The organism is Zunongwangia mangrovi, from assembly GCF_900112105.1.
Classification (GTDB): Bacteria; Bacteroidota; Bacteroidia; order Flavobacteriales; family Flavobacteriaceae; genus Zunongwangia; species Zunongwangia mangrovi.
This window is the reverse complement of sequence record NZ_FOKV01000003.1, coordinates 288,358-346,028: the sequence shown is the minus strand read 5'-3', so window position 1 is coordinate 346,028 and position 57,671 is coordinate 288,358. Positions and strand designations below refer to the sequence as shown.

Annotated in this window: 46 protein-coding genes (2 of these 46 only partly in view); 8 read left to right on the top strand and 38 right to left on the bottom strand. The window is 36.7% G+C overall.

The genetic code is table 11. The features are described 5' to 3' along the window. Nucleotides 1–1,077: the 3' portion of a 3-isopropylmalate dehydrogenase gene (leuB, locus tag BM201_RS09865; protein WP_092542113.1), read on the top strand. The gene continues 36 nt to the left of window position 1, outside the view; the window shows 1,077 of its 1,113 coding nt (coding positions 37–1,113); the start codon falls outside the window, past its left edge; its stop codon occupies nucleotides 1,075–1,077. 94 nt (nucleotides 1,078–1,171) lie between these two features. Here the strand turns inward: leuB and BM201_RS09860 are convergent, their stop codons facing one another. The 36 genes from BM201_RS09860 to BM201_RS09685 form a co-directional block, all read right to left on the bottom strand. Then, complete coding sequence (locus BM201_RS09860) at nucleotides 1,172–1,696, bottom strand: GNAT family N-acetyltransferase (RefSeq protein WP_217643053.1); 525 nt, start codon at nucleotides 1,694–1,696, stop codon at nucleotides 1,172–1,174. Between the two features lie 2 nt (nucleotides 1,697–1,698). Beyond that, complete coding sequence (argH, locus tag BM201_RS09855) at nucleotides 1,699–2,973, bottom strand: argininosuccinate lyase (RefSeq protein ID WP_092542111.1); 1,275 nt, start codon at nucleotides 2,971–2,973, stop codon at nucleotides 1,699–1,701. A 59-nt stretch (nucleotides 2,974–3,032) separates the two neighbouring features. After that, the gene (locus tag BM201_RS09850; RefSeq protein WP_092542109.1) at nucleotides 3,033–4,100 is read right to left on the bottom strand and encodes a M20 family metallo-hydrolase; all 1,068 of its coding nucleotides are present in this window, start codon (nucleotides 4,098–4,100) and stop codon (nucleotides 3,033–3,035) included. Further along, a complete protein-coding gene (gene argB / locus BM201_RS09845; RefSeq protein ID WP_092542107.1) occupies nucleotides 4,100–4,873 on the bottom strand; it encodes an acetylglutamate kinase in 774 nt (257 codons plus the stop codon). The genes BM201_RS09850 and argB overlap by 1 nt, the downstream gene beginning before the upstream one ends. Nucleotides 4,874–5,108: 235 nt before the next feature. Continuing rightward, nucleotides 5,109–6,056, bottom strand: coding sequence for an N-acetylornithine carbamoyltransferase (locus tag BM201_RS09840; RefSeq protein WP_092542341.1), 948 nt, complete (start codon nucleotides 6,054–6,056; stop codon nucleotides 5,109–5,111). A 115-nt stretch (nucleotides 6,057–6,171) separates the two neighbouring features. Next, entirely contained in the window at nucleotides 6,172–7,311 is a 1,140-nt protein-coding gene (locus BM201_RS09835; protein ID WP_092542105.1) for an aspartate aminotransferase family protein, read from the bottom strand. A 2-nt stretch (nucleotides 7,312–7,313) separates the two neighbouring features. Then, nucleotides 7,314–8,108 carry a pyrroline-5-carboxylate reductase gene (gene proC, locus BM201_RS09830; protein ID WP_092542103.1) on the bottom strand — a complete coding sequence of 265 codons (795 nt, stop codon included), beginning with the start codon at nucleotides 8,106–8,108 and terminating at the stop codon, nucleotides 7,314–7,316. A gap of 23 nt (nucleotides 8,109–8,131) precedes the next feature. Further along, nucleotides 8,132–9,094, bottom strand: coding sequence for an N-acetyl-gamma-glutamyl-phosphate reductase (gene argC / locus BM201_RS09825; protein ID WP_092542101.1), 963 nt, complete (start codon nucleotides 9,092–9,094; stop codon nucleotides 8,132–8,134). Nucleotides 9,095–9,113: 19 nt separating this feature from the next. Further along, entirely contained in the window at nucleotides 9,114–10,295 is a 1,182-nt protein-coding gene (locus BM201_RS09820) for an argininosuccinate synthase (protein ID WP_092542099.1), read from the bottom strand. A 15-nt stretch (nucleotides 10,296–10,310) separates the two neighbouring features. Next, nucleotides 10,311–10,940, bottom strand: a complete 630-nt coding sequence (locus tag BM201_RS09815; protein WP_092542097.1) for a GNAT family N-acetyltransferase — start codon at nucleotides 10,938–10,940, stop codon at nucleotides 10,311–10,313. 394 nt (nucleotides 10,941–11,334) lie between these two features. Next, nucleotides 11,335–12,603, bottom strand: coding sequence for a threonine ammonia-lyase IlvA (ilvA, locus tag BM201_RS09810; protein ID WP_092542095.1), 1,269 nt, complete (start codon nucleotides 12,601–12,603; stop codon nucleotides 11,335–11,337). Nucleotides 12,604–12,606: 3 nt separating this feature from the next. After that, nucleotides 12,607–14,082: a ketol-acid reductoisomerase gene (gene ilvC, locus BM201_RS09805; RefSeq protein ID WP_092542093.1), complete on the bottom strand. Its 1,476-nt coding sequence runs from the start codon at nucleotides 14,080–14,082 to the stop codon at nucleotides 12,607–12,609. Continuing rightward, nucleotides 14,079–14,618 (bottom strand): acetolactate synthase small subunit, encoded by a 540-nt coding sequence (ilvN, locus tag BM201_RS09800; protein WP_092542091.1) that lies wholly within the window; start codon nucleotides 14,616–14,618, stop codon nucleotides 14,079–14,081. Before ilvN ends, ilvC begins: the two co-directional genes overlap by 4 nt. Beyond that, a complete protein-coding gene (gene ilvB / locus BM201_RS09795; protein WP_092542089.1) occupies nucleotides 14,618–16,351 on the bottom strand; it encodes a biosynthetic-type acetolactate synthase large subunit in 1,734 nt (577 codons plus the stop codon). Before ilvB ends, ilvN begins: the two co-directional genes overlap by 1 nt. A gap of 11 nt (nucleotides 16,352–16,362) precedes the next feature. Then, complete coding sequence (ilvD, locus tag BM201_RS09790) at nucleotides 16,363–18,036, bottom strand: dihydroxy-acid dehydratase (protein ID WP_092542087.1); 1,674 nt, start codon at nucleotides 18,034–18,036, stop codon at nucleotides 16,363–16,365. Nucleotides 18,037–18,589: 553 nt separating this feature from the next. Then, nucleotides 18,590–20,110: a carbon-nitrogen hydrolase family protein gene (locus BM201_RS09785; RefSeq protein WP_092542085.1), complete on the bottom strand. Its 1,521-nt coding sequence runs from the start codon at nucleotides 20,108–20,110 to the stop codon at nucleotides 18,590–18,592. 87 nt (nucleotides 20,111–20,197) lie between these two features. Then, the gene (locus BM201_RS09780) at nucleotides 20,198–20,824 is read right to left on the bottom strand and encodes a response regulator transcription factor (protein ID WP_092542083.1); all 627 of its coding nucleotides are present in this window, start codon (nucleotides 20,822–20,824) and stop codon (nucleotides 20,198–20,200) included. Then, nucleotides 20,817–21,605: a sensor histidine kinase gene (locus tag BM201_RS09775; protein ID WP_092542081.1), complete on the bottom strand. Its 789-nt coding sequence runs from the start codon at nucleotides 21,603–21,605 to the stop codon at nucleotides 20,817–20,819. Before BM201_RS09775 ends, BM201_RS09780 begins: the two co-directional genes overlap by 8 nt. Beyond that, nucleotides 21,595–22,335, bottom strand: a complete 741-nt coding sequence (locus tag BM201_RS09770; protein ID WP_092542079.1) for a hypothetical protein — start codon at nucleotides 22,333–22,335, stop codon at nucleotides 21,595–21,597. Before BM201_RS09770 ends, BM201_RS09775 begins: the two co-directional genes overlap by 11 nt. Continuing rightward, complete coding sequence (locus BM201_RS09765) at nucleotides 22,332–22,715, bottom strand: hypothetical protein (RefSeq protein ID WP_092542077.1); 384 nt, start codon at nucleotides 22,713–22,715, stop codon at nucleotides 22,332–22,334. Before BM201_RS09765 ends, BM201_RS09770 begins: the two co-directional genes overlap by 4 nt. A gap of 247 nt (nucleotides 22,716–22,962) precedes the next feature. Beyond that, nucleotides 22,963–23,814 (bottom strand): 5-oxoprolinase subunit C family protein, encoded by an 852-nt coding sequence (locus BM201_RS09760; protein WP_317039144.1) that lies wholly within the window; start codon nucleotides 23,812–23,814, stop codon nucleotides 22,963–22,965. A 1-nt stretch (nucleotide 23,815) separates the two neighbouring features. Continuing rightward, nucleotides 23,816–24,550 (bottom strand): 5-oxoprolinase subunit PxpB, encoded by a 735-nt coding sequence (gene pxpB / locus BM201_RS09755; RefSeq protein WP_092542073.1) that lies wholly within the window; start codon nucleotides 24,548–24,550, stop codon nucleotides 23,816–23,818. Then, nucleotides 24,547–25,284, bottom strand: coding sequence for a 5-oxoprolinase subunit PxpA (pxpA, locus tag BM201_RS09750; RefSeq protein ID WP_092542071.1), 738 nt, complete (start codon nucleotides 25,282–25,284; stop codon nucleotides 24,547–24,549). The genes pxpB and pxpA overlap by 4 nt, the downstream gene beginning before the upstream one ends. A 105-nt stretch (nucleotides 25,285–25,389) precedes the next feature. Further along, a complete protein-coding gene (locus BM201_RS09745; protein ID WP_092542069.1) occupies nucleotides 25,390–26,601 on the bottom strand; it encodes an Nramp family divalent metal transporter in 1,212 nt (403 codons plus the stop codon). Between the two features lie 17 nt (nucleotides 26,602–26,618). After that, nucleotides 26,619–27,773 carry a DUF2891 domain-containing protein gene (locus BM201_RS09740; RefSeq protein ID WP_092542067.1) on the bottom strand — a complete coding sequence of 385 codons (1,155 nt, stop codon included), beginning with the start codon at nucleotides 27,771–27,773 and terminating at the stop codon, nucleotides 26,619–26,621. Nucleotides 27,774–27,858: 85 nt separating this feature from the next. Next, nucleotides 27,859–29,394, bottom strand: coding sequence for a YifB family Mg chelatase-like AAA ATPase (locus tag BM201_RS09735; RefSeq protein WP_092542065.1), 1,536 nt, complete (start codon nucleotides 29,392–29,394; stop codon nucleotides 27,859–27,861). Nucleotides 29,395–29,447: 53 nt separating this feature from the next. Further along, on the bottom strand, nucleotides 29,448–30,305 hold the full coding sequence (locus BM201_RS09730; RefSeq protein WP_092542063.1) for an N-acetylglucosamine kinase: 858 nt from the start codon (nucleotides 30,303–30,305) through the stop codon (nucleotides 29,448–29,450). Nucleotides 30,306–30,404: 99 nt separating this feature from the next. Then, nucleotides 30,405–31,403, bottom strand: coding sequence for a type I glyceraldehyde-3-phosphate dehydrogenase (gap, locus tag BM201_RS09725; protein WP_092542061.1), 999 nt, complete (start codon nucleotides 31,401–31,403; stop codon nucleotides 30,405–30,407). A gap of 17 nt (nucleotides 31,404–31,420) precedes the next feature. Beyond that, nucleotides 31,421–32,407: a 6-phosphofructokinase gene (gene pfkA, locus BM201_RS09720; protein ID WP_092542059.1), complete on the bottom strand. Its 987-nt coding sequence runs from the start codon at nucleotides 32,405–32,407 to the stop codon at nucleotides 31,421–31,423. 123 nt (nucleotides 32,408–32,530) lie between these two features. Then, entirely contained in the window at nucleotides 32,531–33,976 is a 1,446-nt protein-coding gene (locus BM201_RS09715) for an alpha-amylase family glycosyl hydrolase (RefSeq protein WP_092542057.1), read from the bottom strand. A 2-nt stretch (nucleotides 33,977–33,978) separates the two neighbouring features. Further along, the gene (locus tag BM201_RS09710; protein WP_092542055.1) at nucleotides 33,979–35,826 is read right to left on the bottom strand and encodes a glycoside hydrolase family 13 protein; all 1,848 of its coding nucleotides are present in this window, start codon (nucleotides 35,824–35,826) and stop codon (nucleotides 33,979–33,981) included. 272 nt (nucleotides 35,827–36,098) lie between these two features. Beyond that, entirely contained in the window at nucleotides 36,099–38,210 is a 2,112-nt protein-coding gene (locus BM201_RS09705) for a glycoside hydrolase family 97 protein (RefSeq protein ID WP_092542053.1), read from the bottom strand. A gap of 35 nt (nucleotides 38,211–38,245) precedes the next feature. Next, nucleotides 38,246–40,546, bottom strand: a complete 2,301-nt coding sequence (locus tag BM201_RS09700; protein WP_092542051.1) for a glycoside hydrolase family 65 protein — start codon at nucleotides 40,544–40,546, stop codon at nucleotides 38,246–38,248. A 12-nt stretch (nucleotides 40,547–40,558) separates the two neighbouring features. Beyond that, on the bottom strand, nucleotides 40,559–41,215 hold the full coding sequence (pgmB, locus tag BM201_RS09695) for a beta-phosphoglucomutase (protein WP_092542049.1): 657 nt from the start codon (nucleotides 41,213–41,215) through the stop codon (nucleotides 40,559–40,561). 24 nt (nucleotides 41,216–41,239) lie between these two features. Then, on the bottom strand, nucleotides 41,240–42,607 hold the full coding sequence (locus BM201_RS09690) for an MFS transporter (RefSeq protein ID WP_092542047.1): 1,368 nt from the start codon (nucleotides 42,605–42,607) through the stop codon (nucleotides 41,240–41,242). A gap of 142 nt (nucleotides 42,608–42,749) precedes the next feature. Further along, nucleotides 42,750–43,769 (bottom strand): LacI family DNA-binding transcriptional regulator, encoded by a 1,020-nt coding sequence (locus BM201_RS09685; protein ID WP_092542045.1) that lies wholly within the window; start codon nucleotides 43,767–43,769, stop codon nucleotides 42,750–42,752. 239 nt (nucleotides 43,770–44,008) lie between these two features. Between BM201_RS09685 and BM201_RS09680 the strand changes: the two genes are divergently transcribed. The 7 genes from BM201_RS09680 to BM201_RS09650 all read left to right on the top strand — a co-directional run bounded on the left by BM201_RS09680 (nucleotide 44,009) and on the right by BM201_RS09650 (nucleotide 56,589). After that, entirely contained in the window at nucleotides 44,009–46,936 is a 2,928-nt protein-coding gene (locus BM201_RS09680; RefSeq protein WP_175487019.1) for a SusC/RagA family TonB-linked outer membrane protein, read from the top strand. A gap of 10 nt (nucleotides 46,937–46,946) precedes the next feature. Then, nucleotides 46,947–48,569: a RagB/SusD family nutrient uptake outer membrane protein gene (locus BM201_RS09675; protein ID WP_092542041.1), complete on the top strand. Its 1,623-nt coding sequence runs from the start codon at nucleotides 46,947–46,949 to the stop codon at nucleotides 48,567–48,569. Nucleotides 48,570–48,585: 16 nt separating this feature from the next. Further along, nucleotides 48,586–49,725, top strand: a complete 1,140-nt coding sequence (locus BM201_RS09670) for a SusE domain-containing protein (protein WP_092542039.1) — start codon at nucleotides 48,586–48,588, stop codon at nucleotides 49,723–49,725. Between the two features lie 80 nt (nucleotides 49,726–49,805). Next, nucleotides 49,806–51,248 carry an alpha-amylase gene (locus BM201_RS09665; RefSeq protein WP_092542037.1) on the top strand — a complete coding sequence of 481 codons (1,443 nt, stop codon included), beginning with the start codon at nucleotides 49,806–49,808 and terminating at the stop codon, nucleotides 51,246–51,248. Nucleotides 51,249–51,630: 382 nt separating this feature from the next. After that, nucleotides 51,631–54,183 (top strand): adenosylcobalamin-dependent ribonucleoside-diphosphate reductase, encoded by a 2,553-nt coding sequence (locus BM201_RS09660; protein ID WP_092542035.1) that lies wholly within the window; start codon nucleotides 51,631–51,633, stop codon nucleotides 54,181–54,183. A gap of 235 nt (nucleotides 54,184–54,418) precedes the next feature. After that, a complete protein-coding gene (locus tag BM201_RS09655; RefSeq protein WP_092542033.1) occupies nucleotides 54,419–55,519 on the top strand; it encodes a hypothetical protein in 1,101 nt (366 codons plus the stop codon). 197 nt (nucleotides 55,520–55,716) lie between these two features. Continuing rightward, nucleotides 55,717–56,589, top strand: a complete 873-nt coding sequence (locus BM201_RS09650) for a sterol desaturase family protein (RefSeq protein ID WP_092542339.1) — start codon at nucleotides 55,717–55,719, stop codon at nucleotides 56,587–56,589. A 57-nt stretch (nucleotides 56,590–56,646) separates the two neighbouring features. Here BM201_RS09650 and BM201_RS09645 read toward each other — a convergent pair whose 3' ends face one another. Together BM201_RS09645 and BM201_RS09640 are read right to left on the bottom strand one after the other, a co-directional pair. Beyond that, nucleotides 56,647–57,534: a hydroxypyruvate isomerase family protein gene (locus BM201_RS09645; protein ID WP_245758615.1), complete on the bottom strand. Its 888-nt coding sequence runs from the start codon at nucleotides 57,532–57,534 to the stop codon at nucleotides 56,647–56,649. 102 nt (nucleotides 57,535–57,636) lie between these two features. Continuing rightward, on the bottom strand, nucleotides 57,637–57,671 hold the 3' end of the coding sequence (locus BM201_RS09640) for an NUDIX hydrolase (protein ID WP_092542031.1). It continues 670 nt past the right edge of the window; 35 of the gene's 705 nt are visible here — the last part of the coding sequence; its start codon lies beyond the right edge, outside the window; the stop codon is at nucleotides 57,637–57,639.

Below are 57,671 nucleotides of genomic sequence, written 5' to 3'. Positions count from 1 at the left end.
ATTGGTCCAGAAATCACTCAGCAATCTATAAAAGTACTTAAAGCTATCGCAGATCGTTTTGATCACGAATTTGAATTCGAAGATGCTATCGTAGGTGCTGCTGCAATAGATCTTTTAGACAATCCGCTTCCAGAAGCTACTTTAGATCTTTGTAAAAAATCAAATGCTGTTTTATTTGGTGCGATTGGGCATCCTAAATACGACAACAATCCAGATGCAAAAGTAAGACCAGAACAAGGACTTCTAAAACTTAGAAAGGAACTTGGCCTTTTTGCCAATATTCGCCCGGTAACTACTTATGCCAAATTGATCGATCAGTCGCCACTTCGACCTGAGAGAATTCAGGGTGCAGATCTAACAATCTTTAGAGAACTGACTGGCGGAATTTATTTTGGTGAAAAAAGCACAAGCGAAGACGGACAAAGCGCTACAGATATTTGCACCTATTCTGTTGAAGAAATCGAAAGAATGGCGCATTTGGCTTTTAAAGCAGCACAGCAACGTCGTAAAAAACTGACTTTGGTTGATAAAGCCAATGTTTTAGAAACTTCCAGACTTTGGAGAAAAACGGTTAAGAAAATTGCTGAAGATTATCAGGATGTAGCATTAGATTTCTTATTCGTTGATAATGCTGCCATGCAAATGATCTTAAACCCTAAACAATTTGATGTAATTCTTACAGAAAATATGTTTGGTGATATTATTTCAGATGAAGCCAGTGTTATTGGTGGAAGTATCGGCTTATTAGCTTCAGCTTCGGTTGGTGGCGATAATGCGATGTTCGAGCCAATTCACGGTTCTTATCCACAAGCTACCGGTAAAGGAATTGCCAATCCTGTAGCATCGATCCTTTCCGCAGCAATGTTATTAGATCATTTTGGTCTTGTGGAAGAAGGTGATGTGATTAGAAAGGCAGTGGCTACAAGTATTAAATTAAATGTATGTACTGAAGATATTAATAAAGATAATCCTTACAGCACTGAAAAAGTTGGAGATTTCCTAGAAGGATTGATAAGCGAATCTGAAAATAATATCAACGACGAAAACCTGAATTTTGGTCAAATGACCATTATTTAATTAGAGCTTTAATCTTAATTATATATTTAAAAAGGAGCTGAAATTATCGAATTTCAGCTCCTTTTTTTATGCAAAATATTCACTTTTTAAGACACTAAAATAAATCGTATTGCGACGGCGACTGTTCGTCATAAGTGTATGACTTCGCAAAATGCCTTCTTCTGTAAAACCAGATTTCAGTAAAGACTTTCTGGCCGCTTTTGTTCAAGACATCTGTTTTTGCTTCTACCCGCTCTAACTCTAAAACTTCAAAACAATAGTTTAGCAATAATTCTTTTGCCTGAGTATTATATCCGTTTCCCTGAAAATCTTTCCCCAGCCAGGTCCAGCCAATTTCGATACGCTTATCCCTTTCAGAATAATTCCCAAAACTTGTAGAGCCTATAATTTTTCCCGAAACTTTTTCAATAATCACAAAAGCCAATCGCTTCTTATTCTTCCGGTCTATTACTGCTGAATCGATCCAATTTCTCAAAACCTCAAGATTCGATAAATCTGAGGTAAAATAAAACCACATTACTGAATCCTGAGTCAGTTTTGAAATTTCATCAAAATCTTCAGATTCCATAGGTCTTAAAAGAATCTTTTCGTTGGCTAACTGAAGGCTAAAATCGATCAATTTTAAAGCTTTTTCTTGGCTGCAATTTTATCTAAAGCTAAATTATCCTTGCTTCCCAAATGACTGTGTTTTCTGCCTTCTCCCGGTTTATAAGTTCCACTTTGAACCTGCCCTCCTATTTCTTTATAAGCATCTCTAAAACTAGCACCATCAATTACCAGGTCATTTATACTATCTACCGTAAACAGGTATTTATATTTCTCGTCATTAAGATCGATATCTTTAACGATGATCTGCGAAATTGAATAGGAGAATATATCCAGAATCTCTTTTATTCCTTCTACGGAAGTTATACTGTTTTCTTTGATTAACTGATAATCCCTATGATAACCACTTGGCAGATTGTTAGTGATTAAAACCATTTCTGTTGAAATCGCCTGAAGTTTATTAGATTTCCCACGAATTAATTCAAAAACATCTGGATTCTTTTTATGCGGCATGATCGAGCTTCCGGTAGTTAATTCATCAGGAAAACTGATAAAACCGAAATTCTGACTCATATACAAGCAAATATCCATTGAAAAACGTGCCAATGTATTGGCTAATCCAGCAATTGCTGACGTTACCGTACGCTCACATTTTCCTCGACTCATTTGAGCGGCAACCGAGTTGTATTTTAAGGTTTTAAAGCCCAATTCTTTTGTGGTAAATTCACGATCTATCGGAAAAGATGAACCATAACCCGCCGCTGAACCTAACGGATTTTGATCGGCTACTTTTAGAGCGGCATCTAACTGAAAAAGATCATCTATAAGAATTTCAGCATAGGCGGAAAACCACAACCCAAAAGAAGATGGCATCGCTACCTGTAAATGTGTATAACCGGGAAGCAATTTATCTTTGTATTGCTCTGCAAGGCCTAAAAGGATGTCTATTAATCCTTCTGTTTTTTGACGAATTTCGATTAAATTTTCCTTGAAATATAATTGCATCGCTACCAAAACCTGATCGTTTCGAGATCTTGCTGTATGGATTTTCTTACCTGCATCGCCTAAAACTTTGGTCAGCTCAAATTCGATTTTAGAATGTACATCTTCAAATTCTTCCTCGATCACAAATTCGTTGTTTTCAACTTGTTTTTGAAGTTTCTCTAATTCGGTTAATAAAGCCGGCACTTCATTTTTCTCTAAAATCCCGATCTCTCCAAGCATTTTAGCATGTGCTTTAGAAGCTGTAATATCATATTCAGCAAGATACATATCCAGTTCACGATCGTTACCAACCGTAAACTTTTCAATTTTTTTATCGATGCTTATTCCTTTATCCCAAAGTTTCATTATGATGTCTTATTTTTTAAACCTCAGAGGTTTTAAAACCCCGCGAGGTTTGATTGATCTTATCTTAACGCCTTTTCTAACAAGGCAATATATTTTTCTATTCCTTCTTCTACTTCGTTCACGTAAATAAATTCGTCTGCAGAATGTGATCTTGTGCTATCTCCAGGCCCTAACTTTAACGAAGAACATTTTAGCATCGCCTGGTCAGACAATGTTGGCGAACCATAAGTTTTCATTCCCAATTCTAATCCTGCTTTCACTAAATCATGATCTAAGGGAATATTAGATGAATTTAATCGTAGCGATCTTGGCTCGATACTATCTACTGGAGCATTCTCCTGTAAAAAATTACTAATATCCTGATTAGAATAACAATCGTTCACACGCACATCGATCACCAAATCTACCTTTGCAGGAACTACATTATGTTGCGTCCCGGCATTAATCTGGGTTACGGTTAATTTCACTTCGCCTAATTGCTTAGAAACTTCAGGAAATTTAATCGCTTCAAACCATTTTAAAACTTCCGCAGTTTTATAGATGGCATTGTCATTATTAGGATGCGCTGCATGTGATGGTGTTCCTTTTACCACCGCATCAAAAACAACCAAACCTTTTTCTGCAACTGCCAGATCCATCAGCGTTGGTTCACCAACAATCGCCACATCTACTTTTGGCATAATGGGCAACATACAGGCAATTCCGTTTTTACCGTTGGTTTCCTCTTCCGCAGTACCAGCAAAAATGATATTGTAATTTAGATCTTCACGATTATAAAACCAGGTAAAAGTCGCCAATAATGAAACCAAACAACCACCGGCATCGTTACTCCCCAATCCAAATAGTTTTCCATCGCGAAATTCCGCTTTGAAAGGATCGTTGGTGTACGCAGCATTTGGCTTTACCGTATCGTGATGCGAGTTTAAAAGCAAAGTAGGTTTTGCCTCATCGAAAGCTTTATTGGTTGCCCAAACATTATTTAAATGTCTTTGATGCGGAATCTTATGCTGAACAAACCATTGCTCCAATAACTGCGCTGTTTGATCTTCTTCGCCAGAAAATGATTGCGTTTCTATTAAATTTTGAAGTAATTGAAGTGCTTCCTGCTGAAGTGCTTTAATTTCCATTACTGAATAATTTTTGTATGCGTTGTATTTTCTTTTAAAGATTGGTGATTTCCAAGATGAATTTTATGTACACCCTGTTCTAAAGCCTCAAAACAGTTTTGAAGTTTAGGTAGCATTCCATCAGTGATGACCTGTTTTTCTACAAGCGTTTTATACTGAAGAAAATCTATCTCTTTAATGACCGATTCGTCATCTGAAGCATCTGCAAGCACTCCCTGCTTTTCGAAACAGTAATACAGCTCGGTTTCATAAGATTTGCTCATTGCACGCGCAATTTCAGAAGCAATCGAATCGGCATTTGTATTTAACAGCACCCCTTCTTTTGTACATGAAATTGCTGAAAAAACGGGTACTACTCCGTCATTTAGCAATGCTCCAATAAACTGGGAATTCACTTTTTCGATGTCCCCTACAAAGCCATAATCGATTTTTTTAACCGGTCTTTTTACTGAAAGAATACTTTGCCCATCGGCGCCGCAAAGCCCAATTGCATTGGTATCCATCGATTGTAATTTCGCAACAATATTTTTATTTATCAATCCGCCATAAACCATGGTAATTACTTTTACCGTATCCTCGTCTGTAATTCGGCGGCCATCGACCATTTTGGTTTCGTAGCCTAATTTCTCTGAAATCTGAGTTGCCATATTTCCACCACCATGCACCAGAATTTTATGTCCTTCCAGGTTTTTAAAATCTTCTAGGAATTCATCGAATTTGGCGGAATCTTCAATCAATTTCCCTCCTATTTTTACAACTTTTAGTGGTTTCATTTATTTCGTAATTAGTAGTTAGTGTTTGGCTATGAGCTGTTAGCTTTCAGCGATCAGCTTTTAAAATTTGTTATGCAATCCCTTAATTAACCGAATTTAAAATTCAAAATTCATTTTTCGGTCAGACTTCTCGATACAATTTTATATTACGCTATCGCTTCAATAAAATCACTCGAAGCGACACTCATTTTCAAATCATGCCATTATTAAATTAACGCGTCAACAAATCATCGCATTAATCCAGTTGTTCCAGAATTCGTTTTAAAACAGCCTGAGCTGCATAAGTTCTATTGTTAGCCTGATGAATTACAGCGGAATTTTCACTATCTAAAACCTCATCTGCAATTACCACATTTCGTCTTACCGGTAAACAATGCATCACTTTCGCATCATTAGTAAGTGCTAATTTTTCCTTCGAAAATGTCCAATTTGAATCTGTAGATAAAACTTCTCCGTATTTCTCATAACTACTCCAATTTTTTACGTAAACAAAATCGGCATCTTTTAAAGCTTCATCCTGATCGTGATACACTTTAGTATCATCTAAAACGCGATCGCTTAGATCGTAACCTTCAGGATTTGCAACACAAAATTCCACATCCATTTTCTGCATCATTTCAGCAAAAGAATTCGGTACAGATTGCGGCAAAGCTTTAGGATGAGGCGCCCAGCTTAAAACGACTTTTAATTTATCTTTTTTCTTTAATTCGGTTATCGAAATCGCATCGGTTAAAGCTTGTAAAGGATGCCCGGTAGAACTTTCCAAATTCACCACCGGTACACTTGCAAACTTTGTAAAGGCAGTAATTACCTGCTCTTCTTCATCTTTTGCCTTATCTTTTAATCCCGGAAAAGCCCGTACACCAATCACATCACAATATTGCGACAACACCGCAGCAGCTTCTTTAATATGCTCTGCTTTATCTGAATTCATTACCGCTCCATCTTCAAATTCCAATGCCCAACCATCTGCACCAACATTCATCGTAAGCACTTCCATTCCTAAAAGTCGGCCAGCTTTTTCTGTACTTAAACGCGTACGCAAACTGGAATTAAAAAACAACAAGCCTAAAGTTTTTCCTTTACCTAAATTGGCGGCTGAATTTTCTTTTTTTAGCTGAATGGCTTCCTGTATTAATTCATCAAGGTTTTCGATATCGTGAACACTTGTGTAATGTCTCATTGAAATTAGTTGGTTTTTGGTTCCTGTCATTCTGTATTTGTTTCAGAATCTCATTAGAATACTTTTTTATTACAATGATGAGATTCCGTGTCGAGCACGGAATGACATAATATTTTTAATCTTTTAAATTTGCTAAACTGATCTTTAAAGCTTTGAAAAAGTCATCAAAATGCTTTTTCTCGATATTAAGCGGTGGTAAAATTCTAAGTAAATTCTTGTTGGCGGCAGATCCGGTAAAAATTTGATGCACAAACAACAAATCTTTTCTAAGATTAGCGATTTCGAAGTCGAATTCTAAACCAATCATTAATCCACGACCTTTTATATTTTTTATCTGCGGAATCTCTTTTGACTGCTCTTTAACATAATCGAACATCGCTGAAGCATTCTGCATTAAATCTTCTTTTTCAAGAATATTTAATACCGATAATCCTGCAGCACAGGCTAAATGATTTCCTCCAAAAGTAGTTCCTAACATTCCATATTTTGGAGCAATATTTTTATCGATCAAAACACCACCTATTGGAAATCCATTTCCCATTCCTTTTGCGATAGAAATGATATCTGGATGAATATGATGCTTCTGGAAGGCAAAAAAGTCGCCCGTTCTACCATAACCAGCCTGAACTTCGTCTGCAATGATCATCGCACCGTTTTCTTTGGCCAGTTTTTCAATTTGCTGGTAAAAATCGGTTGTGGCTTCATCTAAACCACCAACTCCCTGAATCACTTCAAAAATAATGGCAGCAACATCTCCTTTTTGTAATTCCGAAGCTAAAGTTTCAGGATCATTAAAGGCGATTTTGGTGATTTTATGACCTTTATTAAATGGTGCTTTAATATTTTCATTATCGGTAACAGCCACCACTCCAGAGGTTCTTCCGTGGAAAGCATTATCAAAATAGATCACACGATCTTTCCCTGTTGCAAAAGAGGCTACTTTTAGCGCATTTTCGTTAGCCTCGGCGCCGGAATTACATAAAAACAGCTGATATTCTTCGCAACCGGATAATTTACCAAGTTTTTCGGCCAATTCTAACTGCAACGGATTTTTAATGGAATTAGAATAAAAACCAAGATTACGAACCTGGTTAGAGATCGCATTTACATAAGCAGGATGCGAATGTCCTATAGAAATCACGGCGTGACCACCGTAAAGATCAAGATATTTTTTTCCGTCGTTATCGAAAACAAAAGCGCCTTCGCCTTTTACGGGAGTGATATCAAATAATGGATAAACATCGAAAAGCTCCATATTTATTGTTCTGAAATGTTATTTATTTTTTTGAAAGATGCCTGTAAACCTTTAATTAAAGAAGAACTTAAACCATTGTGTTCCATCTCGTTCAAACCTTCGATAGTGCACCCTTTTGGCGTAGTTACTTTATCAATTTCTTCCTCTGGATGTTTGCCAGATTCTACCAGTAAACTCGCAGCTCCTAAACAGGTATTCATCGCCAGTTCCTGTGCATCTTTTGCATCAAAACCAAGTTGAACCGCTCCCTGAGTAGTTGCTCTAATTAAACGCATCCAAAAAGCTATACCACTGGCGCAAATTACTGTAGCGGCCTGCATCTTATTTTCTTTAATGATAATACTTGTTCCTAAACGATTAAAAATAGCCTCGGCGATAGCGATGCGCTTCTCCCCTTTTTCGTTAGAACACATACACGTCATCGATTTTCCAACAGCGATCGCCGTATTAGGCATTGCTCGAATTATAAACTGATCTTCGCCAATAATAGCTTCAATTCTTTCAATTTTGAAACCTGTGATTGTCGAAATAAGTACGTGTTTATCAGTCAGTAGGTCTTTAGTTTCCTCCAGAATTCTTTCTAATTGCTGGGGTTGAACGGCAAAAATTAAAATATCTGAATTTTTAACTGCTTCCTGGTTATCTGAAGTTACCGTAACCTTAGAATATTCTTCGTAAGATTTTATGGCTTCAGTATTCCTTTTGGTTAGGTAAAGCGTGGTAAAGGCATTGTTTACGATAAGTCCTTTTGCGATGGACTTTCCTAAATTCCCGGCACCGATAATGGCTATTTTCATGGTTTAAGTTTTAGAAATTTGATTTAGAAATAACTGGCTTTAAGGTGTAATCCTGAATCTTCTGGCAAACCAAAAATTAAATTCATATTCTGTACCGCCTGTCCAGACGCTCCTTTTAACAAGTTATCGATCACGCTGGTGATTAATAATTTATCGCCGAATTTCTCTAATTTCAGCAAACATTTATTCGTATTCACTACTTGTTTAAGATGAATATTTTCTTCGGTCACAAAAGTGAAAGCCGCGTCTTTATATTGTTCGATATAGATCGCTTTTGCATCTTCTAGGCTACCAGTAAATTTGGTATAAGCAGTTGCATGTATTCCGCGGGAAAAATTTCCTCTATTCGGAATAAAATTTACGGTCGCATCAAAATCAGGTTGCAACCATTTTAAACTTTGCCCAATTTCATTTAAATGTTGATGCTCAAAAGACTTATAAGCTGAAAAATTATTATCTCTCCATGTAAAATGTGTGGTTGCTGAAAGTGATACTCCGGCTCCGGTGGCTCCGGTAACCGCATTTACATGCCATTCGTCTTCAACTTTCTTAGCTTTTGCCAATGGAAGAATCGCCAAACTTATAGCCGTGGCAAAACAACCAGGATTTGCGATGAAATTCGCTGTTTTGATCGTATCTTTTTTAAATTCAGGTAAACCATATACAAAATCGTGATCACCATTCATTCTAAAATCAGTGCTCAAATCAACGATTTTCGTGTTTTTAGAAAATTTATTTTCAGCTAAAAACTTTACAGAATTTCCATGCCCAAGACATAGAAAAACGACATCAACTTCAGTATTTATTTCTCCTGAAAATAATAGATCGATTTCCCCGATAAGATCCTGATGCACACCTGAAACCGGAGTTCCTGGTCTTGATGTACTATAGACAAAATCGAGTTTAACTTGCGGGTGATACGTTAAAATTCTAACCAGTTCTCCTGCTGTATATCCTGCGCCTCCAATTATTCCTGCTTTGATCATGCTCTTGCTAATTTTGTGATTAATTATTTTCTACCGACTGGTAGATCTTTCCAGCGTTTGATAGAATTTTGATAAATCCTTTAGCGTCGTTAGCTGTCCAGGCTTTATTTTCTTCTCCGTAATTACCAAAATTGCTGTTCATAAGATCGTATGGAGATGAAATTCCGTCTAAAACAAATCGGTAAGGATGTAGGCTTACAAAAACTTTTCCGGTTACTCGCTCCTGAGAACTTTGCAATAAAGCCTCAAAATCACGCATTACAGGATCTAAATATTGGCCTTCATGCAAATGTGTTCCGTACCAGTTCGCCACATAATCTTTATGCTGAAGTTGCCATTTACTAAGCGTATGCTTTTCTAATAAATGATGCGCTTTAATAATGATACTTGCAGAAGCAGCTTCAAAACCTACTCTACCTTTAATCCCAATAATGGTATCCCCAACATGAATATCTCTTCCAATCGCATATTTTTTAGCGATCTCTTCAAGAATCTGAATGTTATTTTCTGGTGAATCTTCTTTATCGTTAATCGCAGTAAGCTCTCCTTTCGTAAAACTAAGACTAATTTTACCTACTTCTTTTTCTGAAAGTTGTGATGGAAATGCAGATTCTGGCAAAGGTTCGTGAGAAGTTAAAGTTTCAGCACCACCAACACTGGTTCCCCAAAGTCCTTTGTTTACTGAATATTTAGACTTCTCCCAGTTCATTTCTACTCCGTTTGCCTTTAGATAATCGATCTCTTCCTGTCGGCTTAATTGCTTATCTCTAATTGGAGTGATAATTTCAATTTCTGGAGCAATGATCTGAAAGATCATATCGAACCTTACCTGATCGTTACCAGCACCGGTACTTCCGTGAGCGATATATTTTGCACCAATCTCCTTGGCATAATTTATAATTTCGATGGCCTGTACGATACGCTCTGCACTTACCGAAAGTGGATAGGTATTATTCTTTAAAACATTACCAAAGATCAAATACTTAACGACTTTGCTATAAAATGAAGAAACTGCGTCGATATTTTTATAGGTGGTTGCTCCAATCTTTTTCGCATTGTCTCCAATATGCTGAACTTCTTCTTCAGAAAATCCTCCGGTATTCACGCTTACTGCATGAACTTCGAAACCTTCATTAGACAATGATTTTGCACAATATGAGGTGTCTAATCCGCCGCTGTAGGCAATAACTACTTTTTTCATTTTTATTGGTAAGTTTTAATCTAGTTTATTTTTTTCCTTTTTATAAAAAAGGCTTTGTTTAATATTCTTTAATCGGGTAAAAGTTTTATCGTTAAGGTCGTGCTTTTTCTTTTCTTTTTTCTTTTTCTCAGGATCGTAAAGCATACCTGTACATAAACACATTTTACGCTCGGTACGAGTTAAAATATCATAATTTTTACAGGTTTGGCAACCTTTCCAAAAGGCATCATCGTCGGTAAGTTCAGAGAAAGTGACAGGTTGATATCCCAACTCGTAATTTATTTTCATTACGGCTAAGCCTGTTGTGATCCCAAAGATCTTGGCGTTTGGATATTTTTTCCTGGAATAATCAAAAACCGCTTTTTTGATATCTTTAGCCAGTCCCTGATTTCTATAATCGGGATGTACAATTAAACCAGAGTTCGCTACGTACTTCTCGTGACTCCATGTTTCTATGTAACAGAAACCGGCAAACTTTTCACCATCTAAAGCGATAATAGCATTACCATTTTCCATTTTGGTAATCACATATTCTGGCGTACGACGAGCGATTCCTGTGCCACGAATTTTGGCAGATTCTTCTATAGTTGTACAGATAATCTCAGCAAATTTTGCATGAGATTTATTAGCAATGACAATTTTCATTTGCTAAACGATTATTAAGATTGAAAAAAATAAATTGAAATTCTGACCGAAAGGGGAACCGGACTCACCTAAGTTCCATAAAAATATACACGCACTTACGTGCGGCGGGGAGTGCGGCGACGGCGTACGGGAACAAGAACAACTGCAGGAGTTGACGGCCTGTTAAAACGGGCAATCCAATCCTGTAAACCTTCATTAAGGTTTTCTAAGATTTGTTGTATGTTCAGAGATTTTTTCAAAATAAAAGTTTCAAATAATATTAAAAGAAGATTTATATATAATTATTACCACATGCGTCGCAAGGGGCAGCGATTATTACTTAATATTATTTGACTTAGTGTATTCACAACGTAAATGTAAATTTTATAAACGGATTCTCAAAGACTTTTTTCAATTAAATAATAAACTGAAATAGATCTGGTGTATCATTGAGATATCTTCCATAAAAATTACGCTCTTTCATCCTGTTTATTAGCGGTTCGAAATCGGCTTTATCTTTTAGCTCGATCCCTACCACTGCAGGTCCATTTTCTCTTTCGTGCTTTTTTGAATACTCAAAATGTGTAATATCGTCTGTAGGCCCTAAAACTTCATCAAGAAACTCCCTTAAAGCACCTGCTCTTTGCGGAAAAGTAACTACAAAATAATGTTTTAAACCCGCATAAAGTAAAGCTCTTTCTTTAATTTCAGCGGTACGGGTAATATCGTTGTTGCTTCCGCTAACGATACACACCACATTTTTACCTTTAATTTCTTCAGCAAAAAAATCTAATACAGAAATTGACATCGCTCCGGCAGGTTCTACCACGATCGCATCCTGATTGTAAAGATCTAGGATCGTCTGGCATATTTTCCCTTCAGGAATCGTGATCATTTGATCTAAATTTTGCTTACATATTTCAAAATTTCGACTTCCAACTTTTTGGACTGCAGCGCCATCTACAAATCTTTCAATATGTTCTAGCTCTATCAATTTCCCCTCCTTTAGAGAAGCAGACATTGATGGTGCTCCTTCAGGTTCTATACCAATAATCTTTGTTTTTGGAGATAATTCTTTAAAAACCGAAGAAACTCCGGCTAACAAACCTCCACCTCCAAGAGGAGCAAATACATAATCTATCGGCTCGTCCGATTGTTTAAGGATCTCTAATCCAATTGTGGCCTGACCCTCAATCACTTTTTCATCATCAAAAGGATGTATAAAAACAAGGTCATCTTCTCCTGCTCTTATCATCGCGTTTTTAAAAGAATCATCGAAAGTATCACCTTCTAAAGCAACCTCTACCCAATCACCACCAAACATTTTAGTTTGTGCTACTTTTTGGCTGGGTGTAGTGCTTGGCATATAAATTACCCCTTTAGCTTTTAATTTATTACAGGCAAAAGCTACTCCTTGTGCATGGTTTCCCGCACTGGCACAAATGACCCCTTTCTCTAGCTGATCTTTAGGCAAGCTGGAAATCTTATTGTAGGCTCCACGAATTTTGTAAGAGCGAACCTGTTGTAGATCTTCCCTTTTAAGCATAATATTTGCTCCAAACCTGTTACTATAGGTAAAAGATTCGGCTAAGGGAGTATGAACTACAACTTTAGATATTCTTTCAGATGCCTGTTTAACAGCTTCTATACTCGGTTTATATGTTTGTGCCAATGCAGTATCCATCAATTATTCATGTATTCTTTTCATTGCAGTCATCGCTGTTCTAAGTTTAGCTCCTACTTTTTCTACAGGATGCTGTCTTAATGCGTCGTTTACTGCAATTAATTCTAGATTATCTACTCCGGTTTCTTCTGTTCCAAAAGAATGACCAATAAAGTCCTTATCTAAAGCATTTACATAATCCTTGATAAGTGGCTTACAAGAATGATCAAAAAGGTAACAACCGTATTCTGCTGTATCAGAAATAATTCTGTTCATTTCGAACAATTTCTTTCTGGCAATGGTATTTGCGATAAGCGGAGTTTCATGTAAAGATTCGTAGTAAGCAGATTCTGCAATAATACCAGCTTCAACCATAGTTTCAAAAGCAAGCTCTACACCAGATTTTACCATCGCTACCATTAGCACACCTTTATCGAAATATTCCTGTTCTGAAATTTCATCATCAGAAGCTTCGGTTTTCTCGAAAGCAGTTTCTCCTGTAGCGGCTCTCCACTCTAATAATTCTTTATCATCATTCGCCCAGTCTTTCATCATTCTGGAACTAAACTCACCAGAAATAATATCGTCCATGTGTTTTTGAAAAAGCGGACGCATAATTTCTTTTAATTCTTCTGAAATCTCAAAAGCTTTGATCTTTGCAGGATTAGAAAGACGATCCATCATATTGGTGATACCACCGTGCTTTAATGCTTCTGTAATAGTTTCCCATCCATACTGAATTAATTTTGCAGCATAAGAAGGCTCTACACCATCTGCAACCATTTTATCAAAGCTTAAGATAGATCCTGTTTGAAGCAATCCACAAAGAATAGTTTGCTCTCCCATTAGATCAGATTTTACCTCAGCAACAAAAGAAGACTGAAGCACTCCTGCTCTATGACCACCAGTACCATAAGCATAAGCTTTCGCCCATTCCAGACCAATACCTAAATGATCATTTTCTGGGTGCACTGCAATTAAAGTTGGTACCCCAAAACCTCTTTTATATTCCTCTCTAACTTCACTACCAGGACACTTAGGAGCTACCATAATTACGGTAATATCTTCTCTTATTTGCATCCCTTCTTCAACAATATTAAAACCATGAGAATACGAAAGCACTCCATCTTTTTTAATATGCGGCATAATCGCATTGATAACTCCTGTATGTTGCTTATCTGGAGTAAGGTTGATCACAAGATCTGCCGATGGAATTAAGTCTTCGTAAGTTCCAACTGTAAAATTGTTTTCAGTTGCATTTTTGTAAGACTGTCTTTTTTCTTTGATCGCTCCTTCTCGAAGGGCGTAAGAAATATCAAGACCGCTATCTCTCATGTTTAGTCCCTGATTAAGGCCTTGAGATCCGCATCCTACAATAACTATTTTTTTTTCTTTTAATGCAGCCACTCCATCACTAAACTCATCTAGTTCCATGAACCTGCAAGTCCCCAGCTGGGCTAATTTTTCTCGTAAAGAAAGGCTGTTAAAATAGTTTGTCATGATATTGAATTTGTTGTATTAAATTTTTCTAAGATTCCTGTTATTGGCATTTCATTTTTTGTAACCGCAATTGTTCCAGAACGTACGAACTGCATTAAACCATAAGGCTTTAGTGTTTCGTAAAGTTCATCTACTTCGCTGCGCTTACCTGTCTTTTCGATCACAAAAAATTTAGGTGTTACGGTAACAATACGAGCATTTGTTGCTTTAATAAATTCCTGCACATTAAGATCGTCCAAAAATTCTGAAGATTTGATCTTATATAGAGCAGTTTCCTGATAGATCATTTCTTCTGCAGTGTGATAAAAAGCTTTGATCACTTCGATCTGTTTTTCGATCTGTCCCACTATTTTTTTGATCTGTTCTTCGGTAACTTCAACCACAATAATAAAACGCATTACTTCTGTCACCTCGCTGGGTGATGCTGTAATGCTTTCAATATTGATATGTCTTTTAAGGAAAATCGCCGCGATTCGGCTTAACAATCCTAAGTTATTTTCAGTATATATCGAAACTGTGAAATTTTTCTTTTCCATTACTCTAAAATTATATCTGAAACTGACGCTCCTGTTGGTACCATTGGAAAAACATTTTCTTCCTGCTCTACTTTTACTTCTAAGAAATAAGGACCATCATGATCCATCATTTCTTCAATTGCATCTTTAAGTTGCGAACGCTCTGTTACGCGCTTCGCTTCGATATGATATCCCTGTGCTATGGTTACAAAATCTGGATTAGTCATTTCTGTAGAGGCATATCTTCTATCAAAGAACAGTTGTTGCCACTGTCTTACCATTCCTAAAAATCCATTGTTTAAGATCACGATCTTAACAGGTACTTTTGTTTGAAAGATCGTACCAAGCTCCTGGATAGTCATTTGATAACCACCGTCACCAATAATGGCAACAACTTCACGCTCTGGACTTCCCATTTTTGCACCAATAGCTGCAGGTAAGGCAAATCCCATGGTTCCTAGACCTCCACTGGTTACATTGCTTCTGGTTTGTGTAAAATCTGAATATCGACAGGCCGCCATTTGATGTTGACCAACATCAGAAACAATTACAGCTTTGCCTTCAGTATTAATATTTATTTGCTGAATAACCTCGGCCATTCCCATATACTGTTTATTTACATCCAGGTTACGACTAATAACTTTATCATATTCAGTTTTGTATAGTTCTTTAAACGTGTTGTGCCACTCTTCATGAGCATTAGGTTTTACCAACTCTAAAAGTGCTTTAAGCGTTTCATTTACGTTTCCAAGAACTGGAAAATCGGTGTGAACGTTCTTATTGATCTCGGCTGGATCAATTTCCATATGCACTACTTTCGCCTGTTTTGCATAATGATCTAAATTACCGGTTACACGATCGTCAAATCGCATTCCTATTGCGATTAAAACATCACACTCGTTGGTTAAGATATTTGGCGCATAATTACCATGCATTCCCACCATCCCAACATTTAATGGGTGTTTTGTTGGCAAAGCTGAAAGTCCTAAAATTGTCCATGCTGCAGGGATTCCTGTTTTTTCGACAAAGTCCTTAAATATCTCTTCAGCACCACCAAGGATAACTCCCTGACCAAACACAATCATAGGTTTTTTAGCTGAATTAATCACCTCAGCTGCTTTTTGAACCTCACTTAGGTTAACTTCAGGATTTGGTTTGTAACTGCGAATGCCGCTACATTTTTTATAATTAAATTCTAATGAAGCAAATTGAGCATCTTTAGTAATATCTACTAAAACAGGACCTGGACGCCCAGATTTTGCGATATAAAATGCTTTTGCGATCACCTCTGGAATTTCTTCAGCTCTCGTTACCTGATAGTTCCATTTAGTAATTGGAGTCGAAATACCTACAATATCAGTTTCCTGAAATGCATCACTTCCCAATAAATGAGAACCTACCTGCCCGGTGATACAAACTAGAGGAGTAGAGTCGATTTGAGCATCTGCAATTCCTGTTACAAGATTTGTTGCTCCAGGGCCAGAAGTTGCCACAGCCACTCCTACTTTACCGCTTACGCGAGCATATCCTTGTGCAGCATGAGTAGCGCCCTGCTCATGCCTGGTAAGGACGTGGTGAATTTTATCCTGGTACTTATACAATTCATCATACACCGGCATAATGGCTCCGCCCGGGTAGCCATAGATCGTCTCTACGCCTTCTTCTAACAAACACTTAATTACTGCTTCTGCTCCAGAAACAGTCAATGAAGTATCTGCCGATGTCTTTTCGAAACTAGCTGTTTTTACTTCCATAATTCACCAAATTAAAACTCATCGGTCACGCATCCTTTTGATGCCGATGAAACTGTTCTCGCATATTTATATAAAACACCTTTACTAAATTTTAAGTCAGGTGCTTTCCAGTTTTTTCTTCTTTCTTCGATCTCTGCTTCAGTAAGATCTACATTTATAGAATCGTCCTCTGCACTAATAGTAATTTTGTCGCCGTCTTGCAATAAAGCGATCATACCACCTTCCTGAGCTTCAGGAGTAATATGTCCCACCACGAAACCATGTGTTCCGCCAGAAAATCTACCATCTGTAATTAGTGCAACATCTTTCCCAAGTTTAGCTCCCATAATTGCTGAAGTTGGTTTAAGCATCTCTGGCATTCCCGGTCCTCCTTTAGGCCCTTCATAACGAATCACTACAACATCACCCTTCTTTACTTTTCCTTCTGAAATACCATCGTTAGCCTCGTATTCACTTTCAAAAACCTTAGCAATTCCTGTAAAGCTCATTCCCTCTTTACCCGTAATTTTTGCAACCGATCCTTCTTCAGCTAGGTTTCCATGAAGAATTCTAATATGACCGGTTTTCTTAATTGGTTGATCGATTGGATAAATTACATCCTGACCTTCTTCCAGATCTGGAACATCTGCAAGATTTTCAGCTAAAGTTTTACCAGTAACCGTCATACAATCTCCATGAAGTAATCCATGTTTCAACATGAATTTTTGTACTGCGGGAATCCCGCCAATTCTATGAATATCTTCCATAGCGTATTTACCGCTAGGCTTAAGATTCGCTAAAAACGGCGTACTATCTACGATCTTTCCAAATTCTTCAATACCTAATTCAATCTCTGCTGAACGAGCAATCGCTAAAAAGTGTAATACCGCATTAGTAGAACCACCAAGAAGTGTTAATAGTCGAATCGCATTTTCCAGCGATTTTTTAGTTACAATATCTCTAGGCTTAAGATCTTTCTCGATAAGAAGTTTCATTGCTTCTCCTGCCTTTACACTTTCAGATTTCTTTTCTTCTCCTACGGCAGGATTAGAACTATTGTAAGGTAAAGACATTCCCAATGTTTCTATTGCTGAAGCCATTGTATTCGCAGTATACATACCACCACAAGCTCCTGCACCAGGGCAGGCTTTCTCGATCACATTATCATATTCTTCCTGATCGATATCACCGCTCACTTTAGCGCCCCAGGCTTCAAAAGCCGAAACAACATCTAATTTTTTACCGTTGTGACATCCTGAAGCAATTGTACCACCATAAACTAAAACTGATGGTCTGTTTAATCTAAGCATGGCCATTAAGGCTCCCGGCATATTTTTGTCACAACCTACTACGGTAACCAAACCGTCGTAAGACATAGCATTTACCACAGTTTCCATAGAATCTGCAATAATATCTCGTGAAGGCAGTGAAAAACGCATTCCCGGTGTTCCCATAGAAATACCATCACTTACGCCAATAGTATTGAATATTAATCCTACAAGATCTGCTGAAAGTGTTCCTTCTTTCACCAATTTAGCGAGATCGTTTAGGTGCATGTTACAAGGATTACCTTCGTAACCTGTACTTGCAATCCCAACAAAAGGTTTATTAAAATCTTCTTTGGTTAAGCCAATTGCGTGAAGCATGGCCTGTGATCCCGGTTGCGAATCACTCTGTGTTAAAATACTACTATACTTATTATTCATTACTAATTTTTCTCTTCTCGTTAGATAAAATTACCGCCTTCAAAATGCCTCTGTTTTTTAGCCAAGATTGCTTAATTGTCTTCAACGGCATATTTAACATTATAAATTATTGATTTTCAGTAATTTAAAACACTCTTTATTACGACTGCTGAAACTCTCAAAAAACATTTAATTTTTCAGTGATTTAACATTAACATCGTTATTATATTTAAAATACATTCAGTTTTAAAGGAAATACAGCAGCTTTAAAAAATGCTGTATTTCCTTTAATTTTCAGAAAAAAGCATAAAAAAAGCCATCTCGAGAGATGGCTTTTTTTATATAAATTGTACACATCTTCTCCAGGGTCAGGTTTTCAAAATGAAAATGACCTCAATAATTGAAGAGATAATGTTTTGCTTCTTAAAATTCATAACTCAATAAATCTTGGAAAAAGCCCTTAAGGCATTTATACACAACTTATTTTTCGAGGCATTCCAACTAAAAACACAGCATTTCACCTCGATTATCGAGTAAACTTAAGGATTAATTTTTTATCAGATAAAGTTTTATTCTATTTTTTAAGTTTTATCGAATAAAGATCTTTTCTACGATCTTTTAAATTACGCACGCTTCCAAAATTGTGTAATTCTTTAAGCAAATCTAGATCTACATCGGCTAATAGTGTGCTCTCAGTATTTGGTGTAGCCTCGGCTTTTACGCCATTTACAGGAAATGCAAAATCTGATGGTGTTAATACTGCACTTTGCGAATATTGTATATCCATATTATTCACTTTTGGGAGGTTTCCTACAGAACCTGCGATCGCCACATAACATTCATTTTCTACTGCTCGAGATTGCGCACAAATTCGAACTCTGGAATACCCATTTTGAGTATCTGTCATAAATGGAACAAATAAAATGTTCATTCCTTCTTCAGCTAATAGCCTTGGAAGTTCTGGAAACTCTACATCGTAACAGATCAAAACTCCTATTTTACCACAATCTGTATCAAAAGTTTGTAATTTGGTACCGCCCTTCATTCCCCAGGCAGATTCTTCAGCCGGAGTAATATGTAATTTCTCGTATCGCTCGTAACTTCCGTCGCGACGACATAAAAAACCAACATTATACATATGCTCACCAATAACCTGCGGCATACTTCCGGTTATGATATTTATGTTGTAGGTAATGGCAAAATCGATAAAAACCTCCAACAATTTTTCAGTATAAGTTGAAAGTCCACGTATCGCTTCAGCTTCATTTAAATGATTAAATTCGGCCATAAGCGGTGCGTTAAATAATTCAGGAAAAAGAATAAAATCGCTTTGATAATCACTCACAGCATCTACAAAAAACTCAATTTGAGAAACCAGTGCATCAAAATTCTTAAACAAACGCATTTGCCATTGCACCAATCCAAGGCGAACCACGGTTTTGGTACTTTCTATTAATTTTTGAGGTTTGGTATAATAAATATTATTCCATTCCATCAAAACAGCATATTCTTTACTTTCGTGATCGCCAGAAAGATATCCTTTGATCACTTTTTTTACATGAAAATCGTTAGAAAGCTGAAATGACAATACAGGATCGTGAATCTCCTGAAGTTTTACTTTATCAATATATTTTTTTGGAGTAAGTTCTTGTGCGTATTTGCCGAAATTGGGGATTCTACCACCAAAAATTATAGATTTCAAATTCAGTTGCTCGCACAATTCTTTACGCGCTTCGTAAAGCCGACGTCCAAGACGTTTTCCTCTATATTCTGGATGAATAAAAACATCTATTCCGTAGAGAACATCTCCGTTTTTAGTGTGATTTGCAAAATTCTCACCACCAATAATATCGTCGTAGGTATGATTATCATCAAATTTATTATAATCTACAATAATAGAAAGTGCGCAGCCTGCAATTTTGTTATCGATAACGATACAAAACTGGCCATCTGGAAATTTTTTTACTAAGGTTTTAATTTCAGCTTCACTCCAGTAATCATCTGGCATACCGCTGTAACTTTTAATCATAGAAACTTTAAGTTCTTTGTAATCCTGAACTTTTAAGTTTCTTAGCTCGATCGTTGGTGTCTCCATCTTCTATAAACGCGTGTTTAATTCTGAAAACGAAGATACTATCTAAAACTTTAGATTTTCAAAAAATGAAGCTAAAAACAGGGAATATTAGATGGTACAAAAATTATTCTTAATCGCATAAACAGCAAGCCCTACCCTGCTTTTAATATCTAATTTCACAAAAAGACTTTCGCGATATCCATCGATAGTTTTAGGACTAAGACGCATTTCGGCTGCGATTTCTTTGTAAGTCATTTCTGTACATACGTATTGCAGAAACTCGATTTCTCTTTCTGAAAATTGTTCTTTAGAACGTTCTTTTCTTTCCAGTTCTTCCATAACTTCTTTATCTACATAATAACCGGTATCAACGACACTATCCAAAGCCTGCTTAAACTTATCTGGATCGATATCTTTCACCAGGTATCCTCTACAACCAAGACCGAGCATTTTAAGCAAAATTTCTTCATCATCTTCCATTGTTAAAGCCATTGCTTTTTGCTTCGGAAATTCTTGCTTAAGCCATTGCATCGTTTGCAGCCCATCCATAACCGGCATTCGGATATCCAATAAAATAAGATCTGGACGTAAATCCATTTTTCTCAAATTCTCCTGAAGTTCTTTCCCGTTCTTGTAAACTGCTTTTACCCGATAATCATCGAACGAATCGACCAATCCTTTTAAAGATTGGCCAAAAAGAACATGATCATCGACAATAACTATCGATTTACTCATTTGATTGACTTGGTTGTTTTGGAAAGTGCAAAGATATAGAAGTTCCTTTGTTAGGAAAAGAATTTAACGTGAATCGGCTATTTATTAATGCCGCTCTGCTCTCCATGTTGTATAATCCACTATTTCGTTCTATATTTTGTAGGTCGAATCCTACTCCGTCGTCTTTAGCTTCTATAAATAATTCATTTTCAGAATAATGAAAAGAGACCATTAAGTGATCTGCACCAGAATGTTTTATCACATTTGAGAAAAATTCCTGTAGAATTCGAAAAATAACCAGACTATTCTTTTGGCCTATGAGGAAAGGCTCACCTTTAGTGCTAAAATTTGTTTGAATAACGTTAAGTCTGGAAAAGCGATCCAGTTCATACGCTACCGATTTTTCCAAGCCTGCATTTCCAATAACGTCACTGTTTAAAGATTTTGAAAGTGCTCTTACTTCCTGTAGCGAATCTGCTACTACATCTTTAATATCTTTAATAGTTTCTAAAGGAATTTCTTTTGCTACACTTGCCATATTTAGTTGCATCTTAGCAACAGATAACAATTGCCCTATATTATCATGCAACTCCCAACCAATATTCTTTAAAGTTTGCTCCTGGATCTCGATCTTTGTATTCGAAATTTCTTTTTCGTAATACTGCTCTGCCTCTATCTTTTCTCGAAGCAACTTATTCTTTCTACGTTGATAAGTAACAAAGAAAGCAATAATAAAGCCCCCCAAAACAAAGCAAACAAAGATCACATATATAATTAATAATAACTGTTCTTTAGGTAGCATCTTTAGAGTATTTTAAATTCAAATCTTTATGCTTCATTGCAACTAAATACCCAATAATGCATAAACTGTATAAAACAACATTACAGGATTTTACGATAAAGATGCGTAGCATAGAAAAATCATAACTGTCCCAGGTAAAGTATTTAGTGTAGATAAAAAGTGGCGTAGTTAAAAGATAGAACACAAAGATTCCAATAGTAAAATAGAAGCCAAAAAATTTATAAAATGAGATGATCTGGTCTGAACTTATTAAACCTAAAAAACATAGTACGCAAAATAAAATAATCATTAAACCCTTAACAAAAGCTACATCTGCATTTGAAACGATCCAGAAATCATCAGATATAAAAAACAAGATCAAACTAACGACCGCTACAAAAATTCCCAAATACTTAACTATTTTTCTTAAACTCTCACCTGGAATTAATCGATTAAAAAACCAGGTGTAGAACACGATACTTACAATATGAACCAAATTATAGATCCAACCATCTCTTTCAAAAATCGTGTTTCTAACATCTAACATCTTATATTCATTTAAATATAGAATAGCGGCATATTTTGCAAAAGAATCTGCAAACCACGTCCACCAAAAGAAGATCATAAGACATTTAAAAAGTACATTGCCTCTAGCCTGGTAAAAATAAAAATACGTTCCGATAATTGCCACTGCAAACTCATAGAAAAAGTATAAACCTGCATTTTCAAAAAACCACTGTACTAAATTCATTTAGTCCCGTATTTATCTGGAGGCCAAGGAACTTCTCCCAAATTATAAGGATCTATTTCATAATTGGGTAAATCTTTAACCACTTCGTCGATTTGCACAGGTTTTGTTGGTGCTAAAAAAAAAGTGCTTACAGGAGGTCTATTTTCCATTTTCTCGTACACCTCTAAAAAAATTGAAATTTTAGGTTCTAAAATATGTTCTTCTAGAGACTTATGTTCAACATAATCTAAATAATCCCTAATTTGTTTTATAGAATTAATAGTGTGATGTGTATCTGGATACCCTAATGCTTTTTGCAAAGCCTCGCCTCTAGTCGCTTCCCAGCTGGCTTCCATTGCTTTAGCTTTAGCCGCAGAAATACAATTTTCTGGCTTATCCATTGATTACGAAATATTTAATGATGAATTAATTTTAAGATAAAATTAAATATAATTTTTAGGCTATTCAAGAAATTTTTAGCAAAAAAGGGTGTTTTTCCCCTTTGCAATAACAATCTTTTAATCTATTTTTGTAATATCATTTTAGTTAGCTAAGGTGTTTTGGGGCAAAAAAGTGTCGATAGAATGTGAAGTAATTCTGAGTAGGGTCTTTATTACTTCGTTAAACGTCTAGTCGGCACTTTTTTATTTATAACGGTTTCGTTAAATAAAATCTCACTTCTTCATTAGTTAACTTTTGCGCCATTGTTCTCAATCCTTTATCTGTCAATTGTAAAACCCTTGGATATCCACCCGTAGTTTGGCAGTCTCGCATTAAAATAATTAATTTTCCTGAAGGTGTTAATTGCACCGTACCGGGAACTACCGGCCCGGTGATTATGGGTTCAAGCTCGTTTGGTAATTCTTCTTGCAGCTGTATCGCCATCCTGTTGTTGTTTTGATCGATACTAAAATCCAAAGTCTCTAACTTTGATTTATGTTCTTCTGAAAGAAATTCGAATTCTGGCCCTTTATAAACTTCAACTACCGTAGATCGCAAATAATCATCATTGAACTTTAGGGCTGCAAAAGTTTCGATTTTATTCGCTGCATCTTCAGTAAAAGGTATTTCCATTCCCTTTTCTAATTTCTGATGCTCGGTAATTCCGTCATACCAACTTTTACTCCCTAAAACCTCTTCCGTAGAAAATCCTCCAGAAATTGCCAGGTAGGTCCTACAACCCAAAATTTTTCTGCCAAAACTTAAAATATCACCTTCAGAAATTTCGATGATCTCATTATTTTCAATTTCTTCAGTGTTCAATTTAGGCGACAGATTTGCTCCAGAAATCACGATTTTTGTTGCTGCCGTAAATTCTAATTTTGGTCCCATCATGGTAATTTCCAAAACAGCATCGTTTGCATCATTTCGCAACATTAGGTTAGCAGTTCTTGCCGCATAACGATCCATCACTCCACTAGCTGGAACGCCATATTTCATATTGCCAAATCTTCCATAATCCTGAATACTACTAAAAAGTCCCGATTGTAAAACTTTCATTTTACCCATTTCGCTCCTGTTTTTTAAGTTGAAAATTCCCGTTTTTTACCTGCTCTTTTATTTGCTCATATTCTTCCTTCTCTACACTCTTAAATTTGATGTAATCTCCTGCTGAAATTTGCGTTGGAATTTCACTGTTTTTATCAAAAAAATCTACCGGACAATTGCCGATAATTTGCCAGCCACCGGGACTCACTTTTGGATAAATTCCGGTTTGATTTTCACCAATTCCAACAGCGCCTTTTTCGATCTTCATTCGGGGTTGCGATTTTCTAGAAATCTGAAGCTTTTTATCCAGACCTCCCAAGTATAAAAATCCGGGTAAAAAACCCATAAAATAAACTCGGTATTCTGGCTGTGTATGCAGTGAAATTATTTCTGAAACCTCTAAGTCTTTCTCTTTCGAAATAAGTTCAAGATCAATCCCAAAATCAAGATCGTAACACACCGGGATTTCAAAAACACGACTATCAATATTTTTTGTATTATTGTTCTGCTGAAAGACTTCTTTCACAGCTTTCAAATCACTATAAACATCTTCTATAGTAACAAAGTAATTAATTAATATCGAGTTATATGTATTAATTACTTCAACTTTTTGTTTAACATAAAGTTGCTGAATCAAGTTTTTGTAAAACAATACTTCATCTAGTACTTTCTCGCTTATTATTTTCTCAAACTGAATTAAAATTGCATTATCTCCTAACTGAGAAATATGTGGTAATTCCTTACTCATGTGTTTTTGATCTTTATATTTTCTTCGGAAAATTTTTGATGTAAAAATCGTAGAATTTCAACTGAATTTTTAGTGTCACTATGCAGGCAAAAAGTACTTGCTTCACAAGGCAAATTCTGGCCATTTTCGGCTATGATTTTTTGCTGCTGAAACATACTAAAAACATGCTTAAAAACAGCTTCTTTTTCTTCGATTACAGCATTAGATTTCGATCTACTTACTAAGGAATAATCAGCTTCATAATTTCGATCTGCAAAGCCTTCAAAAATGATATTTATTTTGCCTTTTGCAACTTTAGAAATTACCGAATTTAAGGGTGCAAAAAGGCTAAAATCACCTCCAATTTCGAGGAGACTTTCAACGATAATTTGGGCAATTCTTTCATCTTTTGCGGCATCATTATAAAGGGCTCCGTGAGGTTTTACATGATGCAGTTTTGTTCCTTTTTCTTCAGCAATATTTTGTAATGATATTATCTGATCCTGGATACTTTTTTTTAGTGCTTCCGTAGAAATATCTACCGAGCTTCTACCAAAGTTTTCTTTATCAGGATACGAAGGATGCGCACCAATATTTGTATTATTTGCTATGGCAAGATCTATCGTTTTTCCCATCGTTTTAAGATCGCCGGCATGGCCACCGCAGGCAATATTACAACTGGAAATTAACGGCATTAATAAGTGATCGTAATTACCACCTTCACCAAGATCGCAATTAATATCTATCTCTTTCATTGTCTAATTTTGCTAGGATTTTAATATAAAGTTTTTTCCGTAGAAAAGTGCAAAAGAAATGATAAGCCTTTAAAAATGCTGAAATTCGATGTTTTAGGTAAGAATTTATAAAACCGTGTAGATTGATTTTGCTCCCAGAAAAACAGCTATTGCAATCACTATAAAACCAAAGATATTTTGCGTAAGTGTATTTTTGTAATTACCTAATACTGAAGTTTTATTTACTACCCAAAAAAGAAAAATTGCAATGACCGGAAGTAAAATTCCGTTTGCGATTTGTGCAAACTGGATTAATTGGATTGGCTGAATTTTTAAAGACGAGCAAAAAACGCCCAAAATCACCACAAAAGCCCAAACTGCTTTAAACTTACCCGACTTTAAGTTGGTTTGCCAGCCTAAACAACCTTTTACAACGTAAGCAGCTGCAAGTGGCGCTGTGATCGACGAGGTAATCCCTGCGGCTAAAAGTCCAATAGCCATAAACCATGATGCAAAATCTCCAAAAACAGGTTTTAAACCTTCAGCCAGGTCTACTGCATTATTTACACCGTCTAATCCAGAGGCTGCGCCACAGACCAAAATCGCCATAGAAACGATTCCGCCTAAAACAATCGCTATAATTAATTCGATTTTAGCCGTTTTTAGATACTTTTTTTCTTTCCACTTCTCACTAACCAGCGAAGCGTGTAAGAACAAATTATAAGGCACTACAGTAGTTCCTATTAAAGCGATTACTCCAAGAATTCCGGTAGAAATGTTATTCGGTATAAATCCGTTTAAAATTTCAGTAATATCAGGTTTTACAACAAAGGCGGTGATAATAAACGCCAGACTCATTAGGATTACAAGGGCGATAAAAATCTTCTCTAAAACTTTATAATTCCCTATCCAAAGGATAGCGAATGCAGTTGCTCCTACAGCAAGACTCCAAAGATTTATATCAAAATTGAATAAACTGATCTGTTGTTCACCAAAAACGGCCTGTAATCCCAAAACTGCACCGGTAATATTACCCGCTTCGTAAGCCGCATTACCAATCACGATAGCCGAAAAAATTAAGGCGAGTGCCAAAAATCGCCAAACCGGTTTTTTTAGTTCTGCTCTTATGTTATCACTTAATCCTTTTTGGGAAACAACGCCTAATCTGGCCGCCATCTCCTGTAAAACGATACATGAAAAAATAGATAGTAATAATGCCCAAAGTAAAGAATAGCCAAAATTAACACCAGCCAATGTACAGGCGGTTACGGTTCCCGGGCCAATAAAAGCTGCAGAAACCAAAACTCCGGGTCCTAGTTCTTTGAGGTAATTCTTCAAATTATGTTTAAAAATGACTATTTTTTATCCTGACTTAACGCATAGATCGCAAAAGTACCCAGCCAGTGACCACCTTCGTAAGAATCGCCAACCACATTTGGAAAAGAATAGCTCAAATGACTATCAGCCAAAACACTTAAATGCGCAAACTTCTCTGGATATTGATTTGCTAAACCGTAGAAAACCCAGGCCCGGCTGAAATTAAGTCCGTCTAAATGAACCAATTTACCATCACTTCTATCTGAAACTTCTCCCACTTCTATCGAGAAATCTTCGTTCGTAAGTTGTGGCATAAAGTCTTCTATCCAAAGAAAAAATGCATTTTTAGGCATAATTCTTCGCATGATATCAACCTCTTCTAAACATGGTGACAGAAAATCATAACCACCCGGCTCCCATCCAATAGGGCAATTATCATCTTTTAAATAGAAATCTTTCGCACGTTTAGAGATCAATTCTTGTAATTCTACATTTTCGATAGTTACCGCAAAATCGTAAGCGAAGCCTAATCCAAAAGCAGTATTTGTATGCTCTCCTACACGAATTGGATAGTTAAGTTTTGGTAAGAAATCAAGATATCTGGATATTATTAAATCGGTTAAGGGTTGAAGGTTTTCATCTAATTTTGTCGCTAGTGGATCTTCCCAGGTTTTTAATTCTTCAGCGAGTTTTAAAAGCCAGGCCCAGCCATAAGTCCGCTCATAAGAATTTTCTTCAGGACGGTTAAAATAAGCTACTTCACCTTTAATATTTTCAGCAGATAAAGATTGTTCTAATTTTTGACGAATTTCGTCTGCTTTTTCAAGATTCGGAAAACGCTTTAAAAGTGCCACTAAAGACCAATGTCCATGAACCGAGCTATGCCAATCAAAACACCCATAAAAAGCTGGATGTAACTGCGAAGGCTCTCCCATTGCTTCAGCATTAGATAAAGTTTGACTCAGTTTATTAGGATATTCTGTGCTAATACACTCTAATGGAAGCTCTGCTAAATTATTGGCTTCTTCCAACGTAAAATTAATAGAGGTTTCAGGTTTTAAACCTTCAGTTATAGAATCGATGTCGATTATGCTATCTGTCGATTCTTCTTTACTACGATTTGGATCTGTATCGGTATCATTTTTACAGGCCGCTAAGGCTAGCGCAGCAAAAACAACTATTAATTTTTTCATGGATTAGAAATGCTTGAAAATTCAGGAACAATTTATCAAAAAATAATTACAAAAATTTAAAGGTCTTCCCAAAAAGAAAAAACAATCATCCCAACCAGCCATCTCGATCTAAACTTCGATACTGAATAGCTTCACTGATGTGAGTTGGTTTAATTTCGTCAGAAGCTTCCAGATCTGCTATGGTTCTGGAAACTTTTAAAATTCGGTCATAAGCTCTAGCTGAAAGATTTAGACGTTCCATTGCTGTTTTTAAAAGGTTTTTAGAAGTAGTATCTAATTTACAGAATTTCGTAATCTGCTTGGTTCCCATCTGTGCATTATAATGAATATGTTCAAATTCCTGAAATCTCTCCGTTTGTATTTCTCGGGCCTTAGTGACCCGTTTTCTGATATCGATACTATTTTCTCCCTTTCTATCTTCACTAAGTTTATCGAATGGAACCGGAGTTACTTCTATATGAATATCAATGCGGTCTAAGAGTGGGCCGCTAATTTTGCTTAAATAACGTTGCATTTCTGCAGGTGAGGAAGTAACGGGAGCATCGGGATCATTAAAATAACCGCCGGGACTTGGATTCATACTCGCCACCAACATAAAGCTGGAAGGATAAGTTACCGTGAATCGCGCTCGGGAAATGGTCACTTCTCGATCTTCTAAAGGCTGTCGCATTACTTCTAGAACACTACGCTTAAATTCGGGCAATTCATCTAAAAACAATACACCATTATGCGAAAGAGAAATCTCTCCCGGTTGTGGATATGCCCCACCACCGACAAGTGCGACGTCGGAAATCGTATGATGCGGACTACGAAACGGGCGCTGCGCCATGAGTCCGTGATCTTTTACTTTTCCAACTACGCTATGAATTTTTGTAGTTTCCAGAGCTTCATGCAAGGTCATGGGAGGCAAAATACTGGGTAATCTTTTAGCGAGCATCGTTTTACCGGCACCGGGAGGACCAATAAGAATAATGTTATGCCCACCGGCAGCAGCAATTTCCATGCAGCGTTTTATAGACTCCTGCCCTTTAACATCTGCAAAATCGTGCTCTGGATGATCTAAGTGATTATAAAATTCTTCCCTGGTATTTACAATGGTTTCAGGAAGTTCAATATCCTTATCAAAATGCTCGCAAACATCTTTGATATTCTTTACGCCAAAGACTTTTACATCTGAAACTATAGCCGCTTCCTTAGCATTTTGCTCGGGTAAGATAAAATACTTAAATCCTTCCTGCCTTGCTTTAATGGAAATAGGAAGTGCTCCCTTGATGGGTTGTAAACTTCCATCAAGGGATAATTCTCCCATTATGATATAATCTGAAATATTTTCTGCTTTGATCTGGCCAGAAGCGGCCAAAATACCGATCGCGAAAGTAAGGTCGTAAGCCGACCCTTCTTTACGTAGATCGGCTGGAGCCATATTTACAATAATCTTTTTTCCCGGAAATTTGTATCCGTTATTTTGAAGTGCTGCGGCAATTCTAAAACTACTTTCCTTAACCGCGTTGTCTGGCAGACCTACTAAATGATAACCAATTCCTTTGTCGATATTTACCTCGACCGCGATGGTCGTAGCTTCTACTCCAAAGACAGCGCTACCATAAACTTTTACCAGCATTTAAAGACGTTTTCTCTAAATGTAGTAAATAAAATATTTTAATTAACTGTATTTTAAACAGTTAACACATTTTTACGATAGTGATCTACTAAAGCATCAATAGGACGTCTAACAATATTTCCTACTTCTATACCGTAAGGCTGTAGGACTGCTTTAATAATATCTTCACTAAAGTAAGCAATCGTTCCGATAAAGTGAACCGGAGTGGTACGACATTCTGGATAACAAAGTACACGAGAATGTACAAAATCTGTTAATCCTTCGTGAACCAACTTATAGAAATATCCATTACGCTCGTTAGCAAAAATGAATTCTGCAAAAGAAGCTAAATATGTATTTGGATTGTCTTTTTGGTAGATATTCTTTTTTATTTCGTCACTGCTAACATCAAATTTCTCTTCAAATTTAACAGCAAGTTCCGGAGGCATTCTTTTATAGTAGTAATCACGAATCAATCTCTTTCCGAAGTAATTTCCACTAGCTTCATCCATCAAAATGTATCCTAAAGAAGCTACCGCCTGGTGAATATTTTCTCCATCAAAATAGCATGAATTAGATCCAGTACCAAGAATACATACGATTCCGGGCTCTGTAGTGGCAGCATAAACAGCAGCAACCATATCTTCTTTAACCATTACATCATCTGCATTGGTGAAAAAGTTAGCGATAATCCCGGCCAGCAAATTGCTAGGTTTATCTGTACCACAACCTGCTCCAAAAAAATGAACTCTTTCTACCTTATCCTTTACTTCTCTAAGATCTGGATTTTCTTCTATACGTTGTTCCAATACTATTTCTGGAAATACAGCCGGGTTTAATCCTTTAGTTCTTGTCTTAAAAATCTTTTCACCGGTGGAATCCATTAATATCCAGTCGCACTTTGTAGAGCCACCATCTGCTATTAGTATCATTTGCTATTTAGTATTGATTAGAGATAAAAAAGCCTGAAAAACCATGCAAATTCAAAAAATCTGAATTACCGCACAATCTTTCAGGCTTATATGAATTTATTATAAAGAAGCTACGTGTGCAGCTAAATCTACAAGTTTAGATGAATAACCATATTCGTTATCATACCATGCGATTAATTTGAAGAAGTTATCGTTAAGAGCGATACCAGCTTCAGCATCAAAGTTACAAGTATGAGCATCAGAAACGTAATCCTGACTAACAACAGCATCATCTGTATAAGAAATTACTCCTTTGTAATCTCCACCAGCAGCTTTCTTGAAAGCAGCTTTGATATCGTCGTAAGAAGCAGCTTTTTCTGTTTTTACAGTAAGATCCACAACAGAAACATCAGTGGTAGGAACTCTAAATGCCATACCAGTTAGTTTTCCTTTAAGTGAAGGAATTACTTTAGTTACAGCTACAGCAGCTCCTGTAGAACTTGGGATAATGTTAGCGATCGCACTTCTTCCTAATCTAAAGTTTTTCTTAGATGGAGAATCTACTGTAAACTGAGTAGATGTAGAAGCGTGAACTGTAGTCATTAAACCTTCAACAAGACCAAACTCATCATCGATCACTTTTGCAAGTGGAGCAAGACAGTTAGTAGTACAAGAAGCGTTAGAAACGATATCCTGATCTGCAGTTACTTCGTGGTGGTTAACACCCATTACGAACATTGGAGCAGTTTTAGAAGGTGCAGAAATTACAACTTTTCTAGCGCCAGCTTCAAGGTGAGCTTTAGCGTTATCTAAATCTGTAAAGATTCCTGTACAATCTAATACAACTTCAGCTTCAATATCTTTCCACTTAAGATCTGCAGGATTTTTTTCAGCAGTTACTCTAATTGTTTTCCCGTCCACAACAAGGTTTCCGTCTTTAACTTCAACAGAACCATCAAATTTACCGTGTACAGAATCATATTTTAGAAGGTAAGCTAGATGATCTACATCAAGTAAATCGTTGATAGCAACAACTTCTACTTTTTCACTTTGTGCAGCTATTCTAAAGGCTATACGCCCAATTCGGCCAAAACCGTTAATTCCAATTTTTGTACTCATTTTTCTATTTTTAAAATTTAAACTGAAGTGATGTCTGCCACCCTTCTTAATTCTTTATCATATTTTGCCTCACCATTTATGGCTACGGTTAGCGGAACGCGAACTACGTGTTGATGATTTAAACCAATCATTACTTTAGAATCACCGTCTAATAAAGCTTCTACAGCTCCTACTCCTAATTTACTTGCAAGAACGCGATCGAAACAACTTGGTCGCCCTCCTCTTTGAATATGTCCAAGAACTGATACTCGTATGTCGTAATCTTCTAAATGCTCTTCTACATACTCTGCAAGCTGAAATATATTTTTTCCGCTTTTTTCTCCTTCGGCTACTACTATGATGCTGGAAAGTTTGCCAGACATTTTACTCTTACGTAAGGATTCTAACATTCGCTCTACACCTTCATCCTCTTCGGGTATTAGAATTTCTTCGGCTCCTGCTCCTATTCCGCTATTAAGAGCAATGTCTCCCGCATCTCTTCCCATAACTTCGATAAAGAACAATCGATTATGAGAACTGGCAGTATCTCTAATTTTATCAATGGCATCTACAACTGTATTAAGTGCAGTATCGTATCCTAAAGTAAAATCTGTACCGCTAATATCGTTGTCGATCGTAGCAGGAATTCCAACTATTGGAAGATCAAATTCCTTACTAAAATAAACGCCACCCGTAAAAGTACCATCTCCACCTATAACAACCAAAGCGTCGATGTTATTTTTTGTTAATTGTTCGTAAGCTCTTTTACGACCTTCTACGGTTTTAAACTCCATAGAACGAGCAGACTTAAGGAAAGTACCTCCTTTATTAATAATGTTACGTACAGATCTGGCATTTAGTTCTTCGAAGTCGCCTTCCATTAAACCTTGATAGCCTCTATAAACCCCTACACAGTCAACATTATAAAAAGAACAAGCCCTAACCACCGCGCGAATTGCGGCGTTCATTCCTGGAGCATCTCCTCCAGACGTTAAGACACCAATTTTTTTTATTGTATTTGCCATCACCTCAAATCTATTTTAAATCTTAAATATAACCTAATTTGTGTTTAAACTAAATCGATTTCGGTTGATAACTAATAAAAACAGCCCCAAATAGGGGCTGTTTTTATCATTTTGTGAATTTTATTACTGAATTATTAAAATTTTATATTCCCATGGAGAAAATTGAAATTTTTGATTTTCTTCAATTACGAAAACTTTTTCGTTATTCATATAATCAATAAACTCCCCTTTAAGATCAACGGTAAAGCTTTTTTCCTGATCTGTTAAGTTTCCTATAAAGATCACTTTATCATCGCCTTGCGCTCTTTTAAAGCTAAATATAGCATTTTCTTTAGAATTTTCAATTTCAATATAATTCGCTGAAGTTTTCGATCCATCTAGCGCTATACTACTATTCTTTAATGAGCCAAGTTTCGATAAAATTGGCCAGAATTTATTTTTTTGATGCGGAATGGTGTCTTTCTCAAAAAATCGCAAACGCTTTTGCATATCGTATTCCTGCCCGCTATAAATTAACGGCATTCCCGGCATTGTAAAGGTAAGTGCCGTCATTACTTCTGCCGCATCTCCCATTCGTTCATTTACAGATCCACTCCAGCTATTCTCGTCGTGATTGGTCACAAAATTCATCAGGTAATCATCTTTCTGATATGTAGTATCGATCTTCTTTAAATAATCACTTAAATCTTTAGCGTTTTTCTCGCCCTTCGCAATAGCATTTAAAATATGATGACCTTCCCAGTTATAACCCATATCAAAAGCTTCCTCGAAAAGATCTTTATCTTCAGATTCTGCCAGCATAAAGATTGGTTTCACCTGTTTGATTTCCTTTACTGCAGATTCCCAGAACTCGGTTGGCACCTCACCAGCTACATCACATCTAAATCCGTCGATATTTTGCTCTTCAACCCAATAACGCATTTCCTTGCGCATTTCTGTCCATAACTCTTTGTTATCATAATTAAGATCGGCTACATCTGTCCATCCCCAACTTTCGCCGGTATCTGGATTTATAGGATCTATAATTTCACCCGCTTCATTTTTCGTGTAGAACTCTGGATGTTCATCGATCCAAACATGATCCCAACCGGTATGATTCGCTACCCAATCTAAAATCACGTAAATATCATTATCATGTGCTGTTTTCACTAATTCCTGAAAATCTTCTAGCGTTCCAAATTCAGGATTAATCCCTGTATAATCTGAAATTGCATAATAACTCCCTAAAATCTTTTCGCGTTCCTTAGCATCTTCTATTTCTTCTGCAAAACGGCCATCGGCAGCTTTTCTTTTTACTGAAGATATTGGATATACCGGCATTAGCCAGATAACTTTCACGCCCAGCTCTTTTAACTGCGGAATATCTTCCGTAAACTCATTAAAAGTACCCTCTGGAGAATATTGGCGAATATTAGCTTCGTAAATTACAGATTGTCCTAAAATACTATCATTAATTGGAGCTAATATTTGAGCTTTTTCGTCCTCTTTTTTTATTGAATCTTCTGAAGCTTCATTTTTACAGGCAGCAAGCATCGAAACTGCAAGCGCCGCTATTATAAATCTTTTCATTTTTATTGAAGTTGAATTAACATGGCATCCTGAGCCTTAATACTTAAACTCTCATCTAACTGAATAGTTTCTCCGGAAATAATTTCCTTCCCAGATGTCGAACTTTGGACTCCTTCAGCATACTTTTTCAGATCCAATGTCTGGTCTTCAGCATTGTTATTGATCACCACCATTACATGGTTTTTATCATTGTATCTAAAATATACATACACATTATTTTCAGGTAAAAACTGAAGCATTTTCCCAAATTGCAGCACTTCATTTTCTTTTCTGAAATTCAACAATTTTGAGGTTAATTCGAAATATTGCGACTGGGTCTCCGTTCTTCCTTCCGCAGTAAAAGCAGACTGTTCATCGCCTTTCCAACCACCGGGAAAATCTTGTCTAATCGCACCATCACCTTTCCCTTTATCACCACGCATACCTATTTCGTCACCGTAATACAATTGTGGAGTACCACGAACGCTAGCGATCATCGTCATTGCCATTTTGTATTTCTGGAAGTCGCCATCATAAATCTCATTGAATCTACCAGTATCATGATTTCCCATAAAAACCATTAGATTATCGGTATCGGCATACAAAAAGTCGTTCACAAAATTCTCGTAAGCTTTTATCATTCCGCGATCCCAGCTGACATCTGGCTCATTGAACATCGACGTCATCGCATCATGCAAAGTGAAATCCATTACCGATGGTAAATTAGAATTGTAATCCTGAATCGCACCAATCGGACTATCTTTCTGCCAGTAACTTATCTGCGCCTGGTCGTGCATCCAAACTTCCCCAACGATATTGAAATATGGATATTCGTCCATGATCGCTTTTGTCCATTTTGCGATTCCATCTTTATCATTGTAAGAATACGTATCTACTCTAAAACCGTCCAAACCAGAATATTCGATCCACCAAATCGCATTCTGAATCAGATAATTTAGCACCAAAGGATTACTCTGGTTTAAATCTGGCATCGTCCCGGTAAACCAACCATCCACACAATATTTAAAATCACGCTGAGATGTATGAGGATCATACTGCGTAGTCATTCTATAATTAGAATTAGCGTAACCCGGGAATTGGTGAACCCAATCGTAAGTTGGCAGATCTTTGATCATCCAATGCTCGCTTCCCCAGTGATTCGTCACATAATCCATAATTAACTTCATATCTTTTTTATGAAGTTCATCAGCTAAACGCTTGTAATCTTCGTTGGTTCCGTAGCGAGGATCGATCTTATAAACATCGCTTTGCGCATAAGTATGATATGAATATCCGGCATCATCATCGGCCAGTAAAGGCGTACTCCAAAGTGCGGTAATTCCAAGATCGTCTAAATAATCCAGATTATCGATCACACCTTGCAAGTCTCCACCATGACGGCCACCTTGTTTAGAACGATCGGCTTTTTCTTGCATTTCTGCTGAAGAATCATTATCTGGATTTCCGTTAGCAAAACGATCTGGCATAATTAAATAGATCGCATCACTGGCATCAAATCCTTCTCTTAATGCTGAACCTTCTTCTCTTTGCTTTAGTTCGAAAGTTTTGGTAATATTTCTTTTACCTTTTTTACTGAAGGTAAATTGGTAATCTCCTGCAGCAAGATCTCCAGAATTGATGGTCACAAACACATAATTTGGATTCTCAGTTTTTCTAATATTATTGATAATTACCTCATCTTCTGAAGAAACTTTGTAAGTTCCGATATTCTCTCCGTAGAACATGATCTGAAGTTCTTCCAGATTCATATCACTCCACCAAAAAGGTGGTTCCATTTTATCGATCTGGGCTTGCGCTACTCCTGTAAAACATAACAGGAGTAACACAAGATTATATAATTTAGTTTTCATTTTTCAAATTTTTTGCGCTTAGCTTTCAGCGAATAGCTATCAGCCTTTAGTTTTGGGTTAAATAAGATTTCTCAATACTATTTTATTTACGCTTTCGCTTCAATAAAGTCAATTGAAGTGACAGCAAGTATTACTGTCATTCTGAACCTTTCCGTCCGGCAGGCGGGCTTGATTCAGAATCTCATCCAGATTATTCTAAATGAGATCCCGGATCAAGTCCGGGATGACTACTAGATATTTCTAACTTCTCACTTCTAAAATCTAACTTCTAGTTATTCCTTCTCAAAAATACTTATCGCATAACCACCACCGGGCGCTGAAGTCAGTTTTAAAGTCGACTTGCTCGTTACGGTTTTCTTGGTGATCTTATACGCCTGAGGATTAGCTTTGTAATGAGCGTCTTTTGCATCTGCATAAATTGTGGCCTCATACTTTTTCCCATCTTCTAAGAAATCAAGCTTAATTTTTGAAGTTCTTGGCGTTGTTCCATTTACATTTCCTACAAACCAGTTTTCAGTTCCCTTAGCTTTACGAGCAACAGTAATATATTCTCCCGGCTCTGCCTCTAAATAGTTACTTTCGTCCCAATCTAAAGCCACATCTTTGATAAACTGAAAAGCATCAGGAAAACGTTTGTAATTTTCAGGAAGATCGGCTGCCATTTGCAACGGACTGTACATTGTTACATAAAGTGCCAATTGATTTGCTAAGGTTGAATTTACATGCGAATTGTTATCTGGATTGATTTTACTGATATCCATTTCAAAAATTCCAGGAGTATAATCCATCGGTCCGCCAATTAAACGTGTAAACGGTAAAATGGTCACGTGATTTGGTTTTGATCCGCCAAATGCCTGAAACTCGGTTCCTCTGGCAGATTCGTTACCTATTAAATTTGGCCAAGTTCTACGCAATCCAGTTGGTCTAACCGCTTCGTGCGCATTTACCATAATATTATAGTCGGCTGCTTTTTTCACTGCATATAAGAAGTGATTGATCGCCCACTGCCCATAATGATGTTCGCCGCGCGGAATAATATCACCAACATATCCACTCTTTACCGCAGGATATCCATATTTATTCATAAATTGATAAGCGGTGTCTAAATGACGCTCGTAATTACGAATTGCTGAAGAAGTTTCGTGATGCATGATCATTTGCACTCCTTTAGCTTCTGCATATTCCTGGATTCCTTCTACATCAAAATCTGGATAAGGAGTTACAAAATCGAAAACATAATCTTTAGAATTTCCAATCCAATCTTCCCATCCAACGTTCCATCCTTCAACTAAAACACCATCAAAACCATTTTCAGCAGCAAAATCGATATATTCTTTTACATGCTCGGTCGTAGCGCCATGCTTTCCATTTGGCTCAGCATTTTCAAAATCGGTTTCTCCTAATTTTACAGATGGATATTCATCGGTATAATTCCAGGTACTTTTCCCGGTGATCATTTCCCACCAAACACCAACATATTTCATTGGTTTTATCCACGAAGTATCTTCGATCTTATTAGGCTCGTTAAGATTTAGCGTGATGTTAGATGCTAAAATATCTGTAGCACCATCACTTACCATGATCGTTCTCCACGGTGAAATCGCAGGCGCCTGAAGATATCCTTTATTTCCTAACGCATCTGGCGTTAACCATGATTCAAAAACAAGACTGTTTTCATCTAAATTCAGGTTCATTAACGAATATTCTTTTAAAGCTGCTTCGTGAAGATTGATGTAAATTCCGTCTTCAGTTTTCATCATTAAAGAAGTTTGTACGGCCGACTTTGAGAATTGCGTCTGGGATGCATTCCCAACCCAGGCTTCGTCGAATTTGCTGCTAATTTCTGAAAGTTTAGATGTCGTGTAATCATATTCCTGAGAATCGTAATCTCCCGGCAACCAATACGCCGTATGGTCTCCCGTCATTGCAAATTGCGTATGCTCTTCTTTGATCACGAAATACACCAGGTTTTTTTGCTGCGGAAATTCATATCTAAAACCTAAACCATCATTGAACATACGAAAACGAATGATCATTCGTCTTTCTGCTGAAGTTTGCTCTAACGTGATCGCTAATTCGTTGTAATGGTTTCTAATTTCAGCTGTTTCTCCCCAAACCGGCGTCCAGGTTTCATCGAAATTCGATGTTTTTGAGTCAGAAATTTCGAATCCGCTTATCAACGAAGTTTCATCATCCTTAAGTTCTAAACCAAGCGTGCTGGTTTTTATCACTTCCTCTCCTTTGTAAAATAATTGATACGCCGGAGTTCCGTTTTCTTGTAAACTGAATTTCATTTCCAGGTCGCCATTAGGAGATTTTAACTCCTGTGCCTGCAATCCTAAAAAAGAAAAACAAATTGTAATTACTGTTATTATCTTTTTCATCTTCGAAAAATTTTAAAATGCCTTTAAAGGCCTGTTTAGCTATTTATAGTGTTTTGCACCTCAATCGCTTCTCCGTTCAATAACACGGTCATTGGCTCGTTTCCATCTACAGAAAATGTAGTCTCATTTTTACCAATATTGATCTTTAGGATCTGGTTTCTAAAATTCACTTTAAAACTGAAACTGTTCCATTGCTCCGGCAATTGTGGAGTAAAAGACAATTTTTCGTCTACCACACGCATTCCGCCAAAACCTTCTACAATGCTCATCCAGGTTCCCGCCATACTGGTAATGTGACAACCTTCTTTTACCTCGTGATTATAATCGTCTAGATCTAATCGAGAAGTTCTTAAGTAAAAAGTATAAGCCTGCTCCATTCTACCTAATTTCGCTGCCTGAATGCTGTGTACGCAAGGCGACAACGAAGATTCGTGAACAGTAATTGGCTCGTAGAAATCGAAGTGTTTTTCTAAATTTTCTTCGGAAAAATGATCTTCAAAGAAATAGAATCCCTGAAGCACATCGGCCTGTTTGATGTAACAACTTCTTAGAATGCGATCCCAACTCCAATTTTGGTTAATTGGGCGCTGCTTTTTTGTAAGCGTACTCACCGGCTCGATCTCTTTATCTAAGAAACCATCCTGTTGGAGATAAACACCAAATTCTTCAGAATATGGGAAATACATATTTTCAGCTACGTCTTTCCATTTAGCAATTTCTTCAGCATCTAAACTGGTTTTAGCCATAATTCGAGAATGATCTTCAGCAAATTCTGCTTTAATTTTCTCGATATTTTCGATACAATATTCGATACACCATTTTGCCAAATAGTTAGTGTACCAGTTGTTATTTACGTTGTTTTCGTATTCGTTTGGCCCGGTTACACCAAGGATCACATATTTATTCTTGTTTTTACTGAAGTTTGCTCGCTGTTGCCAGAATCTAGCAATCGCGATCATTACTTCTAAGCCCATTTCTGGCACATAACTGTAATCTCCGGTAAAACGAACGTAATTGTAGATCGCGAAAATCATCGCACCATTACGGTGAATTTCTTCAAAAGTGATCTCCCACTCGTTGTGACTTTCTTCGCCATTCATGGTTACCATTGGATAAAGCGCTGCTCCATTAGTGAATCCTAATTTTTGTGCATTTTCTTTCGCTTTTTCTAAATGGTTGTAACGATAGGTCAATAGATTTCTAGCTACCTGCTGATCTTTGGTCGCCATATAAAACGGAATACAATACGCCTCGGTATCCCAATAGGTACTACCGCCATATTTCTCACCTGTAAATCCTTTTGGACCAATATTTAATCGCTCGTCTTTCCCTAAATAAGTTTGATTTAGCTGAAAAATATTGAAACGAATTCCCTGTTGTGCTTTTACATCACCATCGATCGTGATATCTGCCATTTCCCAGATCTTCGCCCAGGCTTCTTTTTGCTCCTGAAGCAATGCTGCAAAACCAGATTTTGTAGCTTTTTGAAGTACATTTTTTGCGGCTTCAATCAACGAATCCTGGCTGTGATTCATATCGGTTACATAACCTGCATATTTTTGAAGCGCAATTTTTTCTCCTTTATTTACTTTAACTGAATACGAAATACTTATCTGATCTTCGGCTTTTTCTACTTCACCTTCAACCTGAAGTTTTTCACCATTCAAAGTGATTTCAGATTGCATATAAGTGCCTACATGATATTCGGTTTTTAAGGTTTTAGAAACCACAAAAGCCTGCTCATTTTCAGCTTTAACGGCTAAAGTTTCCCAAAAACGCTCTTCCCAGTTAGCGTCGCGATTGGTGATCCCTCCATCCAGATACGGAGTAAATTTCACCACAGCATCTGCATTAAGCACCTCAACTTCGTAGTTTATAGCACCTAACTCATCATCGACAATAGAAAGAAAACGGGTTGCTGTAACTTTTACTTCAAGACCGTTTGGCATCACCGCAACAAAACTTCTTTGGTGATAGCCTTCTTTCATATTTAGTTCACGCACAAAATCTTTAACCTCTTTACAAGTATTAAGATCTAAAGCTTCTTCGTTTATAGAAACATTTATTCCTATCCAATTGGGCGCATTTAAAACTTTAGCGAAATATTCGGGGTAGCCGTTTTTCCACCAACCCACTTTTGTTTTATCGGGGTAAAAAACACCGGCGATATAATTCCCCTGAAAAGTATCGCCAGAATATTGCTCTTCAAAATTGGCACGTTGCCCCATAGCGCCGTTACCCATACTGAATAAACTTTCTGAAGATTCTACGCGCGCGGCGTCAAAACCCTCTTCTATAATGGACCATGCATCTGGTTTAATATAATCCTGATTCATTGCTGATATTATTTATTTTTGGAGTAGATTTTTTAAAAATTCGATCGAGATCTCTGTAAAATCATTGAAGATATAATCGGCTTCTTGAAGTGTTTTTTCTTCACCAATTCCAATGCTTGTCATTTCACCTTTGTTCGCTGCCTGTACTCCGGCAACCGAATCTTCAAAAACGATACATTTTTGCGGAGCCACATTTAGTTTTTCAGCAGCAATCAAGAAAACTTCGGGATCTGGTTTTGCCTTGCTAACATCTGTACCATCTACAATCGCAGAAAAACCATCTTTTAAATCGATTTTCTCTAAAATATGACGTGCATTTTTACTGGCAGATCCCAGTGCATACGGAATATTATTTTCTTCTAGATAATCCAGTACTTTTTGTACTCCCGGAAGCACCTCTCCTTTATCCATCTCATTTACATAAGACAGGTAATTCTCGTTCTTAAGCTGCATTTGGCGATTAAACTCCTCTTCTGAAAGTTCTTTGTTTCCCCAGTTCAGTATTTTTTTAAGCGAATCTACCCGGCTCACTCCTTTTAGTTCTTCATTCTGTTCTTTGGTAAAATCGAAACCCAGATCATTAGCCAGTTTCTTCCAGGCTAAAAAATGGAACTTTGCAGTATCTACGATTACACCATCAAGATCGAATATGATAGCTTTTTGACTCATTTTAGTAGTGTGTTTCTTGAATTCTTAGTTAGTAGCTTTAGATGAGACTTCTTCGTCTACGTCGTCTATTCTTAGTGTAAGTATCGCCGCAATAATAAAAGCCACACCACTCATCATTAGTGCATAAATAGGATCACCGCCATAAAGGTATTTTACCATTGGCCCGCCTATTAACGCATTGATTATTTGAGGCACAACAATAAAAAAGTTGAAAATCCCCATATAAACACCCATTTTTCGAGGTGGTATCGCTCCGGCTAAAATAGCATACGGCATCGCCAGGATACTTGCCCAGGCAACACCAATACCAACCATACTTAAGATCACCCAGTTTTCATCTGGCATTACATAAATTGAAAGCAAACCTGCTCCACCAATAAGTAATGAAATGATGTGCGTTTTTTTACGGCCTACTTTTTTAGCGATTACCGGTAAGAAAAACGCGAAGACAGCAGAAACGGCATTATAAACTCCAAATAAGATCCCAACCCAATCCCCAGCATCCTGGTAGGTTTCACTACTAGAATCTGAAAGTGGCAATCCATAGATATGATGTGCTATGGCCGGAGTAGCAAATACCCACATTCCGAACAATCCAAACCAGGAGAAAAACTGCACCCAGCTTAACTGGCGCATGGTATGCGGCATTTTTAGAAAATCTGTAAAAATATCAGTGATCTTAGATTTCTCTTCGTCTGGAACAACATCACCAGGTTTATCTTCCTGTGCATGAAAATGCTCTAATTCCTCAGGACTATATTCTTTAGTGGTAAATACTGTAATTAAGATACTTACTATTAAAACTACAGCTCCAATGATAAAAGATAGTAGAAGATTTAAAGGTATTTCACCTTCCGCAGCTCTATTCGAAAATCCAAACCAATTAGCTAAAACATAAGGTAACCAAGAGCCAACCACCGCTCCTATCCCAATTAATACCGTTTGAATACTAAAACCTAATGTTCGCTGATCGCTTGGAAGATTATCGGCTACTAAAGCTCTAAATGGCTCCATGGCTACATTAAAAGAAGCATCCATGATCATTAACATCCCCGCACCAACCCATAAAGACGGCATAATTGCAGTAAACAAGTCGGCATTTGGCATTAACACCAAACCAATGGCAGCTAAAATTCCACCTGTTAGAAAAAAGGGACGGCGTCTACCCAATTTGGTCCAGGTACGATCACTATAATAACCAATAATAGGTTGGACGATCAAACCTGTAACAGGAGCGACGATCCAAAACCATGAAAGATGCTCGACCTCTGCACCAAAAACCTGAAGGATACGGCTGGCATTTGCATTTTGTAATGCGAATCCCATTTGAATCCCGAGAAATCCGAATGTCATATTCCAGATCTCCCAGAAACTTAATTTGCGTTTCTGCATATCGTAATTTTAAATGGTTACGATAAGCACTAAGACTTATCAAAACTTAATTTAGGTAGGAAGTAAAAATATAAGTTCTGATAAATTAACTAATTTGGCGATAAAGATAGCTAATAATTTAAAAATTACGCCATTAAAATTATTATTTTGTAGATTCTCGCTCAATTAAACCAGTTTCCACAATGATCGTTTTGTAGCTTTCTTCCTCATTTGGAGACTTTTCTAATTTCTCTATAAGCAAGCGTGCAGCCTCCTCGCCCATTCGGCTTCCGTGCTGACTAATAGTTGTTAGACTAGGAATAAAACGTTTGGATAATTCTCCATCGGTAAAGCCTATAACCTGAACATCATCAGGAACTTTTTGTCCTTTATCTCGAACTGCTCTAACGGCAGCCGCAGCAAAATGTTCGTTAACCGCAAAGAGGGCATCAAAATCTCCAGACTCAGCAAAAGCTGAAATTTCCTGCTCTACCTGATCCATATTCTCGATTTTCAGGATATTTTTTTCATTTACCTCAAAACCATTTTCTACAAGCGCTTCAGTATAGCCCTGGGTTCTTAATTTCCCTACACTAATATAATCTACGGTAGAAATAATTCCAATATTACGTGCACCTTTATCGATTAAGCATTGAACCGCTTTTTTAGCGCCTTTTACATCGTCAATGATCACTTTATCTGAAGGAACTTCTTCTACAGAGCGATCAAAAAGCACCAAAGGCATTCCCTGATTAACCACTTCGATCAAATGATGATAATCACCTTTTTGCATGGTTTCTTTAGCAACTGAAAGTATGAATCCGTCGATACTACCATTGGCAAGCATCTCCATATTCAGCACTTCTTTATCGAAACTGTTATCTGAAAGACATACAATCACACTATAGCCCTTTTCATTGGCTACATGTTCTATCCCACTAATAACGGTCGTAAAAAAATGATGTACAATTTCTGGAATTACGACTCCTATAGTTTTTGTCTTTCTGTTTTTAAGGCTTAGCGCAATATTATTAGGCTTATAATTGTATAATTTGGCAAAAGCCTGCACTTTTTGTCTAGTATCTTCACCAATCTCTGGACTATCTCTCAACGATTTTGAAACCGTCGAAATCGATACATCTAATTCTTTCGCTATTTGCTTTAAAGTAAGTTTTGGCCTCATAAAATTCAGTCTACATTTTTTCGAGCTCTCTGTAGCCTCAAAAATACATTAAAATCATGTTTCTATTTGCGATTTAAGCAATTTAACCGCTTAAAAAAGAAAAGTTTTCAACACTACAACGTTGTAGTGAGGGTTTATTGAGATATCCTCAAAAAAAGAACTTAAAAATTATATAATTTTAACCTCAGGAAGTAAAAATATCAAGTTTATAATCTAAGTAAAATTCAATAGGGAAATTTATGAGAACATTAATTAAAAGCACATTGTTTTTGCTGCTTATGCTGCCGATGAGCTTTTTTGCCCAAAATTCCGTTTCCGGAACGGTTTCTGAAACCGCAACCGGAATGCCGGTGCCTGGAGCAAACGTGATTGTAAAAGGAACCAGCAATGGAACCATTACAGACTTTGATGGTTTATACACTATCGAAAACCTTGTAGTGGGTGATACCCTCGCTTTTTCATTTTTAGGATTCTCTACTAAAGAGGTCGAATTCACAGGACAGCAAACAATAGATGTACAGTTAGACGAAGACCAGGCTACTTTAGATGAAGTAGTTGTGGTTGGATATGGTACCGTTCGTAAAAAAGATGCGACAGGTGCCGTAAACCAGGTTTCTACTGAAGATTTTAACCAGGGACAGGTAAACACTGCAGGACAGTTAATCACTGGTAAGATCGCCGGTGTTACCGTAACTTCAGGTGGTGGAGCCCCTGGTGAGGGACAAAGTATTAATATTCGGGGTATTGGATCTATTTCTTTAAATAGTTCTCCTCTTTACGTAGTAGATGGAATTCCATTAGACAATAGCAATGTTGGTGGATCCAGAAACCCGTTAGATTTCATTAATCCAAATGATATCGAGAGCATGACCGTTCTAAAAGATGCTTCTTCTACAGCGATCTATGGTTCTCGTGCTGCCAATGGTGTAGTTTTAATTACTACTAAAAAAGGTAAAGGACAGGAATTTAAATTCAACTACTCTGGTAACACAACAGTGTCAAGACCTACAAATTATGTAGATGTAATGAATGCTGATGAGTTTAGAGCACTGGTAAACGAGGTTGGGAACGAAGCAGCTATCGCAAGACTAGGTGATGCTAACATGAATTGGCAGGAAGAAATCTATTCTGAAGCAATAGGATTTGATCACAATTTAAGTACTACCGGAAACATTGGTGGATTTATGCCAACTCGTGCTTCAGTTGGGTATACAGATCAGGATGGAATTTTATCTGGTGATAACTTTTCCAGAACAACAGGATCTGTAAGCTTAAGGCCAAGTTTTATGGATGGTCATTTAAAATTTGAGCTTAACGGACGTGGAATGTATACTGAAAATACGTTCGCAAACCGTGATGCGATTGGAACATCTGTAGATTACGATCCTACACAGCCTATTTATGATCCAAACTCACCATTTAGTAACTATAATTCATGGTTAGTATATAGTGAGGAAGCAGATAGATATGCTTTAAACAACCTGGCTCCTGTTAACCCAATTGCACTGATTAACGAAAAAGATGATTCTGCTGAAGTTCGTCGTTTTATAGGAAATGCAAAAGTTGACTATAAACTACACTTTTTCCCAGATGTCACAGCGACTGTTAACGTTGGACTAGATAGAACAAATAGTCATGGTAGAACGATAGTTTCAGAAAATATGCCATCTTCTCAGTTAGATTGGAATGGCTCGTACTCAAATTATACGAATAACTCTACTAATAAACTGTTCGATGCTTATTTAACTTACGATAATGATTTTGATGACCACAGTTTGAACGCTGTTTTGGGATATTCTTATCAGAGTTTCGAAAACGATAACTACAGTTTTGATAGTGAAGCTGCAGAAGAAGGAAACGATGCTGAATTTATCGATAAATGGAGAAGCACATTACTATCATATTTTGGTAGAGCAAATTATAACTATGCAGATCGTTACTTAGTAACTGCAACTTTAAGAGCTGATGCTTCATCTAAATTAAATCCAGATGATCGTTGGGGATACTTTCCTTCTTTTGCTGTAGCCTGGAATATTAATAACGAAGAATTCTTTAATTCTAATACTGTAGATCAATTAAAACTTCGTGTAGGTTATGGTGAGATCGCAAACGTAAATGGTCTTGGAGATTATCTTTTCTTAACGAAATATACAGGTTCAAGGTCTAATGCATATTATCAATTTGGACAATCATATTACCAAACTTACCGTCCAGAAGCTTATAACGAAGACCTTAGATGGGAAGTTGGAAAAACTTTAAATGCCGGTTTAGATTATTCATTCTTTAATAGCAGAATCTCTGGATCTATTAACGCATATCTTAAGAGAACAGAAGATATGATTAGCTACGTAACTGTAGATCCATTTACTAACTTCTCTAATGGTATCGATAAGAACATTGGAGACATGGAAAACAGAGGTGTTGAATTCGAATTAAATGTAGTTCCTGTACAAACCGATGATTTTAAATGGAGTATTGGCTACAATATCGCTTATAACGATAATGAGATTACCAATTTACCAGACCAGGTAGAGACTGGTGGAATCAATGGAGGTACTGGTAATAATATCCAATTACACAAAGAAGGATATTCTCCTTTTAGCTACTGGGTTTACAAACAGGTTTATGATGAAGCGGGAAGACCAATCGAAGGTGCTTATGTAGATCGTAATGGTGACAACCAGATCAACGATGAAGATAAATATTTATACAAGGATCCTTTTGCAGATATCACTATGGGATTAAATACCAATGTTAGTTTTAAGAATTGGGATCTAGCGGTTGTATCTAGAGCTAGTTTAGGAAACTATGCATATAACAATATGGCTTCTGCAAAATCTTATGAGATAAGAGCCACAGAGAATAGTATTCTAACAAATCTACATAGAGATTACTTTAATACTGGTTTCCAAAGTTTAACTGAAACTAATCTACAAAGTGATTACTATGTACAAGATGCGTCTTTCTTCAAATTAGACAATATCACACTAGGATATACTTTCGATCAAATCTTTGAAGAATCTACACTACGTCTTTATGGTACAGCGCAAAACGTGCTTATCGTGACAGACTATGATGGTCTTGATCCAGAAATTAATGGAGGTATCGACAATAACTTCTATCCAAGACCAAGAACTTTTACCGTTGGTGTAAATCTTAATTTCTAAAAAAAGAAGTATGAAAATGAATTATATAAAGAAATTAGCGCTCATCATACCTACACTTATTATAGTGTCTTGCCATGATGACCTGGATCAAACACCTATCGATCCAGATAGTTTTACAGAGAATGATGTATTTGCTAATGCAGACGAGGCAAGAGGTGCTTTAGCTAAACTTTATGCCAGTTTAGCCTTAACAGGACAACAGGGACCAGCAGGACAACCTGATATTTCTGGAATAGATGAAGGAACTTCACAATATTCCAGAATGTTATTTAGTTTAAATGAGCTTACTACAGATAATGCTGTTGTAGGTTGGGGTGACCCGGGACTTCCTAATTTACATGCTATGAGCTGGGGTGCAGGAAATGATTTTACCACAGCAATGTATTATCGTCTTGCGCAGGAGGTATCTTTTTGTAACTCTTTTATTTCAAATGCATCCTCTTTGGATGATCCTTCAGTAGCTTCTTTTATTGCTGAAGCACGGTTCTTAAGAGCATTTGCGTATTACAACCTGATCGATCTTTATGGAAATGTTCCTTTGGTAACTCAGATTTCAACTGAATTACCAGCTCAAAATTCAAGAGAAGAAATCTTCAATTATATCGAAGCTGAATTAACTGAAATTCAGAATAATTTAAATGAAAGCGGTGCTAGCGAATATGGTCGCGTAGATCGTGTTGCAGCCTGGGCTCTTCTTTCAAAACTTTATCTTAACGCTGAAACCTGGATCGGCCAGGATCGTTATACAGATGCGATTACCTATGCAAACCAGGTGATCAATTCATCTTACCAGATCAACACTGTAGATGCTAACGGAAATGGGTCTGCTTATGACGAACTTTTCTTAGCAGACAATGATAGTAATGGTGCTCAAGACGAATTTATCTTCGCATTGAACTTCGATGGTAACAGTTCCAGAACTTATGGAGGGACTACATTTCTTGTGCATGCTGCCATTGGTGGTGAAATGGATGCTTCTGCCTATGGAGTGAATGGTGGATGGTCTGGCTTAAGAACAACAAAGGCTTTGGTAAACAAATTCGACTATGCGGTAACAGCTTCAGATGCTGATGGTAACCCAACCGAATGGGCAGACCAAAGAGCTATGTTTTTTACAGAAGGTCAAAGTCTTGAGATCAACACGATCGCCAATACTTTTACAGATGGATATGCGGTAACTAAGTTTAAGAATATCGATTCTGAAGGAAATGCTGGTAGTGATACCGGTGGAGACTTCGTAGATACAGATTTACCTATCATTAGAATGGCAGAAATCTATCTTACGTATGCCGAAGCGGTAACTCGAGGAGGTTCTGGAGGTAGTGTGCAAAATGCTGTTGGATACATCAACGAGCTAAGAGAAAGAGCTTTTGGAAATTCTGATGGTAATATTTCTTCAGCAGATCTTACTACAGATTTCATCTTAGACGAAAGAGCAAGAGAATTGTACTGGGAAGGACAACGAAGAACAGATCTTATTAGATACAACGATTTTACTTCAGGTAATTATCTATGGCCATTTAAAGGTGGTTCGCAATCTGGAACCTCGGTTGGTGATTTTAGAGCTTTGTTCCCACTACCAAGTAACATCATTTTAATCAATCCTAATTTAACTCAAAATACAGGCTATTAATAAACATAAAGACACAATGAAAAAGTTAACTCTATTATTCATCGCGTTTATCGCAATATTAAGCTTCACAGCTTGTACAGAAGACGATGACTTTACTTTTACAGCAAAGCCAGATCCAGACGGAATAGCATTTACCAATGCTACTTTAGAAACGTATATGCTTAAAGCCTCAAATTCAGATAACTTGGCAGAAAGATTTGTTTGGAACGAAGCAGATTTCGATGTGCAAACTCCAGTAAACTACGAATTACAGGCATCTGTATCAGAAAGTTTCGAAACTTATTCTCTGTTGGGAAATGTTACTCAAACAAATTTAGCGGTAACAGTTGGAAACTTACTAGCATTAGCTAGAGAGGCTGGATTAGATAATGATCCAACAACGGCAGAGCCTAATACTGGTACAATTTACCTTAGACTTCGTGCTTATGTTGGTGCTGATGCTGGAAATGTTGTAGAGCAATTATCATCTATTATGAGTATCAACGTAACACTTCCTGAAGAGGAAGAGGAAACATTAGATCTTCCAATGCTATATGTGGTTGGAAACTTCTTAGGAGCTAGTGGTTATGGATCAGACTGGACTCCGGCTGACGCTACTCCACTTGCAGCTTCTGCTGAAGGAAATACAGATTATGAAGGATTTGTTTACATGAACGTAGACGCTCCAGAATATAAATTCTTACCAAGCAACGAAAGCTTTGATGGTGATTATGGAGATGCAGGTACAGAAAATGGTGATTTTACAGGGACTATTGTTCAGGAAGGTGAAGTAAATGCGGGTACCCCTGAAGGTACAGGAGGTTACTTCCTTATAAATGTAGATACTGCTGCACTTACTTACAGTCTTACTGAAACCAACTGGGGTGTTATTGGAAATGCTACTCCAACAGGATGGGATAGTGATACAGATATGACTTACGATCCTGAAACTAAAATATGGAGTGTAACTTTAGATTTAACCGAGCAGGAAGCACCAGACAACGGTATCAAGTTTAGAGCTAATGATGCATGGGATCTTAATATTGGTGATAATGATGCTGATGGAACAATGGAATTTGGTGGTGCTAATATCGGAATTCCAGAAGATGGAAATTATACCATCACTTTAGACCTAAGCAATCCAAGACAATACACTTACTCTATTTCTAAAAACTAAGAAAACTGCCTAGGGGTATTATACCGTTTGGCGGTGCCAATAAAAGGCTGCTTAACGCAGCCTTTTCTAAATTTTTATTTATGAAAAAACATATATTTAAGTATCCTTTTATATGTCTGCTAAGTGTTGCTTCGATTATTGGATGTTCTTCAGATGATGATGCGCCAGTGGATCCAGATGATGATAATGGTGTAGAGCAACCAGAACCTGTTTCGGCATTAAACCTTGAGGAGTATGATAATGGAAGCCGAGTAATGATGCAGGCTTTTTATTGGGATGTAAAGCCAAGATTCGAATGGTGGAACACGATTTCAGATAAAATGGAAACCTGGGCAGATGCCGGGGTAAACCGTATCTGGATCCCACCAGCTACCAAAGGGCAATCTGGTGGATATTCTATGGGTTACGACCTTTCTGATTATTTTGATTTTGGAAATTTTAATCAGCATGGAACAACTCCTACTAGATTTGGAACTCGTGATGAGTTAGAAAATATGATAAGCGTTGCACACGATAATGATATCGAGGTTATTGCAGATATTATCTTAAATCATAATTCTGGTGGTGGCTTAGAATACAATCCATATCGCGAAAAAGATACGTATAGCTTATTCGACGAAACTCACGGAAATGCTTCTGGAATGTTCAATAGAAATTACGAAGATTTTTATCCAAATAGTGTAAGCAACTACGATCCGGGAAGTTTATTTTATGCTGAAACTAACTTAGATCACCATAGAGAACGCGTACAAAACTGGTTATGGAAAGACGAAAACTCTGTCGCGAAATACTATAAAAATGTTATAGGATTTGATGGATGGCGTTTTGATTATGTACTAGGTTTCGAACCTTTTGTGATCAAAGAATGGCTGGATGCAGTTGGTGGCTTTTCGGTAAGTGAGCTTTGGGACGGTGATCCAGATCTAATAAGATCTCATATTGAAGCTACCGGAAGTGGAGCTTTTGATTTTGCAGCCTTCTACAGAATGGAGCAGGCATTCGACAGAAATGAAGATCTAACCTACCTAACAAGAGACCAGGTTTGGCAAACACATCCTGATAAAGCTGTGACTTTTACAGCTAATCACGATACAGAAAAGGATGGAAACATCGATAATTATATCGAATCTGAAAACAAATTAAAAGCATATGCTTTTATTATGACTCATCCTGGATATCCAACGGTTTTTTATCTTGATTATGAAAATCCAGAATTTCAGGATCAAATAAATAAACTAATTAGTATCCATAATAGCTTGGCTACGGGATCTGTAAACGTAATTTATGCAGATGAAGATGAATATATCATGCAAAGAGGTGGAGATTCAGAAAATCCTGGATTAATTCTTTATATTAATCTATCTCCTAACGGAAAAAGAAGAACAATTACTACAAGTTGGGATTCTTCGATCTTAATGGATTATTCAGAAAATTCAAATTATCGCCCACAAGTAAACGAAAATGGAGAAGTAACTATCGAAGCTCCTTCAAATTCTTATGCGATCTGGTCGATCACAGAATAGCATTATTTTATCAGGTTTATAAAAAACGGGATAAATTAATTTTTATCCCGTTTTTTGATTTTTTTATGATATAAAAACCTGTTTTTTAGAAAGTAAATTCTATTTTTAAATTTCTATTCAGATTGTATAAAATCGGCTTCCATTTTTAAATTTTTCCTTATCCGTTAGAAGTCAGCCTCTAAAACTTTTCCAAATTATATTTATTTAAAGTTTTGCTTTTTTGTCAACTTTAAACTGTTGATAAAATATTAAAAAACTGAAAACTAAGTTATTAACAGCTTTTTATTGATAACTTTCAAAAAACATAACATTTCACGTCTTAATAATTTATTTACATTTACCCTACCAAAGTTTACTTTTCTAATTTTAATCGACGTGATTTATGCCTGTACAAACAACTCCTAAAGCTCCTAAAATTTATACTCAGGATGAAGCTTTTAAGGCTTCTTTAGAGTACTTTAAAGGTGATGACCTTGCTGCCCGTGTTTGGGTAAATAAGTATGCCTTAAAAGATTCAGATGGTAACATCTACGAGCAAACCCCTAATGATATGCATCGTAGAATTGCGAAAGAAATTGCTCGTGTAGAACAGCGATATCCTAATCCAATGACCGAGGATGAAGTTTTCGATCTTATCAAAGATTTTAAATACATCGTACCGCAGGGAAGCCCAATGGCAGGAATAGGAAATCCTTACCAGATCGCTTCGCTATCTAACTGTTTTGTAATTGGTAACGATGGTAGTTCAGATTCTTATGGTGGGATTATGAAGATCGACCAGGAGCAGGTACAATTAATGAAACGTCGTGGAGGTGTTGGTCACGATCTATCACACATAAGACCTAAAGGCTCTGCAGTAAAAAACTCGGCTTTAACCTCAACTGGAATTGTTCCTTTTATGGAGCGTTATTCGAACTCTACCAGAGAAGTTGCACAAGATGGTCGTCGTGGTGCATTAATGCTTTCAGTATCTATTAATCATCCAGATTCAGAAGACTTTATTGATGCTAAAATGGAGCAAGGTAAAGTTACCGGGGCAAATGTTTCGGTAAGAATTGATGATGATTTTATGAGAGCTGTAAAGAATAAAACAGCTTATACACAAAAATATCCTGTTTTTAGTAGTGAACCTAAATTCAGCAAAGAAATAGAAGCAGAAAAGCTTTGGAAGAAAATCGTTCACAATGCCTGGAAATCGGCAGAACCTGGTATTCTTTTTTGGGATACAGTGATCAACGAATCTGTACCGGATTGTTATGCAGATCTTGGTTACAAAACGGTATCTACCAACCCATGTGGTGAAATACCGCTTTGTCCTTACGATTCTTGTCGATTATTAGCCATCAACTTATTTTCTTATGTAGAAGATCCTTTTACAGATAAAGCGAAATTTAACTATAAGCTTTTCAAAAAACATATTAGTGCTGCACAACGCATCATGGACGATATCATAGATCTTGAATTAGAAAAGATCGATGCAATTATCGAAAAGATCGACGCAGATCCAGAAACTGATGAGGTAAAAGGAGTTGAGAAAAACCTTTGGCTAAACATCAAAAAGAAAGCACAGGAAGGAAGAAGAACTGGTATTGGAATCACTGCTGAAGGTGATATGCTTGCAGGACTTGGAATTAGATACGGAAGCGAAGAAGGTGTAGCATTTTCTACTGAAATTCATAAGAATATAGCACTTGCGGCTTATCGTGCATCTGTAGATACTGCAAAAGAAAGAGGCCCATTTTCTATTTTTGATTCAGATCGAGAAAAAGAGAATCCGTTTATTCTTAGATTGAAAGATGCCGATGAAAAATTATACTACGATATGCTAGAATATGGCCGTAGAAACATCGCTCTTTTAACCATTGCTCCTACCGGGACAACAAGTTTGATGACGCAAACAACTTCTGGTATAGAGCCTGTTTTCTTACCGGTTTATAAACGTAGAAGAAAAGTAAACCCTAACGATAAAGATGTTCGTGTAGACTTTGTAGACGAAGTTGGCGATAGCTGGGAAGAATATGTGGTTTTCCATCATCGTTTTAAAGAATGGATGAAGGTAAAGGGTCACGATATTGATAAGAATTACTCGAATACCGAGTTAGACGAATTGGTAAAAGCTTCTCCTTACTACCAGGCTACCAGTAACGATGTAGACTGGTTAAGTAAAGTAAGAATGCAGGGAGCAGTACAAAAATGGGTAGATCACTCAATTAGTGTGACCATTAATTTACCTAATGATGTTAGCGAAGATCTTGTAGGCAAATTATACCTTGAAGCGTGGCAGGCCGGTTGTAAAGGTGTTACGGTTTATCGTGATGGGTCACGCTCTGGAGTTTTAATCTCTAACGACGAGAAAAAAGAAGAAGAAAAAGAAGAATCTGGAGTTTTCCCAACCAAGCGTCCAGAGGTTTTAGAAGCAGATGTTGTACGTTTCCAAAACAATAAAGATAAATGGATCGCATTTATTGGATTAATCGACGGCAGACCTTACGAGATCTTTACCGGATTTTCTGATGATGAAGACGGGATCCTTATCCCACGATGGGTAAACGAAGGTTTAATTATTAAAAACCGAAATGAAGACGGAACTTCTCGTTACGATTTTCAGTATAAAAATAAAAGAGGCTATAAAACCACTATTGAAGGCTTATCGCACAAATTTAATCCTGAATTCTGGAACTATGCGAAATTGATCTCAAGTACACTTAGACATGGGATGCCAATAGATAATGTGGTAAACTTAGTAAATAGTCTTCAGTTAGATTCAGAATCAATTAATACCTGGAAAAACGGAGTTGCAAGAGCTTTAAAACGTTTTATCGCAGATGGTACCGTTGCTAAAAAAGAAAAATGTACCAACTGTAACTCATCTAATCTTATTTACCAAGAAGGATGTTTAACCTGTAAAGATTGTGGATCTTCTAAATGTGGATAATCACTCAACAATAACAGATTTTAAGTGTTAAGTGAAAGGCTGCCAATTGGCAGCCTTTTTATTTTATATCAAATCGAACAACCTCAAATTTGATGTTTTAGATTAATTTTTTATCGAAAATTATCAATCAAATCATCTATTTTTAACCGTATTTTTTAAATATTACTTTTATCATTTTAATTCAAATTTTAATCAATAAAAATTACTTCTAGGCTCTTATGAACCTACTACTTTAATGAAAAACAAACTTTTTGGTATACTCTTTTGCTTCGTATTTGCAGGAATATACAGTCAGGAATCCAGAAAAGACTGGAGCGAAGGGAATTTAACCTGGGACGACTTCAAAGAGCGTGAAATTTCCTTTGAAAATTCAATTTCAGAATTAAAATATGTCATTGGCTACACTCCGAGTAAAGAAAAAGTAAACGATACCGTGATCTTTAGATTGCAAAGTTTTTGCTATTCAGACACACAACTTTCCTGGGTAAAACCTGATTTTAAGACGGCTCAAAACCTTCAGTATAACCAGGTAATTTTTAATATTGCAGAATTATACCGAAGAAAATTACAATATGATCTGGATCACCTTGGCTCCTATTTTTCAGCTGAAACCGTTTTTCAGAATCAATATGAAGCCTTGAATAATGAAGTTGAAATTTTTCAAAATCAAAGTCGCAACGGAAGAGATCCCGAAATCGTTAAGGAGTGGGCCGCAAATATCGAAGACCGTTTAACGATCTACGAAAATAGCAGCATCCCGAAATATGAAAAAGCAAATTTTGGAATGGGATTGCACGTAGGTGCCGCCTATAGTTTTAGAAATGAGTCTATAAAAGAACATTTTGACAATTCGATTGGCTTTAATTTTGGTTTCGATTTTTCCTTTAAAAACTCAATCTTTTATATTAATATGATCTTATCTGGCGGGAATGTAGATCAAGCCTACTCAGGTAGAACTTACTGGGAAGAAGAGCTGGATTACACCCTTGCTTTATTAGATTTTTCTTATGGGTACGCGATTGTTGATAATCCAAAATTTAAGATCGCACCTTTTGCAGGTCTTGCCATAACCGAGTTTTCTGAAAATGACTACGATGGGGAAGATAGTGATCTTATTATTACCGATTATAATTTCTTATTGGGTTTAAATGTAGACTATAAGATTCGCAAAAAACTAAACACTATCCCAAACGTATTTTTAAGCAGAAGGAATATTACTGAAACTTCTATAAGGTCGAGATTGTTCGTCTCTCGCAACGATTTTTACGAGGATCTTAGCGGGTATTCGGTAAATCTGTCTATAGCAATTTCGTGGTATTTTAGGCTATTGAAATAATGATTGCTATAAAAACATAGGTTGAAGCATCAGGCATCAATTTCCCAAATTTTTAGAAATAACCGTGTTTTTTAGTTTTTCGCATTGAGTAAGATTTTCACAAAATCGTTTTCTGTTAAAATTTAAATCTTCTAGAGTAAGATTTGGATGGGGAGTTTAATTACTTTATAATTAAAATTAAAGAAATTCGCCACCCAATGAAAAAGGAAATCACATTAGATAAAGTAATTTCCAGCGCTCCCGATTTAATTCTATATGCCGCTCCTATTATGATCGGGCTGGCACTTTTAGAGTTTTATTTCAGCTGGAAAACAAAAAGAGATCTTTACGAAAAGAAAGACTTCTTGACCTCCCTTACCATAGGATTGGTTTATATATTACAAGGTTTAGTCACCAAATCGATCATGTTTGGATTGGTGTTATGGGTTTACAATTCGGTTTCGTGGAGTATTCCTGTGAACTGGTTTACCTCGATCTTGTGTTTTGTTGTTCTAGATTTTTGTAGATATTGGGCACATCGATACGGGCATGAAGTAAATTTTCTTTGGGCTACGCATGTTACGCATCATAATTCAGAAAAATATAATCTTTCAACCTCATTTAGATTGTCGTGGACACAGCAGATAAAAGTAATCTTTTTTATCCCGATTAGTTTTTTAGGCTTCCACCCTGTTGTATTTTTCATTTGCCACCAAATTGCTGTTTTATATCAGTTCTGGATTCATACTGAATTAATCGACAGAATGCCAAAATGGTTTAGTTTCTTCTTTGTGACGCCATCGCATCACCGCGTTCACCACGGAAGAAATGAAAATTATCTGGATAAAAATTATGGTTCAACTTTTATAATCTGGGATCGTATGTTTGGTACTTTTGAGCCAGAAACTGAAAAATCGATCTACGGAATTATAGACCAGCCAAAACATTTTAATCCTGTGAAGCATGTTTTTCATGTTTGGGTAGATATTTTTAAAAATATGCGCCGCGCAGGAAGTATAAAAAAGGCTTTATGGATTTTTGTAGCGCCACCAAGCTCACTAGAAAAAAACCCAGGTAAAAAAGATGCTTAAAAATAAAGAATCTCGCCTTATAGCGAGATTCTTTATTTTTTGATCCTATTTTAAGAACTAGACGTCACAAATTTTAATACCTTCTTTTAAGGCTGCCAATTGATCATCGTAAGTTGGGATAAACTCTTGCGCTAAATAACCATCAAAACCGGTTTCTATAACTGCTTTAATGATTGCCGGATAAAATAATTCCTGCGAATCATTAATTTCATTTCTACCGGGAACACCACCAGTATGATAGTGGTTTATATATTTATGATGTTTTCTGATCGTAGCAATTACATCACCTTCCATAATTTGCATATGATATACGTCGTAAAGTAATTTAAAGTTTGGCATTTCTGTACGTTTAGCAAGCTCTACACCCCATTCGGTATGATCGCACATATAATCATGGTGATCTACTTTACTGTTTAAAAGCTCCATCACAAGATTTACATTACGTTCTTGTGCATATTCCAACAATGGCTTTAAACCTGTTACGCAGTTTTTAAATCCGGTTTCATCGTCCATCCCGCGGCGATTACCAGAAAAAACGATCACATTCTTTATTCCGTGTTTAGAAGCTTTTTCGATTAAAGGCATGTAAGATTCCTGCAAATGCTTATGGTTTTTAACTTCGTTAAATCCATTTTCAATATTTGCAAAAGTATCTGTAGCCATAGAACATTCAAGACCATATTTTTCAACAGTTTCCCATTCTTCAGGCTTTAAAAGATCGATTCCTTTTAGTCCAATTTCTGCAGCATTTTTTGCAAATTCTTCCAAAGGAATGCTTTGATAGCACCAGCGACAGGCAGAGTGTTTAATATTGTTTTTTAAACGTTTCATATTTAGGTTGGTTGGTTTTGCTTCAGCCTCCAATGCAATTATTGGGCTTAAACCTAAAACTCCAGCTCCCATTGCCATTGTCTTAATCGCAGATCTTCGATTTGTTTTACTCATCCTTTTCAGAAATTATTAATAAGCGTAAAATATACATTATAAATTAAAAACTGACTTTAAATCCTATAATTTTAATAATATATCAAATAAAATTGATTCAATTTAAGCAATCTCGAAGTTATATCCAGATTTCACCA

Excerpts from the sequence above, each read along its gene's own strand:
- BM201_RS09780 (WP_092542083.1), bottom strand. The coding sequence starts at position 20,824 with ATGAGTAAATCGATAGTTATTGTCGATGATCATGTTCTTTTTGGCCAA.
- BM201_RS09730 (WP_092542063.1), bottom strand. The coding sequence starts at position 30,305 with ATGATACTAATAGCAGATGGTGGCTCTACAAAGTGCGACTGGATATTA.
- ilvA (WP_092542095.1), bottom strand. The coding sequence starts at position 12,603 with ATGGATACTGCATTGGCACAAACATATAAACCGAGTATAGAAGCTGTT.
- BM201_RS09675 (WP_092542041.1), top strand. The coding sequence starts at position 46,947 with ATGAAAATGAATTATATAAAGAAATTAGCGCTCATCATACCTACACTT.
- BM201_RS09840 (WP_092542341.1), bottom strand. The coding sequence starts at position 6,056 with ATGAGACATTACACAAGTGTTCACGATATCGAAAACCTTGATGAATTA.
- argH (WP_092542111.1), bottom strand. The coding sequence starts at position 2,973 with ATGAAACTTTGGGATAAAGGAATAAGCATCGATAAAAAAATTGAAAAG.
- ilvD (WP_092542087.1), bottom strand. The coding sequence starts at position 18,036 with ATGAATAATAAGTATAGTAGTATTTTAACACAGAGTGATTCGCAACCG.
- pfkA (WP_092542059.1), bottom strand. The coding sequence starts at position 32,407 with ATGGCAAATACAATAAAAAAAATTGGTGTCTTAACGTCTGGAGGAGAT.
- BM201_RS09735 (WP_092542065.1), bottom strand. The coding sequence starts at position 29,394 with ATGCTGGTAAAAGTTTATGGTAGCGCTGTCTTTGGAGTAGAAGCTACG.
- BM201_RS09715 (WP_092542057.1), bottom strand. The coding sequence starts at position 33,976 with ATGAAAAGATTTATAATAGCGGCGCTTGCAGTTTCGATGCTTGCTGCC.
- BM201_RS09710 (WP_092542055.1), bottom strand. The coding sequence starts at position 35,826 with ATGAAAACTAAATTATATAATCTTGTGTTACTCCTGTTATGTTTTACA.
- BM201_RS09665 (WP_092542037.1), top strand. The coding sequence starts at position 49,806 with ATGAAAAAACATATATTTAAGTATCCTTTTATATGTCTGCTAAGTGTT.
- BM201_RS09815 (WP_092542097.1), bottom strand. The coding sequence starts at position 10,940 with ATGAAAATTGTCATTGCTAATAAATCTCATGCAAAATTTGCTGAGATT.
- BM201_RS09760 (WP_317039144.1), bottom strand. The coding sequence starts at position 23,814 with ATGAAAGTTTTACAATCGGGACTTTTTAGTAGTATTCAGGATTATGGA.
- BM201_RS09740 (WP_092542067.1), bottom strand. The coding sequence starts at position 27,773 with ATGAAAAAATTAATAGTTGTTTTTGCTGCGCTAGCCTTAGCGGCCTGT.
- argC (WP_092542101.1), bottom strand. The coding sequence starts at position 9,094 with ATGATCAAAGCAGGAATAATTGGAGGCGCAGGATATACAGCAGGAGAA.
- gap (WP_092542061.1), bottom strand. The coding sequence starts at position 31,403 with ATGAGTACAAAAATTGGAATTAACGGTTTTGGCCGAATTGGGCGTATA.
- BM201_RS09700 (WP_092542051.1), bottom strand. The coding sequence starts at position 40,546 with ATGAATCAGGATTATATTAAACCAGATGCATGGTCCATTATAGAAGAG.
- BM201_RS09660 (WP_092542035.1), top strand. The coding sequence starts at position 51,631 with ATGCCTGTACAAACAACTCCTAAAGCTCCTAAAATTTATACTCAGGAT.
- BM201_RS09670 (WP_092542039.1), top strand. The coding sequence starts at position 48,586 with ATGAAAAAGTTAACTCTATTATTCATCGCGTTTATCGCAATATTAAGC.
- BM201_RS09775 (WP_092542081.1), bottom strand. The coding sequence starts at position 21,605 with ATGCTACCTAAAGAACAGTTATTATTAATTATATATGTGATCTTTGTT.
- BM201_RS09705 (WP_092542053.1), bottom strand. The coding sequence starts at position 38,210 with ATGAAAAAGATAATAACAGTAATTACAATTTGTTTTTCTTTTTTAGGA.
- pxpA (WP_092542071.1), bottom strand. The coding sequence starts at position 25,284 with ATGAAAGAGATAGATATTAATTGCGATCTTGGTGAAGGTGGTAATTAC.
- pxpB (WP_092542073.1), bottom strand. The coding sequence starts at position 24,550 with ATGAGTAAGGAATTACCACATATTTCTCAGTTAGGAGATAATGCAATT.
- ilvN (WP_092542091.1), bottom strand. The coding sequence starts at position 14,618 with ATGGAAAAGAAAAATTTCACAGTTTCGATATATACTGAAAATAACTTA.
- BM201_RS09655 (WP_092542033.1), top strand. The coding sequence starts at position 54,419 with ATGAAAAACAAACTTTTTGGTATACTCTTTTGCTTCGTATTTGCAGGA.
- proC (WP_092542103.1), bottom strand. The coding sequence starts at position 8,108 with ATGAAAATAGCCATTATCGGTGCCGGGAATTTAGGAAAGTCCATCGCA.
- BM201_RS09785 (WP_092542085.1), bottom strand. The coding sequence starts at position 20,110 with ATGGAGACACCAACGATCGAGCTAAGAAACTTAAAAGTTCAGGATTAC.
- BM201_RS09835 (WP_092542105.1), bottom strand. The coding sequence starts at position 7,311 with ATGGAGCTTTTCGATGTTTATCCATTATTTGATATCACTCCCGTAAAA.
- BM201_RS09690 (WP_092542047.1), bottom strand. The coding sequence starts at position 42,607 with ATGCAGAAACGCAAATTAAGTTTCTGGGAGATCTGGAATATGACATTC.
- BM201_RS09765 (WP_092542077.1), bottom strand. The coding sequence starts at position 22,715 with ATGGATAAGCCAGAAAATTGTATTTCTGCGGCTAAAGCTAAAGCAATG.
- BM201_RS09680 (WP_175487019.1), top strand. The coding sequence starts at position 44,009 with ATGAGAACATTAATTAAAAGCACATTGTTTTTGCTGCTTATGCTGCCG.
- BM201_RS09645 (WP_245758615.1), bottom strand. The coding sequence starts at position 57,534 with ATGAGTAAAACAAATCGAAGATCTGCGATTAAGACAATGGCAATGGGA.
- BM201_RS09770 (WP_092542079.1), bottom strand. The coding sequence starts at position 22,335 with ATGAATTTAGTACAGTGGTTTTTTGAAAATGCAGGTTTATACTTTTTC.
- ilvB (WP_092542089.1), bottom strand. The coding sequence starts at position 16,351 with ATGGAAGTAAAAACAGCTAGTTTCGAAAAGACATCGGCAGATACTTCA.
- BM201_RS09850 (WP_092542109.1), bottom strand. The coding sequence starts at position 4,100 with ATGGAAATTAAAGCACTTCAGCAGGAAGCACTTCAATTACTTCAAAAT.
- pgmB (WP_092542049.1), bottom strand. The coding sequence starts at position 41,215 with ATGAGTCAAAAAGCTATCATATTCGATCTTGATGGTGTAATCGTAGAT.
- ilvC (WP_092542093.1), bottom strand. The coding sequence starts at position 14,082 with ATGACAAACTATTTTAACAGCCTTTCTTTACGAGAAAAATTAGCCCAG.
- BM201_RS09820 (WP_092542099.1), bottom strand. The coding sequence starts at position 10,295 with ATGAAAAAAGTAGTTATTGCCTACAGCGGCGGATTAGACACCTCATAT.
- BM201_RS09685 (WP_092542045.1), bottom strand. The coding sequence starts at position 43,769 with ATGAGGCCAAAACTTACTTTAAAGCAAATAGCGAAAGAATTAGATGTA.
- argB (WP_092542107.1), bottom strand. The coding sequence starts at position 4,873 with ATGAAACCACTAAAAGTTGTAAAAATAGGAGGGAAATTGATTGAAGAT.
- BM201_RS09650 (WP_092542339.1), top strand. The coding sequence starts at position 55,717 with ATGAAAAAGGAAATCACATTAGATAAAGTAATTTCCAGCGCTCCCGAT.